This is a genomic window from Sphingobacterium sp. SGL-16 (assembly GCF_011043515.1).
Classification (GTDB): Bacteria; Bacteroidota; Bacteroidia; order Sphingobacteriales; family Sphingobacteriaceae; genus Sphingobacterium; species Sphingobacterium litopenaei.
The window spans coordinates 1-57,671 of the sequence record NZ_JAAKGQ010000003.1 but is presented as its reverse complement, the minus strand read 5'-3'; the positions used below and the strand labels follow the sequence as shown (position 1 = coordinate 57,671).

The window sequence follows — 57,671 nt, the reverse complement described above, 5'->3', positions numbered from 1 at the left end:
TTATTATCGCGGCTCGTCCTGCGATGGGTAAAACGGCCTTTGTACTGTCGGTAGCGCGTAATGCAGCAGTAGACCACCAGAGACCTGTCGTTGTATTTTCTTTGGAGATGTCATCGGTTCAGTTAGTTAATCGTCTTATTGCAGGTGAAACCGAAATCGAACAAGAAAAATTAAAAAAGGGTAACCTTGCCGATCACGAATGGCAACAGTTACACTCGCGTATTGGTCGCTTGACAGAAGCTCCAATTATTATTGATGACACGCCTGCGTTGAACGTATTTGAGTTCCGTGCAAAATGCCGTCGTCTAAAAGCGCAACACGATATTCAAATGGTTATTGTGGATTACTTGCAGTTAATGCATGGTAAATCGGAAGGAAAAGGCGGCGGTAACCGTGAGCAAGAAATCGGTAGTATTTCGCGTGCATTGAAATCTGTTGCGAAAGAATTGAACGTACCTGTATTAGCCTTGTCCCAATTGAGCCGTGCCGTAGAGTCACGTCCTGGAAATAGTAAACGTCCAATGTTATCCGATTTACGTGAATCTGGTTCTATCGAGCAGGATGCCGATATGGTATTATTCTTATACCGTCCAGAATATTATGGTTTGACAGAAGACGAAGAAGGTCGTTCGACTGCAGGTGTAGGTGAAGTTATCATTGCGAAACACCGTAATGGTGAAACAGGTATTGTTCCGTTGAAATTCGTAGGTAAATATGTGAAATTTACGGATTTGGATGAAGACTTTGGTGGAATGGGTGGAGGTGATTCATTCGGAAGTAATGATTCTCCTTTTAGTGGTTCAGCGATGTCGCCTTCATCCTCATTTGATGATTTCATGGGTGGCGGTGGTATCACCATGCCTTCTCGTATGAACGATATGCCTGACGACGCTCCTTTTTAATAATATTTAAATAATAATATCCTTTAATAATATAGCCTTTTATCTCATCGATAAAAGGCTATATTATTTTACTCACAATTTTATTAAATTGCATATAAAAAATATGCTCAATCTTATTACTAATCAACAGATGCGAATGGCAGATGCCTACACTTGCGAAAACTTAAAAATTCCATCTGTCGACTTAATGGAAAAAGCAGCCATAGCTTTTATAAAAGCTTTCATAAGCTATTGCAATCCGGAACGAGAAGTGTACATTATTGTTGGTAAAGGAAATAATGGTGGAGATGGCTTAGCAATTGCAAGACTTTTGCATCAAACAGGTTTTAAAAATATTAAAGTCTATATATTAGAAAAATTCAATTCCGAATCTAATGACTTTGTAATCAACTACGAGCGACTTAAACAAACAGAAGTTCCTATATTACATTGTACTGCACTAAATGATTTACCTCCAACGTTTGATGTAGCCATAGATGCAATTTTAGGATCAGGATTTAATAGAGAACTGGATTTATTTTTTACGTCTATTTTTAAACACATCAATACAAACAGTAATTTTATTGTTTCCGTAGATGTACCATCAGGTTGCAATGTTGATTCCTTCAATTACAATTCCTACAATGGAATTCGAGCACAGTTAACCATTTCCTTTCAAAGACCAAAGTTTTTCTTTACTCTTCCCGAATCTCAAATGGTTACTGAAGATTTTGAAGTTGTAGATATTGGTTTATCACAAGAATATATACAATCTATTACTTCGGAATATTTATGGGTAGATAAAGAAGCCGCAAAATCATTGTTGCCTAGACGAAAGAAGTTCACACATAAAGGCACCTACGGACATGTATTGGTCTGTGCGGGAAGTCCACACATGCGTGGAGCAAGTTTATTATGCGCGAAAGCAGTCTTAAAAACAGGAGCTGGGCTCATAACATTATTGACGAATTCTGATTTTTTCCCTTTCGCGAATGTTTTAGCTCCTGAACTGATGACGAAGAACATTAATCAATTCAAAGATATAAACCTTGAAAAATTCTCTTCTATTGCTATCGGTCCAGGCTTAGGCACGGATGAAAAAGCAAAAGAACTAGTACATTATTTTTTAAGGCAAAACACCCCATTAGTCTTAGACGCTGATGCATTGAATGTTTTGCAGTTGGAAGATTTTCCAAAGAATCCTCATGAATCCTTAATAATAACCCCACATGTAAATGAATTTGACCGATTATTCGGCCAGCACGAATCATGGTATGAACGTTTACAAACAGCCAAAATGTCTGCAGAAAAATTAAAGATAATCATCGTCTTAAAAAATCAATACACCTATATATGCACACCTAATGGCAAAGTATTCATAAACTCCACTGGCAATCCTGCAATGGCTCAAGGCGGAATGGGTGATGCACTCACGGGATGTATAGCAGCTTTGTTGGCAAGAGGTTTAAATCCACAAGAGGCTGCAATTTTAGGCTGTTTTATACATGGCTATACAGGAGATAAATTAGCCCAGCACTACGAAGTGGTCTCCCCATCTTTATTAATCGATAACTTACCGAAATCTTTATTGGATATTTCAAAGGTTGAATAAAGAGAGTCGTTGTGACTTTCTTAATAAAAAAACCTTTTATCTCATCGATAAAAGGCTCTATTCTTTATAAAATTCTTGCAGTCTTATTTCTCTACAAATACTTTGTCTCTTTCAAATGTACTGATATGACGTTCTTTTTTCGGAACATAAATATCTTCTAAAGTAATTAATATACCCGTTTCTTCGACTTCACCAAATTCATCATTCAAAGCCGTACCGAAGGTCATCATAGTTGGCGAAAGATTCATATACGTATTGATCAAAGGAGGAATATTTTCGCCTAACTCACGAATATGTTTATTTAGGACCTTATAACCATCTTTATAATTCAACCCATCGAATAAGCCGATATATTTAGAAATATCTGTCTTATAGCCTAAGTTAAGATGTGGTAATGGTTTCACCAAATTTTTACGATCTGGGAAATATGTTTCCATAAAATACATCAGCAAGTCACGAGCTTCAGCATTAAAGTGTGGATACATGGTCACCTTTCCAAAAAGATATTTAATATCAGGATTGATTACTACTAATGCTCCTAATCCATCCCAAAGATTATCCAATGAAAATAAACCTTTGCGGTTATCTATAGAAGGCTGATACTTGGGTTGCACCCATGAACGACCTAATTCAATCGTATAAGGTAAATACTCTTTATTAAATTCTTCTGAAAACTGAAAATAATGCGAGGTGGACAAATGAATATCTCCATTCTCATCTACAGATTGATCACAACGAATAGTTCTATATCCCGCAATAATCTCTTCATCATCTGGATTCCATGCTATTAATTGATCATAATTATGCGTACATGTATCGTTTTCATCAATATCCAATGCTTGACCTGTGCCTCCTCCCGCTGCTCTAAAAGTTACCTCTCGCAAACGACCTATCTCACGCATAATATTGGGCGCTGTATGGTAGTTAACCAAATACACTTCGTTGTTGCCGTTATTAGTATAACGTAAAAAAGCTTCTCTCGTCAACTCTGCCTTAATCAATTCTCTCTCAACTGGAGCAATAATTTCTTCCATATAATTATTTCTGCGTCTTCAAATCGTATACCAACTGCTTCACTTCTGCAGCCCACTGTTTTTCATTCCTTGAATTATCAAATGTTGTATAAGGAATACGCTCCCCTACACGAATGGTGACACGCTGATTGCGTTGCGCAAAAAACTCATCCACTAAATACAACATTTCTAAATTAAATTTTACGCCTAATCTATTTCTCCAATTAGAAAGGTTGTAAAAAAAATTGGAATTTCTTCCTTCAATATATACTGGAATAATATCCTTTTTATATTTTTTGGACTTGGAAATAAAACTTTTTTTCCATTCCAAATCTACTATTTGTCCTTTGATCTTGCGGGAAACTAGTCCTGCAGGAAATACTAACAAAGCATGATCAGCAGCATAAGCTTCTTCAATCGCCGATACTGCACTTTTATTTTGTCCCCCGATCTTATTAACTCCCACAAACAACGGTTCTAAATTAACCACATTCATGAGTATATCGTTGACTAAAAATTTCACATCCTTACGTACACGTCCTATTGCTTGCATAAATGCAATACCATCTAATCCACCAAGCGGATGATTTGAAGCAAAAATAACACTATCGTCTTTCGGAATGTTTTCCTCCCCTTCCAATACCACATCAACTCCTAAATCATTGATCAGAGCATCTACGAAATCTAACCCTTTCAGATCTCTAAAACGGTACATGATGTCATTGATATCATCTTCATGTATAGTTCTTTCAAGATAGCTTACTAAAGGACTTGGAATCCATTTGGCCAAACCTGGGCTTTTCTTACGTATTACTTCTCTTATCTGTATAAACTTCTTCTTGTCTTCAGCCATATGATACGATCTGTCACGGTTTTCTCTACAAATCAGGACGCGTAAAAATAAAAAATAATGCTCGAATATGGATATAAATTACAATATTTATTCCGTTAATTTTGCTTTTGCTCCATTTTTTTTCAATATTTATTAAACGATTTGCAATAATTAAAGTTTAACTTAATAAAGCATAGTCATGTTCATAGGACAACACATATCTACTGATTACCACGAAGTTTTACTTTCTGACAGCATTGACTTTGCCTTAAACAAAATGATGGACAATCACCTGAAACAATTGGCGGTTGTCGAAGATCAAATTTTTTATGGTATCATCACCGAAGATGTCTTATTAGATCAAATTGATCCGTACGCTTCTCTTGAAACTATAAAGATTCTTTTCAAATCAGTTTACCTTTTTGACTACCAACACATCTATGACGCGTTGCAAAGTATGGTCGCATTTGACTATTGCTTTATTCCTATTTTGAATAAAAACCATGAGTACCAGGGTGTGCTGACCAAGCAAGGATTGTTAACTGCCTTGAATAGTACCCTGGGTAATGACGAAGGCGCCATTATTGTACTGGAATTAGGTATGCGCGATAATGCGCTCTCACATGTAGCACGTATCATAGAAGCCGAAAATACTTCCATTCTGAGCACGGCGGTTCATCAAATTCCAGATAGTTCAAAATTGGAAATGACCATCAAAGTAAATAAAACAAATATTTCTTCAGTTATAGCATCGTTATGGCGAAATGATTATGTCGTCAAAGCTACGTTTAGAGATGGTGGTGCACAGTCTGATATACAAGACAGATACGACCTTTTGATGAATTATTTAGATTTATAAGCAATTCTTCGCACCTTTGTAAGGAATATCAAATCTGCAAAAATGCAACATCAAAAGATTGCCATATTTGGAAGAGTATTTAATACATCTATCACTCCATTCATTGAGACACTATTCAATTATTTGGAAAGTAAAAAAATTGAAGTCGTCATTTATCGTGAATTTTATGATTTCCTATTAAATACTAGCAAATGTCCGTTGAATCTTACGACTTTTGATACACATCTTGATCTTCCAAAAGACATTGACTTTCTGTTGAGTCTTGGAGGCGATGGCACCATGTTGGCGGCTGTTTCGGTCATTCGAGATTCTGGCATTCCGATAGCAGGTATCAATTTGGGACGTTTGGGCTTTTTGGCTAATATTCCGAAAGAAAATATCGAATCTGCTTTAAGCAAAATTTTAGAAAATCAATATACGATTCAAAAAAGAACACTTCTGAGTGTGGAAAGTGATCAAAAAGAATTATTTGGTCAGGATAACTTTGCCCTGAATGATATTACTGTTTTCAGATTTGATTCTTCCTCAATGATTACCGTAAATGCTTTGCTTAATGATGAATTGTTAAATTCTTATTGGGCAGATGGATTGATCATTGCAACACCAACAGGTTCCACCGCCTATTCCTTGAGTTGTGGAGGTCCAATTATTATGCCCGGAAGTGGTAATTTTGTGATTACCCCTATTTCACCACATAATTTAAATGTACGCCCTATCGTGGTTTCAGCTGACATGACGCTCAAGCTAAAAATTGAAAGCAGAACGGACAAATATATTTTAAGTTGTGACTCAAAAAGTGAAACACTATCCACAGATATTGAGATTACTATTCGTAAAGCACCATTTGAGATAAATTTAATTAGACTGCAGAATGACAGTTATTTTGGAACTTTACGAGAGAAGTTGCTTTGGGGAATCGATGTAAGAAACTATTAATAGAGTTTTCCTACTTTAAATCATTACAATTATTCCAAAAATTTTATCTTTACAACCAAAATAAACGACTTTGAGTTTTTTACGCTTAACCATATTAACCCTCTTATCGTTGTTGTCGCTAGAAATCTATGCGCAACGGTACGAAATTGGTGCTAATGGTGCGGCAACAGGCTACATGGGTGACATCAATACTTCTAATCCATTCTATTTTAAAAATTATGGAGGAGGTCTTTTTGTTAAATACAATCTTGATCCTACATGGGGTTTAAAATTAAGTGCTAACCACTTACTTATCTCAGGAAATGATCAGGATTTTGAAAATGACCATCAGCAAATCCGTAATTTAAAATTTAGAAATCAAATTACAGAAGTAGCATTGGGATTGGATTTTAATTTCTGGACCTACTTTGATAGCAGACATAAATCAAAATTGACACCTTATGTTTCGGTTGGTGTCGCAGCAATTAAACATGACCCATATATTTATTACGACCAAAATAAAGTCTTGCTAAGACCGTTAAAGTTAGAGTACGACGAGCAATCTAATGCTCAGGTATATCCTAATTGGAATATTGCAATACCTTTGGCTGTAGGTATCAAGTATAAATTAAATAGTGCTTGGGCAATTGGTATCGAAGCAAACTATCGAGTGGCTTTTACGGATTATTTGGATAATGTGAACCGCGACTACGCTACCAGTTTACCGACTGATATCAGTTTTCCAAATATCACGGTAGGCGGTGCCAATCCTCGTCCTTTTGACACCAATGATTGGAGATATTTGGCTGATCCTTCTGAAAATTTGAACGCGAATGGTGGCACGGCACGTGGCGATGGAAAAAGTAAAGATGGGTATATGACAGCAGGAATTACATTAACGTATACTATATTTGACCGTAATTGCTACTGCTGGATAAAAAGATAAGAGAATGAGCTTGAAGAATAAGATAGATAGATCAAAACTACCTCAACATATTGCTATCATCATGGATGGTAATGGCAGATGGGCGAAAGGATTGGGTAAGTTGAGAGTTTTTGGACACAAAAATGGGGTGACTGCTGTACGCGAAGTATTAGAAGGCGCGATTGAAGTTGGTGTAAAACACCTTACCTTATATGCTTTTTCTTCCGAAAATTGGAGTCGACCAAAAATGGAAGTACAAGCTTTAATGGAATTATTAATCAATTCGTTGAATAAAGAGCTTCCTACTTTCCAAGAAAATGGCGTACGTGTAAAAGCTATAGGTTCCATTACCAATCTACCTTCAAACTGTCAAAAGACATTGGCAGACACCATCGAACTTACAAAAAATAATACCACCTGTGTATTGACATTAGCATTGAGTTATGGCTCACGTGATGAAATAATCGAAACTACCAAGAATATAGCACAAAAAGTTGCTCAAGGCGAAATCAAGGTTGAGGACATCAATGACAATCTTTTTTCTGAAAATCTTCAAACTGCTGGAACACCTGATCCTGATTTGATGATTCGTACCAGTGGAGAACAAAGAATAAGTAATTTTTTACTTTGGCAATTGGCTTACACTGAATTGTGGTTCTCTCCAAAACTATGGCCTGATTTCACAAGAGAGGATTTATTTGGTGCAATTCTCGATTTTCAAAACCGCGAAAGAAGGTTTGGAAAGACCAGCGAACAGCTTTAATGACTATTTAAACGCCGTTTTCAATAATTTATCTTTTAACAAAAATTAACAAGAGTTTGATGTACTTTAGCATCCATAATTAGAAATAAATGAAGCAACTATACATTCTGACATTAGCATTTATATTATTCACTTGGTCCAATACTTTTGCTCAAGTTCAAGGTCCTATCAATCTTTCGGATCCCGATGAATTTAGCTACTTACAACCAAAAGAGTATGTCATTGCCGGAGTGACCGTAAAAGGAGCTCAATACCTGGATACGGATGTTTTGATTACAATTTCCAAATTGTCTGTAGGACAATATATCGAAGTACCCAGTGAATCTACTTCCAATGTGATCAAAGATTTGATGGCTCAAAACTTATTTGAAGATGTACAGCTTTGGGCGACACGTATCGATGGAGAAAATATATTTTTCGAAATTCGTGTACAAGAAAGACCTCGTTTGACACGCATTGACATCAATGGTCTTAGCAAATCACAAACCGAAGAAATCAACAAAAGATTAAATGCAAATGCAGGTCGTATTGTAAATGACAACTTGCTTCAATCTACAAAAAATACCATTACCAAATTCTTACGCGAAAAATCATTCTTGTATCCGGATATTAAAATCCAGACATTGAAAGATTCTGCTCAATCGAATAACGAAATTGTTGTTGTAGATGTAGATAAAAACAAAAAAATCAAAGTTAATAGTGTTCACTTCTCAGGAAATGAAACATTCAGCAACAGTGAACTTACTAAATACCTTAAAGGTGTAAGACCTCGTAAATGGTACAGAATCTTTGGCCCTGGCAAATTCAAAGATGATAAATACAAAGAAGCAAAAGAAAAATTAGTCGCTAAACTGCAAGATAAGGGTTACCGTGATGCACAGATTATACGTGATTCGGTATACCGTTTTGATAATAATGAAGTTGCTATCGATATTGAAGTGTACGAAGGTCCTCGTTATTATGTAGGTAACATTGATTGGACGGGTAATACGAAATTTACAGACTCTGTTTTGAATATCATCTTAGGTATAGAAAAAGGAAATATCTATTCTGAAGAGAAATTGACAAGTAAATTGATGGGGCCTACACGTAATAGTGACGATATCAGTGCTATTTACCAAAATGATGGTTATTTAACATTCAATGTTAATCCAATTATCAAAAGAATATATAACGATACTATTGACCTTGAAATTCAAATTTCAGAAGGTAAACAATACACGATTAACAATGTCATCGTAAAAGGTAACGACGTAACAAACGACCGTGTAGTGTTGCGTTCTATTTATACAAAACCTGGTCAAAAGTATTCTAGAGAATTGATCATGCGTAGTATTCGTGAGATTTCTCAATTGGGTATGTTTGACGAACAAAAAATCACTCCAGATATCCCTTCTTCTACGATGAACCACGATGAAGGTACTACTGATGTGGTATTCAACGTAGTGGAAAAACCTTCGGATCAAGTAGAACTATCGGGCGGTTACGGTGCTGGACAGATTATCGGTACATTAGGTTTGACATTTAACAACTTCTCTACAAGTAATTTCTTTAAAAAAGAAGCTTGGAAGCCACTTCCTCGTGGAGATGGACAAAAGTTGAGTATTCGTGGACAAACATCAGGTAAACGTTACCAATCCTATAGTTTCTCATTCTCAGAACCTTGGTTAGGTGGTAAAAAACCAATTTACTTTGGTTTGAGTGCGTATACTTCGAACTCTTCTTATGGTGGTTTCAACTACTATACGGGAGAGCAAATGGTTGCGGATAGAGAATTACAACGTATTTGGATGTCGGGTGTGACTGCTTCATTGGGAAAACGTCTACAATGGCCAGACAACTATTTCCAAATTAATAGTTCATTGTCTTTCCAACGTTATAAATTACAGAACTACGGAAACTACTTCTTGTTCTCTGACGGTACTGCTTATAACATCAACTTTACACAAGAGATAAGCCGTAACTCTATAGATGCGCCTATCTACCCTACTTCGGGTTCGAATATTCGATTCTCTGTATCATTGACGCCTCCATATTCATCATGGAATGATATCAATTACAAAACCGATCCAGATCCTGTGCGGTACAAATGGACAGAATACCACAAATGGAAATTTGATTCACAATGGTATACAAAGATTGCTGGTAAGTTGATCTTAAAATCTCAAGCTCAATTCGGATATTTAGGTAATTATACTAACAGAACAGAAACATCAACATTCGAACGTTTCAAATTAGGTGGTGACGGTATGCAAGGTTTTGACTTCTTACAAGGTTCTGAAATCATTGCAATGAGAGGCTATGCAAATGGTACAATTATTCCTGCATCTACAGGTAATGGTTACCAAAATATTGCGATCAACTCAGGTAGTCCTATTTACGCGAAATATCAATTAGAATTGCGTCACCCGATTTTATTAAATGATCAAGCAACAGTATTTGCATTAGCATTTGCTGAAGCAGGTAATACTTGGAATAAATTCTCCGAAGTGAACCCATTCAAAATGCGTCGTTCGGCAGGTGTTGGTGCACGTATCTTCTTACCTATCTTTGGTATGTTGGGTATTGACTATGGACACGCCTTTGACCCTATTCCTGGTATGCGTACAGACTCTTGGAAACAAAGCTTTACGTTCAGTATTATCCAAAATATGGGAGGTTTTTAATAGATTAAACTTTTTAGTATAATTGTTGTCTTATAGTAAAAAAGTAATTTGTAGTATATGAAAAAGATTTTTGCAATTTTAACATTCTTAACATTAAGCATCAGTGCTACGTTTGCGCAACGCATGGCTTATGTTGATTCTGAATATATCCTGAGACATGTACCTGAGTATACTTCAGCCCAAAAACAAATAGACGACTTAACTAAAAAGTGGCAAGACGAAATTGATAATCAATATGCAGAAATCGAAAAATTGTATAAAGCTTATCAAAATGATCACGCACTATTAAGTGAAGACATGCGTAGACGTAGAGAAGATGAAATCGTAAATAAAGAAAAACAAGTAAAAGATTTGCAACGTCAAAAATTTAGCTACGGTGGTGAGTTAGAAAAAGAAAGAGCTAGATTATTCCAGCCGGTACAGGATAAAGTATCAAAAGCTGTACAAGATTATGCTAAAGCTCAAGGTTTTGATTTTATCGTAGATAAGGGAAGTCAATTAACATTCCTATACGTTAACCCTGCTTTAGATAAGAGCAATGATGTCATCACTAAATTAGGTTACAAACCTAATCCTTCATTGCTACAAGGAAATTAATAGTCGAATAAAACTGATTTATTAACATATAAAATATAGTATAGAAAAATTACTTTTGTAATTATTGAGATTAAAATGAAAAGAATGAAAAATTTATTAAAAGGAGCAGTATTATTAGTAGGTATGTTTGCAGCTACTTCTGTTGCAAATGCACAACAAAAAATTGGACATATCAACGCTGACGAAATATTTCAACAAACTGCAGAGTTTAAAACTGCAACAGCTACACTTAAAACTTTAAGTGAAACAAAGCAAAAGGAAATCGAAGGCATGATCACGGAGCTTCAAAAGAAAGAAAAAGAAGCTAACGATTTGATGTTGAACCAAAGCGAAGCTAATAAAGCGGAAACACAAACTAAATTGCAAACAATTGGTCAAGAATACCAACAAATGCAACAACGTGTGCAAGAGGTTCAAAAAGTAGCACAAGAGGAAGTTGCTAAAAAACAACAAGAATTAATGGCTCCTATTCAAACAAAAGTAATGAATGCGATTACTTCAGTAGCTAAAGAAAAAGGTTATGCTTATATCTTTGATATTGGTTCTGGTGCTGCTGTTTACTATGCTGGTGGCGAAGATGTATCAGCTGACGTAAAAACTAAATTGGGTATTAAATAAGAATAACGATTTATATGTAGAAAAAGGTGACTTTGTAGAAAGTCACCTTTTTTTGTTTATTTATTTTTAATTCTTCTAAATATTATATTATGCATGCATAATATTAATTAGATTATTATATTTGTTTATAAACCTGAATAAACATTATGATAAGCCAACTACTATTTGCTATCGTATTTATTGCTGCTGTCTTGTTTTTTTATAAAAACGCAAGCAAGATCTATCGTAATATTCGATTGGGGAAATCGGTAAATAGATTTGACAATCCTTCTGAGCGACTGAAGACTATGCTTCACGTTGCTTTAGGACAAAAGAAAATGTTCAAAAGACCTATACCTGCAATTTTACACTTATTTGTGTATGTAGGATTTTGCATCATCAACATTGAAATGTTAGAAATCTTAATCGATGGTCTTGTGGGCACGCATCGTGTATTATCTTTCCTAGGCGGCTTTTATGACTTTTTGATCGCTTCATTTGAAGTACTTGCATTTACAGTATTCGTATCCTGTGTGGTATTTTTAATTCGCAGAAATGTATTAAAATTAAAACGTCTAAATCAGCCCGAATTAAATAATTGGCCAAAATCAGATGCCAATTACATTCTGATCACAGAAATCCTATTGATGACAGCTTTCTTATTAATGAATGCTGCTGATTACAAATTACAACAACTAGGTACCGATCACTATAGCACTGCGGGCTCCTTTCCTATCAGCCAATATATAGTAGGAATTTTGCCAGAAACAGTTAGCAGCTTGGTTTTTATAGAGCGTTTTGCTTGGTGGTTCCATATCATAGGTGTTATGGCATTTTTGAACTATTTACCTATTTCAAAGCATTTGCACATTATTCTAGCTTTTCCAAATACCTACTTTTCAAATTTGGAACCAAAGGGCAAATTCAATAATATGGAGAGCGTTACTGCTGAAGTAAAAGCCATGCTGGATCCTTCATTACCTCCTCCATCTGGAGAAGTAAGCCGTTTTGGAGTGAAGGATGTTCACGATTTGACTTGGAAAAATTTGTTGGATGCTTACACCTGTACAGAATGTGGTCGTTGTACCGCATCTTGTCCCGCAAATATCACTGGAAAGTTATTATCTCCACGTAAGATCATGATGGACACTAGAGATCGTATTGAAGAAGTGGGCAAGAATATAGATAAAAATAAATCTTTTGTAGATGATGGTAAATCCTTATTGGATTCCTACATCAGTAGAGAAGAAATTTGGGCATGTACAAGCTGTAATGCTTGTGTAGAACAATGTCCTGTGAACATAAATCCATTGGAAATTATTATGGGTTTACGTCAATACGCCATTATGGAAGAATCACAAGCTCCTTCCAGCATCAATAATATGTTGGGAAATCTAGAAAACAATGGCGCGCCTTGGAAATATGCACAGGCAGATCGCGCTAATTGGGTACAAAATTAAACTGCAAATTCTATGGAAAATCGTATACATATCCCTACTGTAGCTGAATTGTTAGCGCAAGGAGAAGCGCCAGATTTATTATTTTGGGTGGGCTGTGCTGGTTCATTCGATGAGCGAGCTCAACGCATCACGCGTGACATCTGTAAAATATTACAGCACGTAGGTATTAAGTTTGCTATACTGGGCACAGAAGAAAGTTGTACTGGAGATCCTGCCAAACGAGCAGGTAACGAATTTGTCTTTCAAATGCAAGCCATGATGAATATTCAGGTATTGGATGGCTATGAGATAAAAAAGATAGTTACAGCTTGTCCGCATTGTTTTAATACTATCAAGAATGAATACCCTGCTTTAGGGGGGCATTATGAAGTCATACATCATACGCAATTAATCCAGTCCTTAATTGATGAAGGTAAATTAAAACCTAATGATAGCAATGAATTCAAAGGAAAAAGAATCACATATCATGATCCTTGTTATTTAGGTCGTGCAAATGAAGTGTATGAAGCTCCTCGAAAAGTGCTGGAAACATTGGACGCAGATTTAGTGGAATTAAAAAGATGCCGAAACAATGGTCTTTGCTGTGGCGCAGGTGGTGCTCAAATGTTCAAAGAGCCTGAACCAGGTAAAAAAGATATCAACGTCGAACGTGTGGAAGACGTCATTGAAAGTAAAGCAAATATCGTGGCAGCGGCTTGTCCATTTTGTATGACTATGCTTCGTGATGGAGTAAAAGTCAAGGAGAAAGAACAGGAAATACAGGTATTGGACATCGCCGAAATCACTGTTAGAGCAAATAGGTTGTAATAAATGAGAAGAGGAAAGTTTACACTTTCCTCTTTCTTTTTTGTACCTAGGAGCAGATTCGAACTGCCACGCCCTTGCGAGCGCCACCCCCTCAAGATGGTGCGTCTACCAATTTCGCCACCTAGGTGTTTATAGGCACAAAAATATATCTTTTTTCAATACTTGCAAGAGTTAATCGGATAATATTTTTGCATAATTCTTTTGAATCAATTGCTGAATAATACCATCCACCAAACCCACACGTGGAGCCACAACATTCTTTAAATGTCCCGCCTTCATAATCGTTAAGAATATTTCAGCAGCTGGAATAATTACATCGGCACGATCAGAACGGAGTCCTAAATCATGGATACGATCTTTTAGTGAAAACGAATTTAAATGATCATATATCGCCTTTAATTTGGCATAGCTAAACGGCTTGTCTTCCCCTTTGTTGGCTATTCGCGAAAGTTTATTGATGTTTCCTCCAGTACCGATTCCGTAGATTTCCTTATACCCTTTCGTTATCTCTTTGACCCAAATTCGCAACTCTTGCCAAGTCTCGGGTGTATCTTGATTATCCAAAACACGAATAGTACCTAAATTAAATGAACGAGAACCTTTTAATTCACCATTGGCAAATAAAGAGACCTCTGTACTACCTCCGCCTACATCGATATACAGATAGACTTTATTCTTATCCATTATCCCACTCAAATAAGCGCTATAAATGATTTTAGCTTCTACACCTCCATCGATTATACGGATATCAATTCCCACTTCTTTACAAGCAGCTACGACTTGAGAACCGTTTTCGGAATCACGCATGGCAGATGTCGCGCAAGCGATATAATCACTTACCTTATATACATCCAACAAATCTTTGAATGCACGCATGGTCTTGACCATATCTTCAAATTTGGGTGGAGATATCTTCTTCTCTACAAAAGCATCATCCCCCAAACGTAGAGGAACTCGCAAAAGGGTGTTCTTTGTATAATAAACTCGGCTATCTTTCCTTAAGATATCTGCAATAAGTAAACGTACTGCATTGGAACCGATGTCAATTGCTGCAAATCTCAATAGTTTGATTTATAAGTTATAAGAATATGTGTGTACAATCCAAAGCAACGAATTAGTTGCGAACAAATGGTTAATAAACCGTTAAGTTTAAATTTAAGAACTTATTAAGATATTTAAGATAATATTATTGTAAAAAATAAAAGCAGCGAATGTTGTTCGCTGCTTTCACATATAGTATCTTTTTGAAAAGATTTAGCGTATGCTATCTTATTTATTTCCGAAACCTAAAATTTTGAAAACTACTTTGAAGGCTACAAAAGAAGCAATCACGATTGCAATGTTAGCTAGAGTAGAAAATAAAAATGTATATTGATTCAACGCGGTCACTTCATCTGGCACGAATCTTACAAACACACCAAATAAACCAATGATTATAGCAATAGTCAACGTCACATAGTAATGCGTTTGATTAGCATTGTTATCAGTTTTTTTCGGTTGTCTTTGTGCTGCTGTATTTTCCATAATAATATGCTCTTTTTTAACTATTGCAAATGTACAAAGTATATCTACATTTCAAAAATATTTTGTCCATTAAAAACATGGAATATTGCTCTTTATCCCTGAATAATTTAGTAATATTGCGATGAATTATTCATATGAGAAAATTTTTAATCACATCTGTACTTTTGTTGATTTCGATTGTCAGCCAAGGACAATCGACTTACCAGCATATTGACAATTTTATTATTAAAGAAAATCTCACTTCGAATGGAAAAGTAGCTATCATCGCTGTGGATTCTTCGGAGGTAGCACAAGATTATATTCATGGGACTTTCAAATTCACTATTAACGGTTTTGAACAGTCATTAGCTTTCAATAATGGTGTTGCCGTTCCTTCGCACCCAATTGAAAGTTCTACATTTGCACTATTTAAACACAAAAACCAGGAGAAAACAACAAGTAAACTTTATTTCCTGTATAAAAAGGAAAACAAGATCACACCTGTTAAAATCAATGGTCTGTTGCTGTTGATTATACCCGCAATAATTTTGTTGATTGCTTATACAGCAAAACGTTTATTTAGTACGTTTATCATATTAGCGGTTGTTTATGGATATTTTTCATTTAGCAAAGGACTTTCCATTTCACAAATATTGGAAAGCGCCTTTCATGTATTGAAAAATTTGTTTTAAAAAGGTAATCCTACCCCAAAGTTGTATTGAAATAAGCCATAGCGATCTGGTTTATGAGATTCGTAATAGCGATCTTTAAAGTCGGATGAAGTGAACAAATGTCTAATGACCCATTGGTCCTTACCGACAAATTGCGGATCTTTTATTTTCAATCCTGTATCCAAACGAATCGTGAAATAATCCATATCAAAACGTAACCCAAAGCCTGTTCCTACGGCAACTTGAGAAAAGAATTTATTGAACTTGAAAACCCCACCTTCATTCAACTGATTTTCACGCAACAACCACACATTCCCCATATCCAAGAATGTAGCCCCATTGAGCTTCGCTCCGAAAAATCTATTCAGAATTCGGAATCGATACTCTAAGTTCGTTTCCAATTTCATCTCTCCCAACTGATCCAGATTTCTCAAATTTACTCTAAGTTCTTCTCGAATAGAACTACGATTGTAGTTACCTGGCCCTAATGTACGAGCTTGCCAAGCGCGAATACCATTCATACCTCCTGCATAAAAACTTTTTTCGAAAATCAATAAACTAGAATTATTGCCATAAGGGACAATTGCTCCACCATTAAACCTAAAGATAAACTGTTGGTTTCCGCCTAAATGTTTATACAATCTATAATCGATTTCCCCTTTAATATACTGTAAGTACGTCACGCCAAAAAGTGTTTTTGTGCCGTCTGCATTTTTTTGGAAGTTGAAAATATTACTTAACAGTCCCAACGAGTTTCCGCTCAAATCTATAGCTCCTCTAAAAAACTGAAAGTTATCAAGTGATTGCAATTTCTTCGCGTTATAGGTTAACGCATATTGTGCGCCTAAACCAAAGTACTGCCTGTCATTGGAAGCTATATATAGTTGATACCCCTCTTCTTCCAATTGGCGTCTGAAGCTTTCATCAAAACGTCCATCCCTGTATTCAACTACAATTGGGGTATAACTGTGTTGAAGATTGGGTGTCTGCCACCAGGAATAATTCAGGGTATTAATAAAATACGTATTGGAATAGGTACGGTCTTGGTTGAAAATTTGCACATTAGAGGAAAAAGTCGTGCGTGGTAATCCATACTTTCCTTCCACATTCCATCCGAAAGGAAGAATAAGTCGCGGAATAATCAAATTGACCCCAGCTTGAAAATCATTATTAAATATCTTATCAGACAAACTTCCAGTTAGACGAGGATCAAAAAGCACACCGTATTTAAGTTTCAATTCGAGCAATTCAGAACCACCAAAAATATTACGGTGGGAAAATGTATTACCAATATTGAAACCACTCATACCTGAGCTAAAAGTATATTCGCCTTCGATTTGGTTAGACATCAACGAACGAGGAGTTAATTCATAATTGACATTCAGTAAACTATCATTTTCCTTTTCGTAATTGATTTTTACACTTCGGAACCCATTCATTTCATACAATCTGTCGTAGGACAAATTTTCATTCTCTAAACTATATCTATCTCCTTTTCGTAGAAACATATAGCGAGAAATAGGCCGTAATTTGTACTTAGCATTCTGATCTATAAATTCTATTCCTTTCGATGTATCCGTTATGACAGATAGATTCGCCGCATTATTACCGCTATAATGATTTATTTTTAGCGAAACATCGTTAATGTCATAGGCTTGAAGCCTTTCCGAATCCGGCAAATTAACTTGAATCTCAATATCCGCTGTTTGAACCTTTCTATTCGTGTCCACCGCAATACGCATATATTGACGTAGATAATCATAATATCCCTCATTGCGCATCGCATCATACATGGACTCTCGCAATTCAGCGAAAACTTTCACATCATAAGGTTGGCCAGATCTCAACTTCGAATCTTCCACTACGTTTTGTTGATATACTTCTTCTACGAACGAGGTATCAAACTTTGTTTTGACATTTCCAATATGAAACAAGGAATCCGCATAGGCTTCAAAATTAATTCGCGATCTTTTGTTATTGATGAATATTTGTGGATTTACCTTGGCTCTGAAATAACCCTTCGTTTGTAAAAAACGCTGTATCTGCAAAGCGGATAGTTCAACCAAAGAGCTATCCAGCACCCTCGGAGCTTCACCCACAGAACGAATTTTTTCGGTCTTATATTTACCATTTTTGGTATTGAAAATATTATAAATGGTAAGATTTAATGCAGAATTGGGACGTATCTCGTTGGAAATATATTGATAAGCTTGTTCTTTTAGATTTGATGGAAAGCCTTCTAAATGAACTTTTGTAACTAGAGCTTGATCTTCTTCCAGATATTTTGCCGAGCGGCAAGATTCAAAAATTAGAAGTAAAAATGTTATACTTGCAATAAAAAATAATCTACTCTTTATATTCATTAATCCAATGTTATCAAAAGCTCAAATAAGTTTAATCACATCCTTACAAAACAAAAAGTTCAGATTACAACATCAAATTTTTGTCGTAGAGGGAATTAAATCTGTATTAGAGTTTGTCAATTCTTCATACAAGGTACAAAAAATATATGCTACCCCACAAGCCCTGACAAAGTTGGAGAAAATACCGCATAATATAAAATTAGAAGAGGTAACAGAAGGAGAATTTCAAAAAATATCGAGCTTAAAAAATCCACAAGGTGCTTTAGCATTAGTAGAATTACCGCAAAACAATAAGTTAGACATCGCCCAACTACGAGGCAAGCACCACATCGTCTTAGATGATGTACAAGATCCAGGTAACTTGGGAACAATTATTCGTACCGCTGAATGGTTTGGAATCAAAAATATTATTTGTTCTATTGGAACAGTAGATGCTTTTAATCCTAAAGTAGTACAGGCTACTATGGGGTCTTTATCTCGCGTACAGATTTATTATGTGGATTTGGAAAAATTTATTGAAGAGACTACCTTACCAACCTTTGGTGCCTTGCTTAAGGGACAATCCATTTACGAAACTGCTTTTGGTTCAGAAGGACTAATAATAATGGGAAATGAGGGCAATGGTATTCGTCCTAGCTTGATTCCGAAAATCGACAAAACAGTAACGATTCCGCGTATCGGCGAAGCTGAATCTTTAAATGTAGCCGTAGCTACCACTATATTTTGCTCTGAATTGAGTAGACAAAAATTAAAATAGCATTCCTCACTCTTTCTATGGATTCCGAACAAAACCGATCAATCTATACACTCCTTTTCTTTTTATTGTGCGCAAGTACTTTGCTTTTTTCAGCAAGTTTTAATATGATTATTCCCGAATTACCAAACTACCTATCTTCCTTAGGTGGTGCGGAACATAAAGGATTAATTATTTCCTTATTCACGTTGACTGCAGGAATATCTCGACCTTTTAGCGGAAAATTAACCGATCAATGGGGACGTGTACCTGTTATGGCAATAGGCTCCATTGTGTGTGTGATCTGTGGTTTCCTCTACCCTATTTTGAGCAGTTTATCGGGATTTTTTCTTCTGAGATTGGTTCATGGTTTCTCTACAGGTTTCAAACCTACGGCTACTTCCGCTTATATAGCAGATATTATTCCTTCGAACCGATGGGGAGAAGCTTTGGGGATGCACGGGTTGTGCTATAGTATTGGTAGTGCTGTAGGACCTGCCTTAGGAGGCTTTGTAGCGCAAACGTATGGAATCAATGCAATGTTTTACTTCTCCTCGCTATTTGCTTTTCTTTCTATCATTATTGTTTTCAATATGAAAGAAACTCTGAAAACCAAACGACCGTTCCATACTTCCATGCTAAGCATCTCCAAAAAAGATATTCTGGAAGTTCGGGTATTGCCAGCTGCTATTGTGATGCTTTTATGCTACAGTGCTTCTGGGGTAATCCTGACGTTGATACCAGATTGGAGCGAAAACCTTGGTGTACTCAATAAAGGATTATTTTTCACAGTATATACTGTTGCTTCTGTAGCTATCCGATTGTTATCACGAAAGGCAGCGGATCAATATGGGCGCATCATTATGATGCGAATTGGTATTGTTATAATGGCTCTTTCCTTGTTTGTATTGGGTTTTGGTAAAAGCGTTAATTACCTTATTCTTGGCGCAAGTATTTTTGGAATCGGAAGTGGTATTTTGTCGCCTGCACTGAATGCTTGGACAATTGATTTGTCAGAACCATCGCATAGAGGTAGAGCGATGGCTACAATGTACATAGCTTTGGAAGCAGGCATCGGATTTGGCGCATTATTTGCAGGTTATATTTACCAAGATATAATGAATAGAGTGCCGCAAATCTTCTACGCGAATGCCATTGTAGTATTTATAGCTTTACTGTATATTTATTATTGGGAAAAAACTAAAAAATCACAGCACTATTAACCCATATAAATTATGGATTCACCATCTTCTAAAAAACCGTATTCCATCAATTTGGCTTCGAGCCTCTTTGCTTTGGTATTAATATTGGCACTCATGTATGTGTCACAAAGCTTATTGATTCCTATCTTATTTGCCACGCTTATTTCCATTTCGCTGTTTCCTTTAGCTCGACTTTTCGAGAAATTAAGGTTAGGAAAAGCATTCGCAGCAATCTTAGCTGTTACGGTTGCCATAGCTATTATTTCTGGAATTATTTGGTTTATTGTACACCAAAGTATCATTATCGGTAAAGATGCTTCTTCTATAACCGGGAAGGTACTATCGGTATTAGAACAAGGACAAACTTGGTTACAAGAGAAATTTGGAATAGAAAGAAATCAAGTTATGGACAAATTGCGTGAACAAGGCAACAAGTCCATGGAAAACGTAGGAGGATTAATCACATCGACATTTGGTTCTCTTGGTAATACACTAGCGAATGCCATCTTGGTACCTTTGTACTGTTTCTTTATGCTGTACTATCGTGATTTCTTCCGCGAATTTTTCTTTAAAGCGTTTAAATCTACACCGCAACGTAAAGTCAACGAAGTTTTGAACAAAATATACGAAGTTGTTCAAAGTTATTTGGTTGGTTTAATCACCGTAATGGGGATTGTAGCAGTCTTAAACACCGCTGGTTTGATGCTTATGGGAATTGAGTATGCTTGGTTCTTCGGCTCTCTTGCTTCTCTATTAATGCTACTACCTTATATAGGTATTGCGATTGGCTCCATCTTACCTGCATTATTTGCTTTGGCGGTGAAAGATAGTGCTTGGTACGCTGTAGGTGTAATAGCTTGGTTTCAGGTCGTACAATTTCTAGAGGGAAATATCATTACGCCAAATATTGTGGGCAGCAAAGTCAGTATCAATCCTTTGATGGCAATTGTCGGTATTTTAATTGGTGGCATGTTATTTGGTTTGGCAGGTTTAATTATAGCCTTACCTTTTATAGCGACACTGAAAGTTCTTTTTGATGCAATTCCTTCAATGGAAGCTTTCGGTTTCTTAATTGGTGAACCTGAAAAAGAACATTTGAAACGCAACTCGACTCAAGAACTCTTAATGAAATGGGGTATTGTACGCATGCCGAAAAATAAAAAGAAAATTGAGGTCGATGTCCAAATAGAAACGCCTGATGGTGAAAAGCCTGAAGCTACTATGACTTATAAAGAAATCAATGAAAGTGAAGTCAATCCCTATGAGGATTTGAAACAAGATGACGAGAATAAACAAGAGAAGGAATAGCGGATGCTATTCCTTCTCTGCTTTTAAAACCGAATAAATTCCTTCAAATCATACTGCTTACGTATAGGATTAAATTCCCGAATCATTACGCCATCACAAATAAAAGAATTCGTATATTAAGTAAAAGTTCTTTTAGCTACTTCCAATTGTTCTTCATTTAATCTTCTCCCAATGGATAAATGGGGAGTTGTGCAGGTATAAGCTTCTGGGATGATTTCTTTTACTTTGGTTCCTACAGCTTTTAATAATTCTTGCAAATAAAGACTAGAGTCTTCATCTGGCCTAATGTAGAAAGCTCCTCCTTTGAAAGCGTCAAAAGAATCTAAAATAATAAATCGTATAGTCCAGGTCGCCACTAACTTCGATACTTCCTTTTTTACTTTATAAAGCTGTATTTCATCAGCCCAAAACTCACAAATCGTAAAATGCGCCAATGCATTGACACTGCTATACCAACCTATTAGAGATTTTAAACCTTGTTTGATTTTCTTAATTTCATCCAACAACTCAGCAGGATGAACTACTATAGAATACTTTTTCATTTTTGATATATTTATTTTTTAATTTCACCTATTCTTAGTTCCAAACTTATACCCTAACTTGCGCATACTGGATACATCGATGCTATACACACCAAATTCTTCCAGCACTTGACCGTGTATTTCATAAAAACCAGCGCCTAAAAAAGGATATTGTTTATACACTGGTGGAAAATGAACGGTATCCAGCCAATCGCCTTCTGCATCCAAGAAAGTTCCGAAACACATTCGTTCCCTTTTTATCGTCCAAGTTTCTTTTAACGTCACAAACCGTCCAACGATTTTTACCTGTTGTCCTAAATATTGTGGTAAATCTTTGGCTTTTATAACGCCTTGCAAATATTTTTCTTCCAGCAGTTCAAAAAAATCGCCCACTACAAATCCCAATAAATCCAATTCGTCCTTCAAATCTTCCAAACGATCTTCTTCGAAAGTTGGTAACGAAAAATGTGGTTCATCTGTAGAAAATAAACTGACTGGAATTTCCTTTTCTACACGCTTACTTTTGAAATTTGCTTCCCAAAGCAATGTTTTCTTATCCAAACCTGTAAACCGCAACGCGCCTATTCGAATCAATAAGTTTAACTGTTCGGAAGAAGGGTGCAAACGTTGGAAAACATCATGTAAGTCGCGATACGGACCATGTTGTTTTCGTTCCGCAATAATTTGATGTGCAAAACGTTCTTCCAAACCTTGCAAATGAATAAAACCCACATAGACTTTATTGCCTTGAATATTCGTTAGATAATCGCTGTTATTGAGGCAAGGCAACTGAATATCGCCACCATTGCGACGCAACTCATGAAAGTAAAATTCCGTACGATAGAAACCGCCAAAATTGTTGATTACTGCAACATAGAATTCCTGCGGATAATAGGTTTTGAGAAAAAGACTTTGGTAGCTTTCTACCGCAAACGAAGCCGAGTGCCCTTTCGCAAAAGAATACCCACCAAAACTTTCCATCTGACGCCACACTTCTGATGTGACAGATTCTTCGTAACCAAATGCACGACAGTTTGCAAAGAACTTTTGTCGTAGAATTTCAAACTTATTTTCCGAACGATATTTTCCACTCATCGCCCGACGCAAGATATCCGCTTCATCCAATGAAATACCTCCAAAATGATGCGCTACCTTGATTACATCTTCTTGATACACCATTACACCATAAGTTTCTTCAAGCAATTCTTTCATTTTAGGATGCAGATAAACAACTTTATCCTTATCAAGATAACGCTCAATATATTGCTTCATCATACCAGATTGCGCCACACCTGGACGAATGATCGAACTCGCTGCTACCAAAGTCAAGTAATCCGAACATTTCAATTTTCCCAAAAGCTGACGCATAGCTGGGCTTTCTATATAAAAACAGCCAATAGTGTCTGCTTCACGTATCTTTTTTGCCAATTTAGGATCATTAAAAAAGCCTTCGACCTGATGAATATCAATGTGCTTTCCTCGATTCTTGGCAATCAATTCCAACGCATCTTTGATATGTCCCAATCCACGCTGGCTCAGAATATCAAATTTATATAGCCCTATCCTATCGGCTTCAAACATATCCATATGTGCTGTCACAAAACCTTTTGGAGGTAATTCGGTCACCGCATATTGATTTAAAGGTTTTTCACTTATAAGCACCCCTCCTGCATGTACCGAAATATTTGTCGGAAAATTGATCAGCAACTCGCCATATTTCTTTATCCAGCGTTGAAATTTATCTTCTGCATTCCATTCCCTAGCACTTACCAACCGATCAATTTCTTCTTTGGGAAGACCAAAAACTTTTCCCAATTCCCGAATAATAGCTCGTCGCTGAAGGGTATTATACATGCCCAATAACGACACATACTGTCGACCATAGCGCATAAACATATATTCAAAAATGGCATCACGATCCTGCCAACTGAAATCAATATCAAAATCGGGTGGCGAAGTACGATTAGGATTCAAAAAACGTTCGAAATATAAATCCAGTTTAATCGGGTCTACATCCGTAATTCGCAAACAATACGCTACGACAGAATTTGCCCCGCTCCCTCGTCCCACATGATAAAATCCACGCTCATTCGCATAGCGTAAAATATCCCAAACTATCAGAAAGTAAGCATTAAATCCCAAATCAGCAATCATTTTCAGCTCTTTCTCTACGCGTTCTAGTGCGACTTTGTTTCGTAGCCCATAACGTACTTTACATCCCTCCATTGCTAATTTGCGCAGCAAGGCTGAATCATCTTCCGCAGAAGTGGTGAAATATTTCCGATTCTTATCCGTATGAAATTCCATTTCGATGGAACAAGTATTAATGACTTCCATCGTCTTGGAAATAACGGATGGAAAACGTGCAAAAGCCCTCACCAACTCTTGTTCTTCCAACAGAATTTCTCCATCGCCTGCATAATCAGATTTACTCAATTTGGACAGCAAAGTATTCTTTGCTATTGCACGCAGAATCCGATGTACATCATAATGCGTTTTGTCCTGATACGTCACTGGATGCAAAATCACAAATTTGTCCAATCCCAAATGCAACTGCCAAGTCAGATTATTTAGATGCGGAATATCCAAGCCAATCAGTTCATTCGGACCAAAGTGCTGTTGTAAAATATGTTCTTCATAACGATAAATCACCCACACGTCGTGCACAGTAAAACTTGGCTTAGCAGGAAAAGGAATTTGCTTTTGTTTATGGTTAGACAAGAAAGTATGTATCGCCAAAAGCCCTGCATTATTCTTGGCTAACAGCACATAACAAAAGTTATCTTCATTGCGCACTTCAGTGCCAATAATTGGTTTAATACCTTCCTTTTGGCATTTATCCACAAAATCCCAGCAATCCGCCGTCGAATTAATATTCGTCAGCGCCAAAGATTTAATACCTAAATCTTTAGCGTGCGCTATCAATTTCTTAGGCTCATACGTGCCATAATGAAAACTAAACCAAGTCTTGCAATTCAAAAACATAGTACAAAACTAGGTATTCAAAACCTTGTTTTGCTAACATTTTTAGTAAAATATTTCAACATTATTTTCACAACCACTATATTTCTTTTAGTAAATTGCAGGTATGTTGCCCTACATAGACATTCATAACCATCGATTTCAAGAAGCTCCAAACAGCTTTCAATTGCTGAATTGTATCAGTGGTAAAGAGAATTTTCCAGAGATACCTTGTTCGGTGGGAATACATCCTTGGTATGTGCTTGAAGATGTCAATGCGCAGTATGAAACGCTAAAATTGCAGGCTTCTAAAGAAAATGCTTTGGCCATTGGCGAATGCGGATTGGACAAGCTCACAGAAACCAATTGGCAATTACAAATCGAAATTTTTGAAAAGCAAATTCAATTGGCAAATGAATTGCAAAAGCCATTGATTATCCACAGTGTAAAAGCTTATCAGGAAGTGTTTGCGACGCTTAGAGAACAAAAAGTTACGGTTCCCGTTATTTTTCATGGATTTAATAAAAAAGCGGAATTAGGAAATTATATACTGCTGCAAGGCTATTACATTAGCTTTGGCACTTCTATCCTCCAAGGAAATCAGGATGATTTTATTCAATCCGTAGATTTAGAAAAAATTTTCTTCGAAACGGATGATAAATCTACCAATGTAGTAGATATTTATTCTTATTTTTGCAGCGTTCGAAAAATCAGAATGTCTGCATTGCAAGAACAAATCATTCAAAATTTTAAGAAAATATTTAGATACACTATAGTAGAATGAAAGATTTATCTTGGTTATCAAGAACAGAAGCTTTAATCGGCCGTGAGGCTTTAGAAAAATTAGCAAATTCGCATGTATTGGTGTTAGGATTGGGTGGTGTAGGATCATTTGCTGCAGAATTCATCGCACGAGCAGGTGTAGGAAAAATGACTATTATCGATGGCGATACCGTAGATCCATCAAACCGCAACAGACAACTTCCTGCTTTGGCAACTAATCACGGCGTAGCAAAAGCGCAAATTATGAAGCAACGTCTGTTGGATATCAATCCAGAATTGGATTTGACAGTATATGAAGAATTTGTAATTCCTGACCGTGTGGAAGCCTTGATTGCTGAAAAACCAGATTATATTGTAGAAGCTATTGATAGTATCACACCAAAATTATTCTTGATTCGTCAAGCTTATGCGGCAAATATTCCTTTCGTGAGCTCAATGGGGGCTGGTGGTAAAGTAGATCCTACAAAAATCAGAATTGCCGACATCAGCGATACGTACAACTGCAAATTAGCACAACATATTCGCAAAAAACTACGTAAACACGATATTCGTAAAGGTGTAAAAGTCGCTTTCTCTACAGAATTACCTGACAAAGCCTCTTTATTGTACACAGATGGAAGTAACTACAAAAAATCTGCTTATGGTACAATGTCGTATTTGCCTGCTGCTTTTGGTGGTGCAATTGCTTCGGTTGCCATTCGAGATTTAATTGATATGAAAACAGTATAACAAATAAGAGCGAGACAAAATCTCGCTCTTATTATTTTAGATTATAAACTCAAAATATATTAGCTTATGCAGCAGTAGCTGCTGCCATTCTTTTATAAGAATTATACAGTAAAAAAGCGGACAAGAAATATATAAATTCCAAATTTTCTGTAGAAGCAAAGTTTACGGTAAACTCATTTTTCTCTATAAAAATTTCTCTTCCCAGCTCATCTGTCAACTTCCATTTAGTACCCCAGAAATTTTTAGGTCCCCAATAATATTTTTTACCGTTTAAATCTATTTTTGCCTTAGAAGACCATATAGAATATATAACTTCTCCTATTAAATTATTATTATCATCCCTAATCTCTGTACGAGATGAGAAATTTCCCTTATTTAAGAAAGTATAGTTTTTGTCCAATAAATATCCTTTCGCATGTATTCCCCAGAAACCCGATTTCTCTACTTTTCCGATTACATGATTATCTCTTAACAATTCAATGTGGTTGTTCCAGAAATTTCGCTTTAGCATGTACAGCATTGTCCTATCCTCCTAATATAATGTTAATTACTTCTTTTTTACTTATCATAAATTTACCAAAAAGACTGCTGAAACCGTAAATCTTAACCGAGTCAAAACAGCCATTCACCGAGTAACGTACCGAGTTCACCTAATTCACATTATCAAAAGATAAATCATCGTCTACATTTGAAACATAATCAGAAAGATAATTGTTAGAAACATATAAATTTTAATATTATGGCATACAAAGAAACTTTTAATATTTCGGGTGAAAACTTACTTAAGAAAGTAAAAGACCTTTTCAAAGAAGCTAACGTCACTAAAATCACTATAGCCGACAAAAACGAAAAAGAAATTATCAGCTTTCCAGTTTCTATAGGTATTGTAGGTGTATTTTTAGCTCCAATTTTTGCTGCTGTTGGTGCGATTGCAGCTATCGTTGCTGAATGTAAAATCATTGTTGAGCGTAAAGACGATGAGCCTAAAGCTGAAGAAACTGTAGCTCAAGAAGAAAATCCTTTAGTTTAATTTTCGCCCAGCATGATGATACTTATAGCCGTTTTATTTCCGTGGTTATCCTTCTTTTTGAGAGGAAGAATCTTAATAGGAATACTATGCGTAATCCTTCAATGTACATTAATTGGATGGTTGCCAGCAGCCATTTGGGCAGTTGCAGCTTATCTTGACGCGAGAAATAAAAAGAGATTACAAAGATATTATCAGCAAGCACACTTTGTTTAGTTTACATGTTTAATTATTCTATTAAAAGCCCTATCAAAATTTTGATAGGGCTTTTGTTGTTTTACTTTAATGAGTATTTTAGTATAATGGCAGTTAAAAAACTCGAATCTGCAGTTGTATTCGGAAGCTCCAACAATCAAGGAAATACTTACAATATTGCTCACTCAATTGCTGATAAACTAAAAATTAAACTCTATAATTTAGCAGTCTATAACATATCAAATTTCGATTATACGCATCAAAATAAAAGCGATGATTTCTTTCCATTAATTACGAAACTGATTGAAAATTATGGTACTATTATTTTTGTCACACCAGTCTACTGGTATGCGATGAGTGCTATGATGAAAACTTTTTTCGATAGAATATCTGATCTTTTAACAATTGAGACGGTATTGGGAAGAAAGTTGAGAGGTAAGAGTGTAATTTTTGTTACTTCATCCATAGTCAATCACTTGGACGATGACTTTTGGATTCCTATAAAAGCCACGTGTAATTATTTAGGCATGAACTTCTCCTTGAGAATGCACTGCATAGAAAATAATATTTCAGCAGATCAACTAAATAAAATTGCGGAGAATATATAAAAATAAAGCCTTCCAAATTTGGAAGGCTTTACATGTTATTTCGAAATAATTTCTTGCATTTCGTTCATTATTTTCTGCGCTATTGCTTCGGCAGCTTCAGGTGTTGGACCTTCTGAATAAATACGAATAATAGGTTCTGTATTTGACTTACGTAAGTGAACCCATTCGTTTTCGAAGTCAATTTTTAAGCCATCTATAGTTGTATGATTTTCGTGTGCATATTTCTTTTGCATCGCATCCAACAAACCATCAATATCCAAATCAGGAGTCAATGTGATTTTGTTTTTAGACATATAATACTGCGGCAATTCAGCACGGTATTCGGACATTTTCTTACCCAATTTTGCTAAGTGCGATAATAAGATAGCCACGCCAACCAAAGCATCACGACCATAGTGCGAAGCTGGATAGATAACACCTCCATTACCTTCACCACCAATAACGGCATCAACTTCTTTCATCTTAGTAACGACATTAACCTCGCCTACTGCGGCTGCAAAATAATCGCCACCATGTTTCAACGTTACATCACGCAATGCACGAGTTGATGAAAGGTTAGAAACTGTATTACCTTTTTGTTTTGAAAGAATATAATCCGCTACCGCAACTAACGTGTATTCCTCACCGAACAACTCACCATCTTCCATCATAAACACTAAACGGTCTACATCGGGGTCAACAGCAATACCCAAATCCGCACCATTTTCCAATACAGCAGCAGATAAATCCGTCAAGTGCTCTTTTAATGGCTCAGGATTGTGCGGAAATTTACCGTTTGGTTCGCAGTGAATTTTGTAAATGGTTTGAACGCCCAATGCTTCCAATAATGCTGGGATAAAAATACCACCTGTACTATTTACCGCATCTACCGCAACTTTAAAGTTTGCATTTTTTATAGCTTCTACATCTACATATTCTAATGCTATTACGGCATCAATATGTTTTTGTAAATATGATTCATCGTTTATTACCTGACCTAAATCTTGTACTTCTGCAAAATCAAAATCCAGGCTTTCTCCTAACGCCAAAACTTCTTTCCCTTCAATATCAGAGATAAACTCACCTTTTTCATTTAACAATTTTAAGGCATTCCATTGACCAGGATTGTGTGAAGCTGTTAAAATAATACCACCAGCCGCTTTTTCCAAAGGAACAGCAATCTCTACGGTAGGAGTTGTAGACAATCCCAAGTTGATAACTTCAGCACCGATACTTTGCAAAGTACCTACTACTAAATTACTTACCATCTCTCCCGATTCACGCGCATCGCGACCTACTACAATTTTTTTATTACCTGATTTGCCTATAAGAATTTTTCCGAAAGCAGCTGTAAACTTAACGATATCTATAGGTGTAAGACCTTCTGAAGCTCGTCCCCCAATAGTACCACGTATTCCAGAAATGGATTTTATTAAAGTCATATTTTTCTTTCAAGTTTATGAGCTGTAAAAATAAGACAATCTAAAAAAAAGACAAGTTATTATTCCAAAATAATCTCAAAAAGACTACCTTTGTTGCAACTTTGTGTATTTTGCAGATTAATACTATTTCACTTTGATGGAAAATAATGTATTTTTAGCATTCAATACATAAACCACAATCAAATATATGTTACAACAAATGATCGAATTAGATAAGGAAATTTTCTTGGCTATCAACCAAGGAATGAGCAATCCTGTATTTGATTGGCTACTGCCGATTTTAAGAAACCCTTACACGTGGGCTCCATTATATTTATTCTTGATTATCTTTTTCATTAAGCATTATGGCAAATTAGGGATAATTATAGTGGCTTGTACCCTATTGAATTTTGGAATTTCGGATGCTGTTTCGTCACATCTCATCAAAAAGAATATAAAAAGAGTACGTCCATGTAATGACATTGAGTTCAAACATGACGTAAATGTACGTGTACGCTGCGGAACCGGTTATAGTTTTACCAGTTCACATGCCACGAATCATTTTGCAATGGCTTTCTTTTGGATTGTATTGTTCCGTCGCAAATGGCGTCATACCCTATGGTTATGTATCCTTTGGGCGGCAGCTATTTCCTTTTCACAAATCTATGTAGGTGTACACTATCCTTTCGACGTACTTTGCGGATCCATATTGGGAATACTCATTGGATTAACGACAGGCTATTTGTTTAATCGCTTTGTTCCCTCTTTCGTAGAAGAAAAACAGAATTTAACGACACAATAATATATGAGTCCTTTTCTTATTGTTGCTATACTTTTCATATCTGCTTCGATCGCAGGATTGGCAGTATTTTTTGTAAAACGCGACAACACAAATTACTTAAAGCTGATACTGTCATTTAGTGGAGCTTACTTATTTGCTATTACGGTATTGCATCTAATTCCTCATGCTTATACAGAAGGAAATACAAGTCCTGAAGTAATTGGTCTTTACATCTTGGGCGGTTTTATATTCCAATTGTTATTAGAACAATTTTCGCAAGGAATTGAGCATGGACATATACACCACCATGAAGCAGGTTTTCCGTTAGGCATTATGATAAGTTTATGTCTGCACGCCTTCCTAGAAGGGATGCCTTTGGTATCAGGTCATCAATCCCAATTGGTTTTTGGTATTGCAGTGCACCACATTCCTGCAGCATTTGCCTTAGGAAGTTTATTGCTGAACACTAGACTATCTAAAAATGCAATCATTGTCTTGTTGTTAGTTTTTGCTTCGATGACACCACTAGGATTCTTAACGAGTAATGTGTTGAGCGATGGAGAGGTGAGCAATTTATCCCAACATTTTGATAAAATCATGGCTGTGGTTATTGGTATATTTTTACATATCTCCACTACGATTTTATTTGAATCGGGATCTGCCGACCATCATCATTTCAACAAAAAGAAGATGGCAGCTGTATTTTTAGGTATAGCTTTATCCTTGACCACATTCTTGTTCCCTGCTCACGACCATAGTCACGGAGGACATCAACACGGCACTGAAGAACATGATCTCCATGAACACAATCATGAACATCACGACCACAATCACGAAGGACATGATCATAATAATCACGAAGACCATAATCATTAAACAATATAAATAAAAGTCCAGATCTCAAAAGATTTGGACTTTTGCTTTCTATTTGATTTATTTTTAATCATTCTAAATAACTAACAAAGATTTGACAATAACTCTGCCTAGCTCTATGGCTATTTTGAGTATATTTGACCATTCAAATCAGTTAATTCTTGTTTAAAATAACAATAATGCAAAATAAAGTATCGCTTGACAAACTTGATAAAGGTGATGAAGCCGTAATTGATTCTTTCATCAATGATTCACTTCCTGCTAAGTTTTATGAATTAGGCTTTGCACCTGGATCTGCCATTACGATAAAGCATAAAGCGCCATTTAATGGTCCTATATGCATCAATATCAAACACGATGATTCATTAATTGCCATCCGTAAATCCGAAGCGGCTTTAATTTTAGCAACGAAAATATAATGAAGAAAAAGACTATAGCTTTATTGGGTAATCCGAATGTAGGTAAGACATCTCTTTTTAATCGAATCACCAAACTCAATCAAAAAGTAGGTAATTACCCTGGTATCACTGTTGAAAAAAGAGAAGGTACCATCAAAGCTAATAACAATGAATATCATATTATCGACCTTCCAGGTACATATACACTTTTCCCAAATTCATTGGATGAAGAGGTTGTATTAAATATCTTATTGAATAAGAATGGGAAGGAATATCCAGAACTTGTAGTAGTTGTGTCTGACCCAAGTACGATCAACCGTGGTATAATTATCTATCAACAGGTTCGTGAAATTGGTTTACCTGCTATTTTCGTCATTAATATGGAAGACGAAATTGCAGATAAAGGTTTGGAGATAGATTACGAAAAACTACAAGCTTATCTTAAAACTACTATTTATCGTACCAATGCACGCACGGGAAAAGGTGTAGATGCACTAATCAAAGGATTTGAAACCCAAGTAGGACCATATTTTGGATCTTTGGAATTGCCTACGCAATATGCTGAAGCACTATCAGCGGCTAAAAAATTATTTCCTTTAGATACAGAATATAAGACGTGGATGCATTTGGCATTGGATAATCAAAATATTCTTCCGGTGGAAACGTGTAAAGAATTACAGGCTATCCGCGCTAATCACCAAATTTCCACCCAACAATTGCAAAAAGAAGAAGCAATTCTTCGTCACGATAAGATACAAAGAGATTTAGCTGCTATTGTAACTAAATCTGTAAACAAAAAGCTTTCTTTTACTGAGAAAATAGACAATATCCTTATTCATCCGATATTAGGTTATATTATTTTCTTTGGCATTTTATTATTAATCTTCCAAGCTATCTATGCTTGGTCGGGACCTTTAATGGATGCTGTAGATGGATTATTCGCATCATTAGGTGAATATGTAGCGGGTAACTTCCCAGAAGGTCCATTAAATGACTTATTGGTCAACGGAATCATAGCGGGTATTGGTGGTATCGTGATTTTCTTGCCTCAGATTATTATTCTATTTCTTTTTATCGCTTTGATGGAAGAAACAGGTTATATGAGCCGTGTAGTCTTCTTGATGGACCGTTGGTTAAAACCTTTTGGTTTAAATGGCAAATCCGTAATTCCATTAATGTCTGGTGCGGCATGTGCTATTCCAGCCGTGATGTCGGCGCGTAATATCGAAAATCCAAAAGAACGCCTTTTAACCATGCTGGTAACTCCTTTTATGACTTGTTCTGCTAGGTTGCCAATTTACATTGTGATTATTGGCTTGGTCATTCCAGACACTGAATTCTTAGGATTTAATCTTCAAGGAATCACACTATTTGGAATGTATTTATTGGGGATTATCGGGGCTTTGCTTTCGGCTTTGATATTAAACAAAATTATAAAATCTGTACGTAATTCCTTCTTAATATTCGAATTACCTACATATAAAAAACCAGATTTAAAAAATGTCTTAAATACCGTTTGGGAGAAATCTTTAGGTTTCCTAGTGGGTGCTGGTAAGATTATTTTGGCTATCTCCATTATTCTTTGGGTATTGGGTAATTTCGGTCCAAATGACCGTTTTTCAGAACCAGAAAAATACATCGCAACAGAAAAACCTCACCTTTCGGATGAAGAAATTCAATTAGAAGTTTCAGCATACAAAACAGAATATTCTTATTTGGGTTATTTAGGTAGAGGAATTGAGCCTGTAATCAGACCTTTGGGTTATGATTGGAAAATAGGAATCGGATTATTAGCTTCTTTTGCAGCTCGTGAGGTATTCGTCGGAACTGTAGCTGTGGTGTATTCTTTGGGAGAAGATGTCGATATTGAGGATGATGCACAAAAAGCTACTTTGTTTGAACGCATGAAATCCGAAATCAACAGAAATACCGGATTACCTACATATAATTTTGCGACGGGTATATCGTTATTATTATTTTACGCATTTGCAATGCAATGTATGGCTACCATTGGGGTCGTGAGAAAAGAAACTGGCTCATGGAAATGGACAATCATTCAAGCTGGTTTTATGACAGGATTAGCCTATGTTGCTGCTTTAATTGCATATCAACTTTTAAAATAAAGTGATTTACATTAATCGTCATTTCGACCGAAAGGGAGAAATCTAAACAATGAGATTTCTCATTCCGTTTTACTACATTCGAAATGACGTTTTATTCTAACATTTGATTATCAAATCATACAAAGTAAAAAATTATGTCACTAACACTTCAATACATCATTATCGTGGTAATATTTATTATTGCTGTAGTGTCTGTCATTCGAAAATTTATCCCTTCTAAATCCAAACCGCAAGGAGGCTGTGGCAAAGGTTGTGGATGTGAATTAGATAAAAGTTCTAAAACTATATAATAGAAAAGGCTGCAAATTTGGACTGACCCCAAAAAGTTGGACGAATTTACGCAATGTTTTTGATATGATGAGCTCGGTATTCGACCGGGCTCATTCCATTTAAATTAATTCGTATTCGTTCGTTATTATAGTACTTTATATATTCTCTAATTTCTTTAGCTAATTCTAGTATAGAAGTATATTTCTTCAGATAGTACAATTCTGATTTTAATACGCCAAAGAAATTTTCTATAATAGCATTGTCTAGACAATTACCTTTTCTAGACATGCTTTGGATAATGTTGTTATCTTTTAATTTGTCTTGGTACTTTTGTAACCTATATTGCCATCCTTGATCGGAGTGAAAGATAGTTTTCATATATTCTTTGTTGTCCTTTTTCCTTCTTTTAAACGCCCTATTAAGCATGTCTAGAATCTGCGCATAGTTAGGTGAGGTTGATATATTATAACTAATAATCTCCCCATTAAATAAATCCATAATAGGCGAAAGGTATAATTTGTTTCCAGCTACCTTAAATTCTGTTACATCTGTCACCCATTTCTCATGCGGATTTTCAGCTTTAAAATTTCTTTGCAGAATATTTTCAGTCGCTTTGCCTACCTCTCCTTTGTAAGACTTATATTTCTTAACGCGTATTATACTTTTAAGATGTAGCCTACTCATTATCTTAGCTACGGTTTTATAGTTAACGGCTTTATCCAATTTCTTTCTCAGGGTTAAAGTTATCCGTCTATAGCCATATAACCCCTTTTGCTTCTGGTAAACCATTTTAACATCCTTCACTAATTCAGGGTGTTTATCCAAAAAACAAATACTCTTTGTATGATAATAATAACTACTACGAGCTAGCCCAGCCAAGTGTAGTAAGTGTTCCAGTTTGTGTTTGCGCCTCAGCTCCGTAATGATTACGGCTTTTTCTTTTTGACTTGCTTGCTTTGAGCCAAGGCTTCCAACTTTTTTAGATAATCCAGTTCAGCGCGTAAGTATTCATTCTCTATTCTTAACTTTTCTACTTCACTCATAGAAGGTTTAATTCCTGGAATAGTTGTTTTCTTGATCATCTTATTGCTTGTAGTAGTTTTATTGGGTCGACCTCGAGTATCTTGTAAACCTGAAGCTCCGTTACTTTGAAATTTATTCTTCCATGTTAATAAAACAGATGGATTGGAGATTCGGTACTTAACACTGGTCTCCATCAAAGATAAATCACTCTGCTGATATTCTTGAATGATAAAGATTTTTTCCTCTATAGTGAAGGACTTTTGCGCTACGCCTCGCAAACCTTGTTCACCATAATATTCATAAAGTTTAAGCCAAAATTGTAAATTGGACTTACGTAAACCCTCGCGTTTGGAAAGCCCATCAATACTATATTTTCCCTGCTGGATAAGTGTTACTAGACGTAATTTAAAATCGAAATTGTACTTCTGTATTTTACTCATAAAAATGCCCCAAATAAGTGTCTAACTTTTTGGGGCATGTCTAATTTGCAGCCTTTTCTATTATGAATTATTGATCTTATTCAAGAAGTTTTATTTGTTCTCTGCAACTAAAGTAATATCCAATACAAAATCATCTTCGATAGCACCATCGCCTAATCCTGAGAAAATACTCCCCGAGCGATATTTTACGTCAAATAACGTACGGTTTACTTTTACTCCTGTTGCTTTGGCAACAACTACATCTTTGCCATATGTGATTTCCGCTGGAAAAGACAAATCTTTAGTAATACCTTTAATTGTCATTTTGCCCGAAACTTGTGCAGTAGTTTTTTCTGTCTTCACAGAAGTAATAACAAAAGTCCCTGTAGGAAATTTCTCGACATCAAAGAAATCTTCGTTTTTTAAGTGAGCTACTAATCGAGAAGGAGCTTTTTCAGAATTAATGCTCTTCGCATCCATGACGATTTCACCAGATTTTAATTGCTTATTTGAAAATACCAAAGAACCTTTTGACACCAGAATAGTACCTTCTGTATTTCCACCAACAATCTTCTTACCAGCCCATTTCACCAAAGACTTAGTCGGGTTAACGACAAAAGTTTCTGATTTCTGCGCATAAGCGGCTAAATTAAAAAGAATAAAAAAAGCGAATAAAACGCGTGTTTTCAACATATATAAAATTTAAATTATTTAGTAATCCCTTCTAGTTTCAAAATAAATGCCCATTCCAAAGCTTGGTCTTTCAGATAATCAAAACGACCAGATGCTCCTCCATGACCGAAGTCCATATCGGTTTTTAACAACAACAAGTTATTTCCTTTCTTCGTTGCACGCAATTTTGCCACCCATTTTGCAGGTTCGAAATACTGCACTTGACTATCGTGAAGTCCTGTCGTCACTAACATATTTGGATATTCTTTCGCCTCGATATTTTCATATGGTGAATAGGATTTCATATAGAAGTAAGCTTCTTTATTATTTGGATTCCCCCATTCATCGTATTCATTTGTAGTCAAAGGAATAGTTTCATCCAACATCGTATTCACGACATCCACAAAAGGAACTGCTGCGATAACACCATTCCAAAGATCAGGAGCCATATTAACAACAGCACCCATCAACAAACCTCCTGCACTTCCACCTTCCGCATACAAATGACCTTTAGATGTGTATTTGTTTTCAATTAAATATTTACCACAGTCAATGAAATCGGTAAACGTATTGATTTTTTTCATCATCTTACCATCTTCGTACCATTGACGTCCCATCTCCTCACCTCCACGAATATGCGCTATTGCGTAGATAAATCCTCTATCCAATAATGATAAGCGAATCGAACTAAATGTTGGATCCATGGAAGCACCATACGAGCCGTATGCATATAAGAACAATGGCGCAGAACCATCTTTCTTTGTACCCTTCTTGTACACCAATGAAATTGGGACTTTAGTACCATCTGTTGCTGTCGCAAAAGTACGTTCGGTCACATATTCTTCTGGATTGTATCCACCCAAAACCTCTTGTTGTTTCAATAAGGTTTTTTCCTTCGTTTTCATATTGTAATCAAAAGTAGAGGATGGTGTTACCATAGAAGTATAACCATAACGCACTACATCGGTATCATATTCGGCATTAACACTTGGATAAACAGTAAAAGCTGCTTCACCAAAATCCAAATCATGTACTGAATTATCTTTTAGATTACGAACAGAAAGATTTGTTAAACCATTTTTACGTTCAGAAACAACCAAAAATTCTTTGAACTCATTGATATCTTCAATTAACACATCATTGCGATGCGGAATAAAATCTTTCCAATTTTCTTTGGTAGTTTTATCCAAAGGTGTTTCTACAATCTTAAAGTTTTTCGCACCATCCGCATTAGTACGGATTAAGAACCTATCTGCTAATGGAGTCACAGAATAAAGCACTTCTTTCAAACGTGGTTGGAAAACTTTAAAATCACCATTCGGATTATCCGCTGCTAAATAACGTATTTCGGAGCTAAGTGTATTCTGCGATTGTATAAAAATATATTTACCATCTTTGGATTTTCCTACGCCAATATAATTCGTATTATCCTTTTCATCATACACCACGACGTCCTGCGATGCATCTGTTCCTAAAGTATGACGTTTTATTTTTTCGGATAAGAGCGTTACAGGATTTTTAGAAGTATAAAAAATAGTTTTATTATCGGCAGCCCATGTAGCACCACCACTTGTACGCTCTATCCTATCTTTATAAATCTCTCCTGTCTCCAGGTTCTTGATATGCAAGACATATTCCCTTCTCGAAACTTCGTCCACACCATAAGCCAACAACTTGTTGTTTGGACTTACCGAAGAACCGCCAATAGCATAATATGGCTTTCCTTCGGCCATTTTATCCACATCCAACAATATCTCTTCTGGTGCATCTAATGAACCTTTCTTACGGCAAACTTTATAATATTGTTTACCTTCTTCAGTACGATTATAATAGTAGTATCCATTATAGAAATAAGGTACAGACTCATCTTTTTCTTTGATGCGACCTTTCATTTCTTCAAAAAGTTTTTGTTGAAAATCCTCCGTACCCGCCATTACCTGCTTGGTATACTCATTTTCAGCTTCCAGATACTTCACTACATTCGCTGAATCTGGACCTTTCTTAAAAAAGTCATTCAACCAATAGTAATTATCTACTACAGTATCTCCATGAATTATACGATTATGCGGTTTAATATCCGCTACAGGCGCCTGGGCTTCAGGCCAAGTGACAGGTGTTTTTTCAGCTTTTTGTGAACAAGACGCTACTGCCATACTTAAAATAATCATCCAGTTGTTTTTTGAGGCTAACATAGTAAAATATATTTTAATAAATATACTTTATATTCCGCTTCCCTCATTTGAAAATGAGTAACTTTTTAAAGATATTAAGATTACCCCTTTAATTTTCTATCTCTTTTTTCATAAGATTTATAAAATCTTATAACAAGGTTCTGGATGGAAGTAGTAAAACCTTTTATCACATCAATTTCTTAAAAAAGAAATTTATTCTTAATTTGAAAAAACAAATCATGCTAACGCATAATAGTTAACAATGCAATATTTAAGTTACAACTAATCTTTTCTTACTTAATAGAGTCTTAGTGGCATAATAATAGCATTATATTTGTTTAAAAATTTTATATCATAAAGTATGCATAAAACAAAACTTTTCATTGCTTTACTTGGAATTGGAATATTACCATTTACAGGTTTCGCCCAAGATAAAAAAGATAAAGCACCGGCCAACTGGTACAATCTTGATTACAAATCTGACGGCATTATGGGTGTCAGTACGGAGAAAGCTTACGAATTGTTAAAAGGAAGAAAGGCTACACCTGTTATTGTAGCGGTAATAGATGGCGGTGTAGATGTATACCACGAAGACTTGAAAGACGTCCTTTGGATTAACAAAAAAGAGGCTAACGCCAACGGTAAAGATGACGATAAAAATGGATATATCGACGACAAATTTGGTTGGAATTTTATCGGAAATGCTAATGGAGAGAATGTCAATTATGACAATTTAGAAGTAACGCGTCAAATCAAAAAACTAGATCCTATTTATGCATCAGTACTTCCTTCGACAAAATTGAATGAAGCACAACGTCGTGAATTTGTCGCTTACCAAAAGATGATCGCCGACTATACTTCTAAGTATGATGAAGCTAATTTTGAAAACACAAATTACGGTAGATTAAAATTAAACGTAGATAAATTTGTCGCAGAAATCGGGAAAGAACCAAAAGATATCACCAAAACTGATATAGAAAATTACAAAACAGAGAATAGAGATATCAAAACGGCAATTTCAATTATTAAAAAAGCTACTGAAAAAGACAGTTTCGAGAAATTCTATGAAGATATCAAAGAGGCAGACGAATATTTCGGCTCCCAAATCAAATATCACTTAAACAAAGAATTTGATCCCCGTCATATCGTAGGTGACAATTATGAAGACGCTACTGAAAGATATTATGGCAATCCAGACGTAAAAGGGCCTGACGCGAGTCATGGTACGCACGTCGCTGGTATCATTGCAGCTAAACGCAATAACAATATCGGTGTGAATGGTGTGGCTGACAATGTAGAGATTATGTCTATCCGTGTAGTGCCGAATGGTGATGAGCGTGACAAAGATGTTGCTAATGGCATTCGCTACGCAGTAGACAATGGGGCAAAAGTCATCAATATGAGTTTTGGTAAAGGCTACGTAAGCAATAAAAAAGCTGTAGACGAAGCAGTTCGTTATGCACAAGAAAAAGATGTATTGCTAGTGCATGCTGCAGGTAACGACGGAAAAGATATTGATATTAATCCGAACTTCCCAACAAAATACTTTACTAATGATCAAGAAGCTATTACAGGCGAAGCGAGTAATTGGATTACTGTAGGTGCTACTTCTTGGAAATTAAATGATGAATTGTTAGCGAGCTTTTCAAACTTTGGTTATAAATCTGTAGATGTATTTGCTCCAGGTGTAGAAATTAATTCTACTATGCCTGAAAACAAATACAAAGAACAACAAGGTACGAGTATGGCTGCACCAGTAGTATCAGGAGTTGCGGCCTTATTAAGAGCGTACTATCCACAATTGTCCGCTAAAGAAGTAAAAGAAATTATTCTTAAATCCGTTACTAAAGTAGATCAAAAGGTTAAAATCAAAAAAGACGGTAGTTCGAAGAAAGTTTACCTGGATGAAATCTCTGTAAGTGGTGGTATTGTGAATGCTTATAATGCAATCGTAGAAGCTAACAATTACATCAATAAGAAAAAGTAAAAAAAAGTTAAATTTTTCACAATAAAGCTTAAGGTCCTGCGTTTATATAGTAAACAAAGAATCAATTGCTTATGGTAGAAAACTTTACTCAAACAGAACATGAAACTTACACAAACGAAGTAGAAGAGTTAATTGAAGATACATTCGAGGCAAAAATTAAAGAGGAAATCAAAAATTTAGTAATAGAACCAAATCAAAATGTGATTGGTCGTATTCTTCAATATTCGAAAACGTTTAGTAAGAAATGAAGGCAAAGTCTCTAAGGTTTTAGAGACTTTGTTATTTTCTAAACTTTGTATTAAACCTTATCTTTGTATATGTTGAAAAAAGACAGGTACAAAGCTTTTGTAGAATATTTTTCTACACACAATCCCGACGCCCAGACAGAACTTCATTATAGCAATCCATTTGAATTATTAATCGCCGTAATTCTATCTGCACAATGTACGGATAAACGTATCAACCAAGTCACACCAGCATTATTCGAACGCTATCCTACCCCTGAATCTTTAGCAGAAAGTTCTGTAGAAGAAGTATTCGGATATATTCGATCGATAAGCTATCCTAACAATAAAGCCAAACATTTAGTAGGAATGGCTCAAAAACTTCTTTCTGAATTCAATGGAATTGTACCAGAGAAAGTAGAAGATCTAGTCAAACTACCAGGTGTAGGACGCAAAACAGCGAATGTAATTTCCTCTGTCGTGTATGATAAACCTGCAATGGCAGTGGATACACATGTCTTCCGTGTAAGCAATCGCTTGGGTTTAACTACCCGTGCGACCACTCCTCTTGCTGTAGAAAAACAGCTGGTTAAGTTCTTACCTATTGATACGATTAAAATAGCGCACCATTGGTTAATTCTTCATGGACGATATATTTGTTTAGCGCGCAGACCTAAATGTGAAGTCTGTCCTATCGCGCATTTTTGCAAATATTTTGAAAAGACTTACAATGCAAAAGTTATCAACACCATCGAAGAATAAAGAAATTTCATTGTATTTTTAATAGAATTACGATTAACTAATTTTTTTAGCAAAAAGTTTTGCAAATACAAAATATAATCTTACTTTTGAAACGTTAATACTAAAAATATGAGCAACGCAGACAAATTAAAAGCTTTACAGCTTACTCTAGATAAATTAGAAAAATCCTACGGTAAAGGTACCATCATGAAATTAGGTGATTCGGCAGTAGAGCCAATTGAAGCTATTTCTACTGGTTCTTTGGGATTGGATATTGCATTAGGTATCGGTGGTGTGCCAAAAGGCCGTATCATCGAAATATACGGTCCAGAATCTTCGGGTAAGACTACTTTAGCAACACACATAGTAGCCGAAGCACAGAAAAAAGGTGGTATCGCAGCCATCATTGATGCGGAGCACGCTTTTGATAAATATTATGCGCAAAAATTAGGAGTTGATGTAGAGAACCTATTGATTTCACAGCCAGATAACGGTGAGCAAGCATTAGAGATTGCAGACAACTTAATTCGTTCGGGTGCTATCGATGTTATCGTGATTGACTCTGTGGCAGCTTTGGTCCCTAAAGGAGAGATCGAAGGTGAAATGGGTGATTCTAAGATGGGTCTTCAGGCACGTTTGATGTCTCAAGCATTACGTAAATTGACGGGTACTATCTCAAAAACAAACTGTTGTTGTATCTTCATCAATCAATTGCGTGAAAAAATTGGTGTAATGTTCGGTAACCCAGAAACAACTACAGGTGGTAACGCCTTGAAATTCTACGCATCTGTACGTTTGGATATCCGTCGTACTTCACAAATCAAAGATTCGGATGAAGTATCAGGTAACCGCGTGAAAGTTAAAATCGTTAAGAACAAAGTTGCACCTCCATTCCGTATCGCGGAATTCGATATTATGTTTGGTGAAGGTATTTCTAAAGTAGGTGAAATCATCGATTTAGGAGTAGAGTACAATATCATCAAAAAATCAGGTTCTTGGTTTAGCTATGGCGATACTAAATTAGGTCAAGGTCGTGATTCTGTGAAAAATCTATTACTAGATAACCCAGATTTAGCAGATGAATTAGAAGCAAAAATCAGAGCGGAAGTTTCTGGCGAAGCGTTAGATCAAGCTGCATTAGAAAATGAAGAATAATCATTCTTAATATGCTGTATAAATGGCTTTTCAACTGCGCTTGAGAAGCCATTTTACTTTTACTACTACTTTATAAAACTACACACAACAACTTATCCAACCTTTTCAATTTGATCAAACTGTAGTTATACGGAAAATGATCCAACAATACATCAAAAGCAGATTTTTCCAAATAAATATCGATTGTTCTATCCTCAATCTTTATCACTCCGTTACGTTGTAAGAAGTTGTGCTGAACTGTCTCTATCGAAGTACTTTTCAGAATGGCCCATTCTTTGATTAAATTTTCTAAGAGAAATTTACAAAGCTTTTTTTCATTTTCATTTAACTTAAAAATTGGCGGAATAAATAACTCTTCCTTTAAACCGACTAGTATTTTCAAAAATTGGAATTCATCTTCCTCAGCTTCGGTTTGGAAAGTAGCTAAATAATGTAGTAAGTAGATCGCCTTGATTTGCGATTCTACATCTTTAAAAGCTTTAACATCTAACAAATCGCATCTATTAAATAATTCATTCCAATAAGAATGAAGAAAAATTAAACCACAATTTTTGAAATGTTGTTCAGACTTTTCGTGATTATTATCGATTGATTTAATGGATTGAGTTTCTAGAAGAAGATTATTTGCTGTGGAAGATTTTGCCTCTATTCTATATATATTTAGATAATACTTTACATCTTCTTCGGAAAGTGTAATTGAATGTTCATGATACAACTTCTTAATAATGCGCTGAATTCTCTCAGAAGATAAGGAAGTAAAAGCTAACTCCAATTGAGATATGGAATTGGAATAAGAATGACGATTATTTCCCATTACTTCATCCAGCACATATAGTAATACAATCAAAAGATAAGGATGCACTTTTTCTTTTATCCGCCAATTTTTGAATGACCTTTGATATTGCTTTCAGACTTTCTATATAGTCCTTGTAATAAGCGGATATCATAATCCCTAATTCCAAAATAATGGGTGGATCCTGTTTGGTAATTTTATTTTCGGCATTAGGGGCATATACAAAAGGAACTTTTACGTAAGGATTTTCATTAATGGTCAATAAAGTAATATAAATTCCATCTGCTACATTTTGAGCTGCTGCATCTCGTCCGGGCAAAGTGTTTATCGGACTGATATTGTTGAACTAATTTGTTAAAAATATTGCGATCTACTAGTCCTAATATCTGAGAAAATACGTTTATATTTACCATGGCGGTGATGGAATTTTAGCGAATTAAATATAGCAATCCCTGCTATATAAATACACCGCCATTTTTTCCCTTATTTTGGACACTACTGTAAATTCATATATAAATATCACTAAAAGAGAAAATAATTTAAAAAACAGGAAAAACACCTTTTTTAATACAATATTTTATTGATCACCAAAACATGCCTCGTAAACATTTTACGTATTTAAATACTTATACTCACCCTCTTATACTTATAATATTTTTGTACTTTAGGCTATGAAAAAAATATTTGATAATCTACTTTTTCGTGTTGTCATAGCCATCGCCTTAGGAATCCTCTTAGGCAGCGTAATACCTGAAGCAATTGGAAATATATTCGCAACATTCAATGGACTATTTGACCAACTTCTTAAATTTTTAATTCCATTAATCATTGTAGGTCTAATCATTCCAGCTATTGCAAAATTGGGTAATACTGCAGGAAAAATGCTTTTGACCACAGTAGCAATAGCTTATGGATCCACTCTTTTTTCAGGATTTTCGACCTATTTTGCAAGCATATCTATTTTCCCATCATTAGTAGAAAATCAAACCGTTTCGACTATCGAAGAAGGAAGAAAAAGTTTGACCCCATATTTTACTTTAGAAATACCTCCTTTCTTTGATGTCATGGGCGCATTAGTTTTCGCTTTTCTAATAGGCATCGGATTATCGCGATTACAAAACTCCAAATTAGCCGAGGTGTCATACGATTTCGAAAATATCATTTCCTTTATCATTGAGAAGGTAATTATTCCTTTACTGCCTTTGTTTATCTTCGGAATATTCCTTGACATGACTTATTCTGGGAAAGTAATTATGATATTAAATGTATTTGTGAAAATAATTGGGGTGATTTTCGCTCTTCATATCATATTGTTACTCATTCAATATATCATAGCAGGAGCTGTTACTAAAAAGAATCCATTTAAGCTATTGGCTACTATGCTACCTGCTTATTTTACAGCATTAGGTACGCAATCTTCCGCTGCGACAATTCCTGTAACCTTGGCACAAGCCAAAAAAACTGGCATATCCGATAGTGTAGCTTCTTTTGTAATTCCGCTATGTGCTACTATACATTTGGCGGGTAGTACATTGAAGATTGTTGCCTGTGTGATTGCTCTGATGCTGATGCAAGGTATGCCTATTGAATTTGGACAGATGGCTGGTTTTATTTGTATGCTTGGTGTGACGATGATTGCTGCTCCTGGTGTACCTGGTGGCGCAATTATGGCGGCATTAGGAATTATAACATCAATGTTAGGATTTAATGCTGAAAATCAAGCTTTGATGATTTCGCTATACATTGCAATGGATAGCTTTGGAACAGCTTGTAACGTAACGGGAGACGGAGCTATTGCTATTGTTGTTGATAAACTTTTCGGGAAGAAAGGAAGTTAAACATTTATATATTACTAAATAACATATAAGGCTTCGATGATCGAAGCCTTATATGTTAAACTGAAAACAACGCATTCAATTCTTCTAACGTTTCAGCAGAAGTTTGAATATCTTTAATAACATTCCCTTTTTCTAAGGCTATTATTCGATCCGAAATCTCTACGGTATGCGAAAGATCATGACTGGAAATTATAATCGTAACTTCTCTTTGTTCAATTAATTCTCGAATCAATTTTTTCAAACGAAACTGTGAACTTGGGTCAAGATTCGCGAAAGGTTCATCCAAAATAATTAGATCAGGATTACCAATTAAAGCACCAATAATCCCCACTTTCTTCTGATTACCTTTGGATAGATCACGGATATATTTCTTCTTATTAAGTACTTCTCCATTAAAGAATTCCTCATAATTAGCGACAAAAGCATCCACTTCATCTTTGACCATTCCTTGCAAATCACCAATGAAATAAAAATATTCTTCTGGAGTGAGATATCCGATCAAAAAAGATTCATCCAAAAATGCACCTGTGAAATTTTTCCAACGGTCATTTTCGTGTACATTGACTTCATTTATTTGTATTTGTCCCGTGCTTGGCAGAATTAAATCTAACAATAGACTAAACAAAGTTGTTTTGCCGGCTCCGTTATTTCCCACTAGTCCAACACTTTCGCCTCTTTTGATTTCTATATTTTCAATGCCAAGAACTTTGACACCATTATATTCCTTTGATAGATTTGTTATGTTTATCATCCTCTTTGATTTTTGATGGATTAACCTTTTTGTTTAAAACCTTCTAACATTTTAAAACGATTCGCTGAATACAATTGCACTAACACATTTAAGATAATCTGTCTTAACAGAAATCCTATAACTCCAAGTCCAATAAGAACCATATTAGCAACATTCTGCCCGCCTAAAAATTTTACTGTAAACCAAATTACTATTGGAATAATCAATAACGGTAGACTCACAAGCCACTGTGCTAATCCAATCCCTTGGTAATTAAACATATTACCATTCGACAAATCAATATGTTTTCTATTGTATGCTCCAAAAAGTAAAATGATTGGAATATTTATTCCTCCATTGTAAATAGCACAAGCCACATTCATATATAATTTATCCCAACCAAAGTAAGCATAGAACGAGCTCAATATGGTTAATATCAATATAGAAACATACATTAGCATCGCCTTAGCTTCCAAGTACGTCTTGATTGTAATCGGTCTGGTTTGTAGTAATGGAAAATATGAACTATCCCACGCTGGAATAAATTGTCCAAAGCTTATCATAAATATCCCCGTCATAAATATTCCCACAAAAATTAGCATGCTTGAATCGGCATACATTGGATTAGTATAAAACAACAAGCCATACAAAAGAAAACCAAAACTGGTATAAACAGCGGTTTTAGCTCGTTTGTTACGCCAGAGTAATTTTAAATCTAATTGTATAAAAGGTGCTAATTTTCCGAATTTACTAGTCCAGCTTAAATCGGCTATCTCATTGACCTTTTGCTCTTTATTCACTAAAGAATCTAAATACAAATTAGCTTTTACATCCTTATAGGTCAGTATATAACATAGAGCTAATAAACAAAATGGCAAAATTCCAAAAACAGGATATGATAATACAAGATTAAAATATTTTCCAAAAAGCTGAGTTACAGAATATATATTATAATATTCAACAGCTATCAATCCTAGACATATCAGAATAAAAGGTACTAATGCTTTGAGATCTGAAGAAAATCTTCGCTGTACCCAAAAATTAAGAAAATTCAATGTTAGCACAAATCCGAAAAGAGCGATTAACCAACCTAGTAAAGAGAATAAAGGATAATCATTTTTATACAAATTCACTATGAAGAATGGAATAGCTACAGCTAGCGTCAACACATTATAAAATGACAATAGTGATTTCCAAAGTAGTACATGGGCTATCTTACCTCTACTAATTCTTTGTGTAAGCAATGGCTTTGTTTGGACTGCTGGTAAATTTTGAAGTAAAAATCGAAGAATAAATTCACCCAAAAACCAAAGGAGCAAAATTTTATTGATAATAACTATAGGTTCTTCGTTGGGAAAATATTTCTTTGAAATAGGGTACAATCCAATCCCAAGACCAATAAAAGAAACCAAAAAATATACAGCAATAAAGCCTATGAAAAATTTTACAGCTAAACTTTTCCCCACATTGGCAGATCTAAACAGGGATTTCCACTCTAATGCAATTAATTTTAAATACATAGAATCAATTTTAGGTTTCGATACAGTACTAATATAATGTTTTGGATTAATAAATCCTCGCTAAGATCCCATAAACTAAAAAAGCTCCGAGAAAATCTCGGAGCTTCGCAACCTAATCAAACATCTATATTATTCTTCAGATAAAAATGGATATCTATAATCCGTATCTGGAGTAAATGTTTCTTTAATCGTACGTGGAGAAACCCAACGTAATAAATTGATCATCGAACCTGCTTTATCATTAGTACCTGAACCTCTAGCACCACCAAATGGTTGTTGACCTACTACAGCTCCTGTACATTTATCGTTGATGTAGAAGTTACCTGCAGCATTACGCAATTCGTAAGTTGCTTTCTCAATTGCATATCTATCTTGTGCGATAATCGAACCTGTCAATGCGTAAATTGAAGTAGAATCAACTAATTTCAACGTTTCTTCGAATTTAGCATCCTCGTAAACATAGATAGTCAATACTGGACCGAACAATTCTTCTGATAATGTTTCGTAATCCGGAGTTTTCGCTAAAATTACTGTTGGATGAATGAAATAACCTTTTGATTTGTCATATTCACCACCAATGACCACTTCTGCATCCGCTGATTCTTTTGCTCTGTCTATATATTTTGTGATTTTATCAAAAGCTTTCTCATCGATTACGGCATTGATGAAGTTAGAAAAATCTTCCGTACCGCCAATTTTGAATGATTTGATATCCGCTTCCATCAATCCTTTCAACTCACCCCATAAAGATTGAGGGATATAAGCTCGTGAAGCAGCAGAACATTTTTGTCCCTGAAATTCGAAAGCTCCACGAACTAAAGCTGTATTCAACACTTTGATATCAGCCGAAGAATGGGCTACGATAAAGTCTTTACCACCAGTTTCACCTACGATACGAGGGTAAGTTTTATAACGGTGGATATTCTCACCGATAGTTTTCCAAATATCTTGGAATACACCAGTAGAACCTGTAAAGTGGATACCAGCGAAATCAGGGTGTTTGAAAATTACATCACCGGCATCTGGACCCGACACATATACTAAGTTGATAACACCGTCAGGAAGACCAGCTTCTTTGAAGATTTGCATCAATACATTAGCTGAATAAATTTGTGTATTTGAAGGTTTCCACACCACTACGTTACCCATCATTGCCACACAAGTAGGCAAGTTACCTGCAATTGCCGTAAAGTTGAATGGCGTCAGTGCAAAAATAAAACCTTCTAAAGGACGTTGCTCTACACGGTTCCATACACCTTTGCTATTTGCTGGAGGTTGTTGTTGGTAGATTTCAGACATGTATTTAACATTGAAACGTAAGAAATCTACGATTTCGCATGCTGAATCAATCTCTGCTTGATAAGGGTTTTTAGATTGGCCTAACATCGTAGCAGCATTTAATTTGTAACGGTATTTCGTAGAAATCAACTCCGCTGCTTTCAAGAAAACAGCCGCACGTTGCTCCCATGCTAAGTTTTCCCAATCGTTTTTAGCTGTTAATGCTGCGTTGATAGCGTCCGTAACATGTTGTTTTGTACCTTGAGAATAATATCCTAATACATGTTGGTGATCGTGTGGAGGCGTAAGTTTAGCTTTATTTTCTGTGCGCACTTCTGCACCTCCGATGTACATCGGAACATCAATTTCTTGCGCTCTTGCTTCCGCAATTGCAGCTTTCAATAATGCACGCTCTTTGGTACCTGGAGCGTATGTATATACTGGCTCATTAACAGGAGCCGGAACGTTGAAAAATCCTTTTAACATAATCGTATTTATTTGAATGTAAATTTACATAGAAAGTATGCGCATGGCTTTACTCTATTTATCCATGAATAAACATATTCTATCAAATCAATAGATAAGTAATTGAATTTTATTGAAATTCAAGCTAATTTAGGTTTACGAGGTAAAATTAAGAAGTCAAAATTAAAAAGTAAAAAGTGGTGTCCAGATACCTTTTTTAGCGTCACTTCGACATAAGGAGAAGTCTATGAAGTACTAAATAGAAGTACTGAAGTTTAAATCTCCAAATTTCACATTTCTCACTACACTCCGTTCCGTTCGAAATGACATTAATAAACCTCGTCATTCCGACAATAGGAGGAATCTCTAACTATATAACCGATTCAATCGAGGTTTAGAATTCTTACTGCATTCTATGACTTACTAAAATAATAGCTTAAAGAATTTTTATATCTCTAAGCTATGCGCTTGAATATATTTTTTTGGTGACATTTTGGTAATCGCTTTGAAGACACGATTGAAGTGAACAATATTATTAAAGCCAACTTGAAAAGCAGCTTCAGCTATATTTTCTGATTTGTTATTGAGTAAAATTTGACAAGCTTTCTCAATGCGCACCTCATTTAAGAACGTGATGTACGTTTTCATTGTATGCTTTTTGAAAAACTTACAAAACGAAGTAGGTGTCATATGCACCAAAGAAGCTACTTGATCCACCGAAATATCCTCCTGGTATTTATCAAAGGTATATTTATAAACCTGACTTATGCGCACGCCATCTTTATCCGAATAACTCATATCACGCACTCCCGAATACAATGATATGGCATCATTTCGATGCTGGGTCAAAGCATGAAGCAATTGTAAAAATTCAGTGAAGCGAGGCATTCCCGTCTTTACCATAAGGTTGGTAAAAAAATGCATAATCGATTCGGAAATAGCACGATCCAACATTTTGGAGGTATGCAATTCCTGCAAATAATCACGAACCGATTCAAATTCGGGGATGTGATACAATTTTTTCATCCGCTCGAGATTGACAAAAATATGTATGGCGTGAATATCCCCTTTCTCTTCTTCTGTTTCTACTTCCCGATCAAACATATGCGGTTCATTCGGCTTCAGAACGAAAATATCTCCAGATTGGAAAGACTGCATGACATTACCAACCATTATCGTTCCTTTTCCTCGTAGGATATACGTCACCTGCGCTTCATCATGGCGATGATAATAGTTGTAAAAATTCTCTTTTTTGTCTTCCAATACAGCAAAAACACCTTCACCGTAAACAGAAACAGTAAATTGAATCGGTTTCATGCGTCGAATCTACTTGTTCTTTAGTTTATTCGCGAAAACTTTCTTTACTTTTTCGACTTTTGGACGTGCTACCAACTGACAGTACATCTCATTTGGATTGTTATTGTAGTAATTTTGATGATAATCTTCCGCTTGATAGAATTTATCTGCTTTTTCTATTGTAGTAACCAATGGAGAATCGTAAGCCCCCGATTTATTCAATTCATTGATATAATAACGGGATTTTTCTTCCTGCTCTTGGTTAATTGGGAAAATCGCTGATCGGTATTGTGTTCCAATATCATTACCCTGACGATTCAATTGCGTAGGATCATGCATTGTAAAAAACACTTCTAATAATTCATCAAATGAAATTTTAGTCGTGTCATAAGTTATTTTTACGGCTTCCGCATGGCCTGTCATTCCTGTACAAACCTGAGCGTATGTAGGATTTTCCACATCACCACCAATGTAACCCGAAACTACGGTATCTACACCATCTAATAACAACAACGGCGCCTCAATGCACCAAAAACAGCCTCCTGCTAAAATTGCAACTTCTCTATTTTCCATTTTACTTCCTTCTATTTTTACGTATTCCTTATTCAGTTTGGCCTTGCTTTGACAAGATAACATACCGAATATTGAAATGCTCAATATGATTATTCTAAAAATTTTCATATCCCCACGAAATTAAATAATAAAGGCGACATACATCGATGTCGCCTTTTCAAATCTTGTATAAGATCCAAATTATTTAGCTGCTATGTAGTTTGCTGCTACTGCATCCCAATTGATTACATTGAAGATTGCATCTAAATAGGCTGGACGTTTGTTTTGATATTTTAGGTAATAAGCGTGCTCCCACACATCAATACCTAAGATTGGAGTACCTTTTACTTCTGCTACATCCATTAATGGGTTATCTTGGTTAGGTGTAGAAGTTACAGCTAATTTACCTTCAGTAGTAACGATTAACCAAGACCAACCAGAACCAAAACGAGTAGCCCCTGCATTTTGCAATTGAGTTTTCAATTCAGCGAATGAACCGAAAGCTTCATTTATAGCATCCGCTAATTCACCAGTAGGCTCACCCCCTGCGTTTGGTCCTAAAATAGACCAGAATAATTTGTGATTATAGTGACCACCACCGTTGTTACGAACAGCAGCTGGGTATTTGCTAATGTTAGCCAAAATATCTTCTAAAGAAGCATTTTCAGCGTCTGTACCAGCAATAGCTTTGTTTAAGTTGTCAACATAAGCTTGGTGGTGACGATCATGATGGATTTCCATCGTTTCTCTATCAATATGTGGTTCTAATGCGTCATTTGCGTATGGTAACGCTTCTAATTCAAATGCCATAGTTACTTATTTTTTAATTATCGAATTTTAATATTAAAATACAATACGAATATAACAATTCGTCAGTCGTAATGTTTCATTTTAATGCCATTTTGTGAAAAAGTTTATCGTTTGCTTTTGAAAAATCTTTTCATCAGCTCACTACACTCGGCCTCCATGATACCTGATGTAATTAGTGTTTTGGGGTGCATTATTTTCGGATTTACAGAAGCATATCCACGTTTCTCATCCTTTGCTCCGTAAACAATACGAGATATTTGTGTCCAATATGAAGCTCCGGCACACATTACACAGGGTTCTACGGTTACATACAAGGTGCAATCCTTTAGATATTTACCTCCTAAAAAATTTGCTGCTGCTGTGAAAGCTTGCATTTCAGCATGTGCAGTCACATCATTGAGACGTTCTGTGAGGTTGTATCCCTTTCCTATTATCTTACCCTGAGATACTATTACCGCGCCTATTGGCACTTCATCTTCTTCATAAGCTTTTTGGGCAAGCTTAAAAGCTTCCTTCATATAGATTTCATCTACATTAACACTTTCTGCTCCCTCTTCAAAATTATATATTCTCATGCTACATTAATTTTGCCCCATTCGGCAATTCTCGTTCTACACTAGTCAAAACAATATCGCCATTTTCGTCAGCAAAACCTGTAACTAAACACTCGGACATAAATTTTCCGATTTGTTTTCTTGGAAAGTTTACTACAGCTACAATCTGTCTTCCGACCAATTCTTCCTTGGTATAATGTTTAGTGATCTGTGCACTGGATTTACGAATCCCGATCTCTTCACCAAAATCTATTTGCAGTTGATAAGCAGGCTTGCGAGCCTCTGGAAAATCATTCACTTCTAGTATCGTTCCTACTCTTAAATCAACTTTTTCAAAATCCGCCCAACTAATTTCCATTTTACTTGTTACAATCTATTACTTGAAAGATCTGCTAATTGTTTTGAGAGTGTGAAGATAATATACTCTTGGGTACGTTTCAAACGTTTTGATAATCTATTAATAAGTTGGCGTTCTTCCCCTTCATTATACGAAAGATCATCAGCAGACAAATGATTATATTTGCGTTGAAGCTTTATTTTAAGAATTTCCCAATCGAAATTAGTAATTTTAAGGCCTGACATAATTTAATGAATGAATTTATAATTTTACTGACTAAAATAACATTTATAATATGAAAAAAGCAATATTATTAGGATTATTCGTCGCTAGTGCATGCACATTTTCTGCAAATGCACAAGATCTAAAGCTTGGGGTAAAGGCAGGCTTTAATGTCGCGACTTTGAAAACAGATAAAAGCATCTTTGATAATAACAATAGTGTAGGCTATTTAGCAGGTATTTGGGGAAGAATTGGTGGAAATCAATTCCATATTCAGCCAGAGGCATATTTTACGAGCAAAAGTGCTACTATTCATCCTGATGCAGATAATGCAGGAAGCGACTTTGTAAAAGGCGACTTGAAATTCACGAATATCGACGTGCCTATTTTATTAGGAACTAAATTTCCAGTAGGCCCTATTAAATTGAAATTACAAGCAGGCCCATTATTCTCGTTTGTAGTAGATGAAAATAACTCGTATAAAGACAACGTAACAGGTACTATAAATGAAGGATTGAAAAATTATAAAGATAAATTTTCTTCATTAGTAGTAGGGACAGGAATTGACTTCAGTAAATTGATCGTGGATTTACGTTATGAATACGGTTTAGGTAATATCAGCAGAAACGAAACTGCCGGTAAGCAAACCTTAAATCTATGGACTATCAGCGTTGGTTATAGTTTGTTTTAAAATCTATATTATTTAATTAAAAGGTTCACCGAATAAAGTGAACCTTTTTTGGTAAATGAAGGTACGTGTTAATCTACAAAAGAGATTACTTAGAACAATTCTAAATTATATCTTTTTTATGTGTTTAAAGTCATTTTAATAAATGATTAGGTACTTTTGCAAGAAAAATTTAAACATTAAAGGATAATGAGTAGTAAATCAAAGCCGCTATTTAGTTCTTCTCTAGGTAAGAAATTAATCATGAGCTTAACAGGACTATTTTTATGTTCGTTCCTGGTAATCCACTTGATTGGTAACTTACAGTTATTTAAGAATGACGAAGGCTATGCATTCAACAATTATGCGTATTTCATGACGCACTTCGCTCCTATTAAAGTAGTTTCATACTTACTTTATGCTTCTATTATCATTCACGCTGTCTACGCATTAATCTTGACAACAAAGAATAAGGCAGCAAGACCTATTGGTTACAACCAATCTGCAGGTAATGAAAACAGTAAGTGGAACTCACGCAATATGGGTATCTTAGGTACTATTATTTTAGTATTCTTAGCTACACATATGCAAAACTTCTGGTACCAATACAAATTCGGTACTACACCTTACATCGAGTACAACACAGAAGTAGCAACAGGAAACCGTCAAACAATTTCTTCAGACGAATTACCTGCAACTTACGATGGTGTTAAAATCTTCGAAAACAATGGTGTAGAAACTGTTCAAACAAAAGATTTGTACAAGCAAGTAGCTTATACATTCCAAAATCCTTTCATCGTATTATTATACGTAGTAGCTATGGCTGCGTTGGCATTCCACTTAATTCATGGTTTCCAATCTGCATTCCAAACTATAGGTTTCAACCACAGAAGATATATTGGATTCGTTAAGTCAGTAGGTATTTGGGTATTCGGTGTGATTATCCCTATTGCATTCGCTGCAATGCCATTGTATTTCTTTTTCAAAGGTTTGTAATCTCTATTTAAAAATAAAGATATGTTAGATTCTAAAGTACCAGCAGGCCCATTAGCCGAGAAATGGTCAAAACATAAATTCAACATGAAGTTGGTGAATCCTGCCAACAAACGTAAGTTTACTATTATCGTAGTAGGTACAGGATTAGCAGGTGCTTCTGCAGCTGCTTCATTAGCAGAGCTTGGTTACAACGTAAAAACTTTCTGTTACCAAGATTCACCACGTCGTGCGCACTCTATCGCTGCTCAAGGTGGTATCAACGCTGCTAAAAACTATCAAAATGACGGTGACTCTGTTTTCCGTTTATTCTACGATACGATCAAAGGGGGTGACTACCGTGCTCGTGAGGCTAACGTATACCGTCTTGCTGAAAACTCAGTAAATATCATCGACCAATGTGTGGCACAAGGTGTTCCTTTCGCTCGTGAATACGGAGGTTTATTAGATAACCGTTCATTCGGTGGTGCTCAGGTTTCCCGTACGTTCTACGCACGTGGTCAAACTGGACAACAATTATTATTAGGTGCTTACTCCGCTTTGAACCGTCAAATCCACAAAGGAAAAGTTAAATCTTACACTCGTCACGAGATGTTGGATTTAGTAAAAATCGATGGTCAAGCTAAAGGTATCATCACTCGTGATTTAGTAACGGGTAAAATCGAAGCACACGAAGGTCACGCTGTATTATTGTGTACTGGTGGATACGGTAACGTATTCTTCTTATCTACAAATGCAATGGGATGTAACGTAACAGCTTCTTGGAGAGCTCACAAACGTGGTGCATTCTTCGCAAACCCTTGTTACACACAGATCCACCCTACATGTATCCCAGTTACTGGTGATCACCAATCAAAATTAACGTTGATGTCTGAGTCATTACGTAACGATGGTCGTGTATGGGTTCCTAAAACAAAAGAATTAGCAGCTAAATTACGTAAAGGTGAATTAAAACCTGCTGACATCAAAGAAGAGGACAGAGATTACTTCTTAGAGCGTAAATACCCTTCATTCGGTAACTTAGTACCTCGTGACGTAGCTTCTCGTAACGCGAAAGAAATGGTAGATGATGGTCGTGGTGTTGGTAAAACTGGATTCGCTGTATTCTTGGATTTCGCTGATGCTATCAACCGTATGGGTGAAGATACTGTACGTGCTAAATATGGTAACTTATTTGACATGTATGCTAAAATCACAGACGAAAATCCATACAAACAACCAATGCGTATCTACCCTGCTGTTCACTATACAATGGGTGGTGTATGGGTTGACTATAACTTGATGACTACAGTACCAGGTTTATACTGTTTAGGAGAGGCTAACTTCTCTGACCACGGTGCTAACCGTTTAGGTGCTTCTGCGTTGATGCAAGGTTTATCAGATGGTTACTTCGTAATCCCTTACACTGTAGGTGACTACTTAGCTAACTTAGGAAGTTTCGCTCCTGTTGATAAAAATCACCCTGCTTTCGAGCAAACTCGTAAAGAGGTAGAAGAAAACATCAACAAATTATTATCACTTCGTGGTACTAAGACTGTGGATGATATCCACAAAGAATTAGGTCACATCATGTGGGAATACTGTGGTATGGCGCGTACTGCTGAAGGCTTAACAAAAGCTAAAGGCTTAATTCAAGACTTGAAAAAAGAATTCTGGACTAATGCTAACGTATTAGGTGAGAACGAAGAAATGAATATGTCTTTGGAAAAAGCTGGTCGTGTAGCTGACTTCATCGAATTAGGTGAATTGATGGTAGACGATGCTTTGAACCGTGCTGAGTCTTGTGGTGGTCACTTCCGTCTTGAATCTCAAACTGAAGAAGGTGAAGCTAAACGTGATGACGAAAACTTCACTTACGTAGCTGCTTGGGAATACAAAGGAGAAGGTCAACCAGAAGTTCTTCACAAAGAAGAGTTAGTATTCGAAAACGTTAAGTTAACACAAAGAAGTTATAAATAGGTCTGAGATATCAGATGTGAGATATTAGATTTTCTTCTGTCTCACATCTAAGCTCTCAAATCTCAAATCATATATAGATATGAGTAATCACATGAATTTAACGCTAAAAGTTTGGCGTCAAAAAAATGATAAATCAACAGGTCAATTCGTGACTATTCAAGCAAACAATATCGCGGATGATATGTCATTCTTAGAAATGCTTGATATCGTAAATGACGATTTGACTCGTAAGGGTGAAGACCCTATATATTTCGATCACGACTGTCGTGAAGGTATCTGTGGTATGTGTTCATTGGTAATCAATGGTCGTCCGCACGGTCCTAATCAAGGCACTACAACTTGTCAATTGCACATGCGTTCATTCCACGATGGTCAAACTATCGTAATCGAACCTTGGAGAGCCGCAGCTTTCCCTGTGTTGAAAGACTTAGCAGTAGACCGTACAGCGTTCGATCGTATCCAACAAGCTGGTGGTTACGTAAACGTAAACACTGGAGGTGTACCTGATGCTAACGCTATTCCTATTCCAAAACGTATCGCTGACGAGGCTTTCGAATCTGCTACTTGTATCGGTTGTGGTGCTTGTGTGGCAGCTTGTAAAAACGCTTCAGCTATGTTGTTCGTATCAGCTAAAGTGTCTCAATTTGCATTATTACCTCAAGGTCAAACTGAACGTTATGAGCGTGCTCAAGCGATGGTTGATCAAATGGATGCAGAAGGTTTTGGTAACTGTACTAATACAGGTGCTTGTGAAGCTGAATGTCCAGTAGGTATCAAATTGACTAATATCGCAAGATTAAACAGAGAATACTTAACAGCTAAAATTTTCCGTCAAGAAGACGTTCACGCTTAAGATTATTCTTTACGATAAAAAAGGCTTGTCTAAATA

The 57,671-nt window shown here is 35.8% G+C and carries 59 protein-coding genes and 1 tRNA gene (1 of these 60 running past the window's edge); 34 read left to right on the top strand and 26 right to left on the bottom strand.

Annotated features, from left to right (window positions below; translation table 11 throughout):
- Together dnaB and G5B32_RS02050 are read left to right on the top strand one after the other, a co-directional pair.
- Positions 1 to 902, top strand: partial view of a replicative DNA helicase gene (gene dnaB / locus G5B32_RS02055; RefSeq protein WP_165289891.1) — the 3' portion only. Its footprint begins 691 nt before the window's first position; only the last 902 of its 1,593 coding nucleotides appear in the window; its start codon lies off the left edge, out of view; it ends in the stop codon at positions 900 to 902.
- Positions 903 to 1,005: 103 nt separating this feature from the next.
- Positions 1,006 to 2,493, top strand: coding sequence for an NAD(P)H-hydrate dehydratase (locus G5B32_RS02050; RefSeq protein ID WP_165289890.1), 1,488 nt, complete (start codon positions 1,006 to 1,008; stop codon positions 2,491 to 2,493).
- Between the two features lie 83 nt (positions 2,494 to 2,576).
- On the opposite strand, the gene G5B32_RS02045 is transcribed toward G5B32_RS02050, so the two are convergent.
- Together G5B32_RS02045 and G5B32_RS02040 are read right to left on the bottom strand one after the other, a co-directional pair.
- A complete protein-coding gene (locus G5B32_RS02045) occupies positions 2,577 to 3,527 on the bottom strand; it encodes a GNAT family N-acetyltransferase (RefSeq protein ID WP_165289889.1) in 951 nt (316 codons plus the stop codon).
- 4 nt (positions 3,528 to 3,531) lie between these two features.
- Entirely contained in the window at positions 3,532 to 4,359 is an 828-nt protein-coding gene (locus G5B32_RS02040; RefSeq protein WP_165289888.1) for a 1-acyl-sn-glycerol-3-phosphate acyltransferase, read from the bottom strand.
- Between the two features lie 178 nt (positions 4,360 to 4,537).
- Between G5B32_RS02040 and G5B32_RS02035 the strand changes: the two genes are divergently transcribed.
- The 9 genes from G5B32_RS02035 to G5B32_RS01995 all read left to right on the top strand — a co-directional run bounded on the left by G5B32_RS02035 (position 4,538) and on the right by G5B32_RS01995 (position 13,927).
- Entirely contained in the window at positions 4,538 to 5,197 is a 660-nt protein-coding gene (locus G5B32_RS02035) for a CBS domain-containing protein (RefSeq protein WP_165289887.1), read from the top strand.
- A gap of 42 nt (positions 5,198 to 5,239) precedes the next feature.
- On the top strand, positions 5,240 to 6,133 hold the full coding sequence (locus G5B32_RS02030) for an NAD kinase (protein ID WP_165289886.1): 894 nt from the start codon (positions 5,240 to 5,242) through the stop codon (positions 6,131 to 6,133).
- 70 nt (positions 6,134 to 6,203) lie between these two features.
- Entirely contained in the window at positions 6,204 to 7,058 is an 855-nt protein-coding gene (locus G5B32_RS02025) for a DUF6089 family protein (protein WP_190301103.1), read from the top strand.
- A gap of 4 nt (positions 7,059 to 7,062) precedes the next feature.
- A complete protein-coding gene (locus G5B32_RS02020; protein ID WP_165289884.1) occupies positions 7,063 to 7,800 on the top strand; it encodes an isoprenyl transferase in 738 nt (245 codons plus the stop codon).
- An 89-nt stretch (positions 7,801 to 7,889) separates the two neighbouring features.
- Positions 7,890 to 10,466: an outer membrane protein assembly factor BamA gene (bamA, locus tag G5B32_RS02015; RefSeq protein WP_165289883.1), complete on the top strand. Its 2,577-nt coding sequence runs from the start codon at positions 7,890 to 7,892 to the stop codon at positions 10,464 to 10,466.
- A 57-nt stretch (positions 10,467 to 10,523) separates the two neighbouring features.
- Positions 10,524 to 11,063: an OmpH family outer membrane protein gene (locus tag G5B32_RS02010; RefSeq protein ID WP_165289882.1), complete on the top strand. Its 540-nt coding sequence runs from the start codon at positions 10,524 to 10,526 to the stop codon at positions 11,061 to 11,063.
- Positions 11,064 to 11,147: 84 nt separating this feature from the next.
- Positions 11,148 to 11,681: an OmpH family outer membrane protein gene (locus G5B32_RS02005; protein ID WP_165289881.1), complete on the top strand. Its 534-nt coding sequence runs from the start codon at positions 11,148 to 11,150 to the stop codon at positions 11,679 to 11,681.
- Positions 11,682 to 11,827: 146 nt separating this feature from the next.
- A complete protein-coding gene (locus tag G5B32_RS02000) occupies positions 11,828 to 13,120 on the top strand; it encodes a 4Fe-4S dicluster domain-containing protein (RefSeq protein WP_165289880.1) in 1,293 nt (430 codons plus the stop codon).
- Positions 13,121 to 13,132: 12 nt separating this feature from the next.
- Positions 13,133 to 13,927, top strand: a complete 795-nt coding sequence (locus tag G5B32_RS01995) for a (Fe-S)-binding protein (RefSeq protein ID WP_165289879.1) — start codon at positions 13,133 to 13,135, stop codon at positions 13,925 to 13,927.
- A gap of 43 nt (positions 13,928 to 13,970) precedes the next feature.
- Here the strand turns inward: G5B32_RS01995 and G5B32_RS01990 are convergent.
- The 3 genes from G5B32_RS01990 to G5B32_RS01980 form a co-directional block, all read right to left on the bottom strand.
- Positions 13,971 to 14,054 (bottom strand) — tRNA-Leu (locus G5B32_RS01990).
- A gap of 44 nt (positions 14,055 to 14,098) precedes the next feature.
- Positions 14,099 to 14,989 carry an exopolyphosphatase gene (locus G5B32_RS01985; RefSeq protein ID WP_165289878.1) on the bottom strand — a complete coding sequence of 297 codons (891 nt, stop codon included), beginning with the start codon at positions 14,987 to 14,989 and terminating at the stop codon, positions 14,099 to 14,101.
- 207 nt (positions 14,990 to 15,196) lie between these two features.
- Entirely contained in the window at positions 15,197 to 15,451 is a 255-nt protein-coding gene (locus G5B32_RS01980; RefSeq protein WP_165289877.1) for a hypothetical protein, read from the bottom strand.
- A 134-nt stretch (positions 15,452 to 15,585) separates the two neighbouring features.
- On the opposite strand from G5B32_RS01980, the gene G5B32_RS01975 reads away from it, so the two are divergent.
- Positions 15,586 to 16,122, top strand: coding sequence for a hypothetical protein (locus G5B32_RS01975; protein ID WP_165289876.1), 537 nt, complete (start codon positions 15,586 to 15,588; stop codon positions 16,120 to 16,122).
- Here G5B32_RS01975 and G5B32_RS01970 read toward each other — a convergent pair.
- Positions 16,119 to 18,464, bottom strand: a complete 2,346-nt coding sequence (locus G5B32_RS01970) for a BamA/TamA family outer membrane protein (protein ID WP_165289875.1) — start codon at positions 18,462 to 18,464, stop codon at positions 16,119 to 16,121. The genes G5B32_RS01975 and G5B32_RS01970 overlap by 4 nt on opposite strands.
- 7 nt (positions 18,465 to 18,471) lie before the next feature.
- On the opposite strand from G5B32_RS01970, the gene G5B32_RS01965 reads away from it, so the two are divergent.
- Genes G5B32_RS01965 through G5B32_RS01955 form a run of 3 tightly spaced genes read left to right on the top strand, consistent with a single transcriptional unit; the run spans position 18,472 to position 21,707 of the window.
- Positions 18,472 to 19,221, top strand: coding sequence for a TrmH family RNA methyltransferase (locus G5B32_RS01965; protein ID WP_165289874.1), 750 nt, complete (start codon positions 18,472 to 18,474; stop codon positions 19,219 to 19,221).
- 17 nt (positions 19,222 to 19,238) lie between these two features.
- A complete protein-coding gene (locus G5B32_RS01960) occupies positions 19,239 to 20,420 on the top strand; it encodes an MFS transporter (protein WP_165289873.1) in 1,182 nt (393 codons plus the stop codon).
- 12 nt (positions 20,421 to 20,432) lie between these two features.
- Positions 20,433 to 21,707 (top strand): AI-2E family transporter, encoded by a 1,275-nt coding sequence (locus tag G5B32_RS01955; protein ID WP_165289872.1) that lies wholly within the window; start codon positions 20,433 to 20,435, stop codon positions 21,705 to 21,707.
- Between the two features lie 116 nt (positions 21,708 to 21,823).
- On the opposite strand, the gene G5B32_RS01950 is transcribed toward G5B32_RS01955, so the two are convergent.
- Positions 21,824 to 22,249: a 2'-5' RNA ligase family protein gene (locus tag G5B32_RS01950; RefSeq protein ID WP_165289871.1), complete on the bottom strand. Its 426-nt coding sequence runs from the start codon at positions 22,247 to 22,249 to the stop codon at positions 21,824 to 21,826.
- Positions 22,250 to 22,273: 24 nt separating this feature from the next.
- Positions 22,274 to 25,213 (bottom strand): DNA polymerase III subunit alpha, encoded by a 2,940-nt coding sequence (locus G5B32_RS01945; protein ID WP_165289870.1) that lies wholly within the window; start codon positions 25,211 to 25,213, stop codon positions 22,274 to 22,276.
- A 103-nt stretch (positions 25,214 to 25,316) separates the two neighbouring features.
- Between G5B32_RS01945 and G5B32_RS01940 the strand changes: the two genes are divergently transcribed.
- The gene (locus G5B32_RS01940) at positions 25,317 to 25,973 is read left to right on the top strand and encodes a TatD family hydrolase (protein ID WP_165289869.1); all 657 of its coding nucleotides are present in this window, start codon (positions 25,317 to 25,319) and stop codon (positions 25,971 to 25,973) included.
- Positions 25,970 to 26,701 (top strand): ThiF family adenylyltransferase, encoded by a 732-nt coding sequence (locus G5B32_RS01935; protein WP_165289868.1) that lies wholly within the window; start codon positions 25,970 to 25,972, stop codon positions 26,699 to 26,701. Before G5B32_RS01940 ends, G5B32_RS01935 begins: the two co-directional genes overlap by 4 nt.
- Positions 26,702 to 26,765: 64 nt before the next feature.
- Here the strand turns inward: G5B32_RS01935 and G5B32_RS01930 are convergent, their stop codons facing one another.
- Positions 26,766 to 27,212 (bottom strand): hypothetical protein, encoded by a 447-nt coding sequence (locus tag G5B32_RS01930; protein ID WP_165289867.1) that lies wholly within the window; start codon positions 27,210 to 27,212, stop codon positions 26,766 to 26,768.
- Positions 27,213 to 27,440: 228 nt separating this feature from the next.
- Between G5B32_RS01930 and G5B32_RS01925 the strand changes: the two genes are divergently transcribed.
- The 3 genes from G5B32_RS01925 to G5B32_RS01915 all read left to right on the top strand — a co-directional run bounded on the left by G5B32_RS01925 (position 27,441) and on the right by G5B32_RS01915 (position 28,531).
- Positions 27,441 to 27,731 carry a DUF4342 domain-containing protein gene (locus tag G5B32_RS01925; RefSeq protein WP_165289866.1) on the top strand — a complete coding sequence of 97 codons (291 nt, stop codon included), beginning with the start codon at positions 27,441 to 27,443 and terminating at the stop codon, positions 27,729 to 27,731.
- A gap of 12 nt (positions 27,732 to 27,743) precedes the next feature.
- Entirely contained in the window at positions 27,744 to 27,944 is a 201-nt protein-coding gene (locus G5B32_RS17590) for a YqaE/Pmp3 family membrane protein (protein ID WP_394354865.1), read from the top strand.
- Between the two features lie 86 nt (positions 27,945 to 28,030).
- The gene (locus tag G5B32_RS01915) at positions 28,031 to 28,531 is read left to right on the top strand and encodes a flavodoxin family protein (RefSeq protein ID WP_165289865.1); all 501 of its coding nucleotides are present in this window, start codon (positions 28,031 to 28,033) and stop codon (positions 28,529 to 28,531) included.
- A 35-nt stretch (positions 28,532 to 28,566) separates the two neighbouring features.
- Here the strand turns inward: G5B32_RS01915 and glmM are convergent, their stop codons facing one another.
- A complete protein-coding gene (glmM, locus tag G5B32_RS01910; protein WP_165289864.1) occupies positions 28,567 to 29,952 on the bottom strand; it encodes a phosphoglucosamine mutase in 1,386 nt (461 codons plus the stop codon).
- Between the two features lie 187 nt (positions 29,953 to 30,139).
- Between glmM and G5B32_RS01905 the strand changes: the two genes are divergently transcribed.
- From G5B32_RS01905 to G5B32_RS01885, 5 genes are all read left to right on the top strand, one after another.
- The gene (locus G5B32_RS01905; protein WP_165289863.1) at positions 30,140 to 30,733 is read left to right on the top strand and encodes a phosphatase PAP2 family protein; all 594 of its coding nucleotides are present in this window, start codon (positions 30,140 to 30,142) and stop codon (positions 30,731 to 30,733) included.
- A gap of 3 nt (positions 30,734 to 30,736) precedes the next feature.
- On the top strand, positions 30,737 to 31,588 hold the full coding sequence (locus G5B32_RS01900) for a ZIP family metal transporter (RefSeq protein ID WP_165289862.1): 852 nt from the start codon (positions 30,737 to 30,739) through the stop codon (positions 31,586 to 31,588).
- Between the two features lie 176 nt (positions 31,589 to 31,764).
- Positions 31,765 to 32,004: a ferrous iron transport protein A gene (locus tag G5B32_RS01895; RefSeq protein WP_165289861.1), complete on the top strand. Its 240-nt coding sequence runs from the start codon at positions 31,765 to 31,767 to the stop codon at positions 32,002 to 32,004.
- Positions 32,004 to 34,106, top strand: a complete 2,103-nt coding sequence (gene feoB / locus G5B32_RS01890; protein WP_165289860.1) for a ferrous iron transport protein B — start codon at positions 32,004 to 32,006, stop codon at positions 34,104 to 34,106. The genes G5B32_RS01895 and feoB overlap by 1 nt, the downstream gene beginning before the upstream one ends.
- A 134-nt stretch (positions 34,107 to 34,240) precedes the next feature.
- Positions 34,241 to 34,396 (top strand): FeoB-associated Cys-rich membrane protein, encoded by a 156-nt coding sequence (locus tag G5B32_RS01885; RefSeq protein WP_165289859.1) that lies wholly within the window; start codon positions 34,241 to 34,243, stop codon positions 34,394 to 34,396.
- A 46-nt stretch (positions 34,397 to 34,442) separates the two neighbouring features.
- Here G5B32_RS01885 and G5B32_RS01880 read toward each other — a convergent pair whose 3' ends face one another.
- The 4 genes from G5B32_RS01880 to G5B32_RS01865 all read right to left on the bottom strand — a co-directional run bounded on the left by G5B32_RS01880 (position 34,443) and on the right by G5B32_RS01865 (position 38,658).
- The gene (locus tag G5B32_RS01880; protein ID WP_317166068.1) at positions 34,443 to 35,300 is read right to left on the bottom strand and encodes an IS3 family transposase; all 858 of its coding nucleotides are present in this window, start codon (positions 35,298 to 35,300) and stop codon (positions 34,443 to 34,445) included.
- A gap of 2 nt (positions 35,301 to 35,302) precedes the next feature.
- Positions 35,303 to 35,839, bottom strand: coding sequence for a helix-turn-helix domain-containing protein (locus tag G5B32_RS01875; protein WP_165289858.1), 537 nt, complete (start codon positions 35,837 to 35,839; stop codon positions 35,303 to 35,305).
- A gap of 90 nt (positions 35,840 to 35,929) precedes the next feature.
- On the bottom strand, positions 35,930 to 36,511 hold the full coding sequence (locus G5B32_RS01870; RefSeq protein ID WP_165289857.1) for a YceI family protein: 582 nt from the start codon (positions 36,509 to 36,511) through the stop codon (positions 35,930 to 35,932).
- 14 nt (positions 36,512 to 36,525) lie between these two features.
- Positions 36,526 to 38,658 carry a S9 family peptidase gene (locus tag G5B32_RS01865; protein WP_240898975.1) on the bottom strand — a complete coding sequence of 711 codons (2,133 nt, stop codon included), beginning with the start codon at positions 38,656 to 38,658 and terminating at the stop codon, positions 36,526 to 36,528.
- Positions 38,659 to 39,022: 364 nt separating this feature from the next.
- On the opposite strand from G5B32_RS01865, the gene G5B32_RS01860 reads away from it, so the two are divergent.
- The 4 genes from G5B32_RS01860 to recA all read left to right on the top strand — a co-directional run bounded on the left by G5B32_RS01860 (position 39,023) and on the right by recA (position 42,768).
- Positions 39,023 to 40,648, top strand: a complete 1,626-nt coding sequence (locus G5B32_RS01860) for a S8 family peptidase (RefSeq protein ID WP_165289856.1) — start codon at positions 39,023 to 39,025, stop codon at positions 40,646 to 40,648.
- Between the two features lie 71 nt (positions 40,649 to 40,719).
- The gene (locus G5B32_RS01855) at positions 40,720 to 40,896 is read left to right on the top strand and encodes a hypothetical protein (protein ID WP_165289855.1); all 177 of its coding nucleotides are present in this window, start codon (positions 40,720 to 40,722) and stop codon (positions 40,894 to 40,896) included.
- A 69-nt stretch (positions 40,897 to 40,965) separates the two neighbouring features.
- Complete coding sequence (nth, locus tag G5B32_RS01850) at positions 40,966 to 41,634, top strand: endonuclease III (RefSeq protein ID WP_165289854.1); 669 nt, start codon at positions 40,966 to 40,968, stop codon at positions 41,632 to 41,634.
- 108 nt (positions 41,635 to 41,742) lie between these two features.
- Positions 41,743 to 42,768: a recombinase RecA gene (gene recA, locus G5B32_RS01845; protein ID WP_165289853.1), complete on the top strand. Its 1,026-nt coding sequence runs from the start codon at positions 41,743 to 41,745 to the stop codon at positions 42,766 to 42,768.
- Positions 42,769 to 42,838: 70 nt separating this feature from the next.
- Here the strand turns inward: recA and G5B32_RS01840 are convergent, their stop codons facing one another.
- Genes G5B32_RS01840 through G5B32_RS17585 form a run of 3 tightly spaced genes read right to left on the bottom strand, consistent with a single transcriptional unit; the run spans position 42,839 to position 43,974 of the window.
- A complete protein-coding gene (locus tag G5B32_RS01840; protein ID WP_165289852.1) occupies positions 42,839 to 43,615 on the bottom strand; it encodes a contractile injection system tape measure protein in 777 nt (258 codons plus the stop codon).
- On the bottom strand, positions 43,587 to 43,880 hold the full coding sequence (locus G5B32_RS01835) for a Pvc16 family protein (RefSeq protein ID WP_165289851.1): 294 nt from the start codon (positions 43,878 to 43,880) through the stop codon (positions 43,587 to 43,589). The genes G5B32_RS01840 and G5B32_RS01835 overlap by 29 nt, the downstream gene beginning before the upstream one ends.
- The gene (locus G5B32_RS17585; RefSeq protein WP_165289850.1) at positions 43,813 to 43,974 is read right to left on the bottom strand and encodes a DUF4372 domain-containing protein; all 162 of its coding nucleotides are present in this window, start codon (positions 43,972 to 43,974) and stop codon (positions 43,813 to 43,815) included. The genes G5B32_RS01835 and G5B32_RS17585 overlap by 68 nt, the downstream gene beginning before the upstream one ends.
- Positions 43,975 to 44,232: 258 nt before the next feature.
- Here G5B32_RS17585 and G5B32_RS01825 point away from each other — a divergent pair, with 258 nt between their 5' ends.
- Complete coding sequence (locus tag G5B32_RS01825) at positions 44,233 to 45,399, top strand: dicarboxylate/amino acid:cation symporter (protein WP_165289849.1); 1,167 nt, start codon at positions 44,233 to 44,235, stop codon at positions 45,397 to 45,399.
- Between the two features lie 55 nt (positions 45,400 to 45,454).
- On the opposite strand, the gene G5B32_RS01820 is transcribed toward G5B32_RS01825, so the two are convergent.
- From G5B32_RS01820 to G5B32_RS01780, 9 genes are all read right to left on the bottom strand, one after another.
- Positions 45,455 to 46,150 (bottom strand): ABC transporter ATP-binding protein, encoded by a 696-nt coding sequence (locus G5B32_RS01820; RefSeq protein WP_165289848.1) that lies wholly within the window; start codon positions 46,148 to 46,150, stop codon positions 45,455 to 45,457.
- A 20-nt stretch (positions 46,151 to 46,170) separates the two neighbouring features.
- The gene (locus G5B32_RS01815; protein ID WP_165289847.1) at positions 46,171 to 47,649 is read right to left on the bottom strand and encodes a DUF5687 family protein; all 1,479 of its coding nucleotides are present in this window, start codon (positions 47,647 to 47,649) and stop codon (positions 46,171 to 46,173) included.
- Positions 47,650 to 47,778: 129 nt separating this feature from the next.
- Positions 47,779 to 49,413, bottom strand: coding sequence for an L-glutamate gamma-semialdehyde dehydrogenase (pruA, locus tag G5B32_RS01810; RefSeq protein WP_165289846.1), 1,635 nt, complete (start codon positions 49,411 to 49,413; stop codon positions 47,779 to 47,781).
- Between the two features lie 426 nt (positions 49,414 to 49,839).
- The gene (locus tag G5B32_RS01805) at positions 49,840 to 50,709 is read right to left on the bottom strand and encodes an AraC family transcriptional regulator (protein ID WP_165289845.1); all 870 of its coding nucleotides are present in this window, start codon (positions 50,707 to 50,709) and stop codon (positions 49,840 to 49,842) included.
- Between the two features lie 9 nt (positions 50,710 to 50,718).
- Complete coding sequence (gene msrA, locus G5B32_RS01800; RefSeq protein WP_240898974.1) at positions 50,719 to 51,345, bottom strand: peptide-methionine (S)-S-oxide reductase MsrA; 627 nt, start codon at positions 51,343 to 51,345, stop codon at positions 50,719 to 50,721.
- Between the two features lie 96 nt (positions 51,346 to 51,441).
- Positions 51,442 to 52,050: a superoxide dismutase gene (locus G5B32_RS01795; protein ID WP_165289843.1), complete on the bottom strand. Its 609-nt coding sequence runs from the start codon at positions 52,048 to 52,050 to the stop codon at positions 51,442 to 51,444.
- A gap of 104 nt (positions 52,051 to 52,154) precedes the next feature.
- On the bottom strand, positions 52,155 to 52,625 hold the full coding sequence (locus G5B32_RS01790; protein WP_165289842.1) for a nucleoside deaminase: 471 nt from the start codon (positions 52,623 to 52,625) through the stop codon (positions 52,155 to 52,157).
- A 1-nt stretch (position 52,626) separates the two neighbouring features.
- Entirely contained in the window at positions 52,627 to 52,962 is a 336-nt protein-coding gene (locus G5B32_RS01785; RefSeq protein WP_165289841.1) for a tRNA-binding protein, read from the bottom strand.
- An 8-nt stretch (positions 52,963 to 52,970) separates the two neighbouring features.
- Positions 52,971 to 53,186 (bottom strand): hypothetical protein, encoded by a 216-nt coding sequence (locus G5B32_RS01780; RefSeq protein ID WP_165289840.1) that lies wholly within the window; start codon positions 53,184 to 53,186, stop codon positions 52,971 to 52,973.
- Positions 53,187 to 53,236: 50 nt separating this feature from the next.
- Between G5B32_RS01780 and G5B32_RS01775 the strand changes: the two genes are divergently transcribed.
- The 4 genes from G5B32_RS01775 to G5B32_RS01760 all read left to right on the top strand — a co-directional run bounded on the left by G5B32_RS01775 (position 53,237) and on the right by G5B32_RS01760 (position 57,635).
- Positions 53,237 to 53,854, top strand: coding sequence for a porin family protein (locus G5B32_RS01775; RefSeq protein ID WP_165289839.1), 618 nt, complete (start codon positions 53,237 to 53,239; stop codon positions 53,852 to 53,854).
- A gap of 186 nt (positions 53,855 to 54,040) precedes the next feature.
- Positions 54,041 to 54,826 carry a succinate dehydrogenase cytochrome b subunit gene (locus G5B32_RS01770; RefSeq protein WP_165289838.1) on the top strand — a complete coding sequence of 262 codons (786 nt, stop codon included), beginning with the start codon at positions 54,041 to 54,043 and terminating at the stop codon, positions 54,824 to 54,826.
- A 21-nt stretch (positions 54,827 to 54,847) separates the two neighbouring features.
- Positions 54,848 to 56,782 carry a fumarate reductase/succinate dehydrogenase flavoprotein subunit gene (locus tag G5B32_RS01765; RefSeq protein WP_165289837.1) on the top strand — a complete coding sequence of 645 codons (1,935 nt, stop codon included), beginning with the start codon at positions 54,848 to 54,850 and terminating at the stop codon, positions 56,780 to 56,782.
- Positions 56,783 to 56,873: 91 nt separating this feature from the next.
- Positions 56,874 to 57,635 carry a succinate dehydrogenase/fumarate reductase iron-sulfur subunit gene (locus G5B32_RS01760; RefSeq protein ID WP_165289836.1) on the top strand — a complete coding sequence of 254 codons (762 nt, stop codon included), beginning with the start codon at positions 56,874 to 56,876 and terminating at the stop codon, positions 57,633 to 57,635.
- The last annotated feature ends 36 nt before the right edge of the window (positions 57,636 to 57,671 follow it).

Excerpts from the sequence above, each read along its gene's own strand:
- recA (WP_165289853.1), top strand. The coding sequence starts at position 41,743 with ATGAGCAACGCAGACAAATTAAAAGCTTTACAGCTTACTCTAGATAAA.
- G5B32_RS01860 (WP_165289856.1), top strand. The coding sequence starts at position 39,023 with ATGCATAAAACAAAACTTTTCATTGCTTTACTTGGAATTGGAATATTA.
- G5B32_RS02020 (WP_165289884.1), top strand. The coding sequence starts at position 7,063 with ATGAGCTTGAAGAATAAGATAGATAGATCAAAACTACCTCAACATATT.
- G5B32_RS01875 (WP_165289858.1), bottom strand. The coding sequence starts at position 35,839 with ATGAGTAAAATACAGAAGTACAATTTCGATTTTAAATTACGTCTAGTA.
- nth (WP_165289854.1), top strand. The coding sequence starts at position 40,966 with ATGTTGAAAAAAGACAGGTACAAAGCTTTTGTAGAATATTTTTCTACA.
- G5B32_RS02005 (WP_165289881.1), top strand. The coding sequence starts at position 11,148 with ATGAAAAATTTATTAAAAGGAGCAGTATTATTAGTAGGTATGTTTGCA.
- G5B32_RS01820 (WP_165289848.1), bottom strand. The coding sequence starts at position 46,150 with ATGATAAACATAACAAATCTATCAAAGGAATATAATGGTGTCAAAGTT.
- G5B32_RS01805 (WP_165289845.1), bottom strand. The coding sequence starts at position 50,709 with ATGAAACCGATTCAATTTACTGTTTCTGTTTACGGTGAAGGTGTTTTT.
- G5B32_RS01870 (WP_165289857.1), bottom strand. The coding sequence starts at position 36,511 with ATGTTGAAAACACGCGTTTTATTCGCTTTTTTTATTCTTTTTAATTTA.
- G5B32_RS01970 (WP_165289875.1), bottom strand. The coding sequence starts at position 18,464 with ATGAATATAAAGAGTAGATTATTTTTTATTGCAAGTATAACATTTTTA.
- G5B32_RS01995 (WP_165289879.1), top strand. The coding sequence starts at position 13,133 with ATGGAAAATCGTATACATATCCCTACTGTAGCTGAATTGTTAGCGCAA.
- G5B32_RS02050 (WP_165289890.1), top strand. The coding sequence starts at position 1,006 with ATGCTCAATCTTATTACTAATCAACAGATGCGAATGGCAGATGCCTAC.
- glmM (WP_165289864.1), bottom strand. The coding sequence starts at position 29,952 with ATGACTTTAATAAAATCCATTTCTGGAATACGTGGTACTATTGGGGGA.
- G5B32_RS02035 (WP_165289887.1), top strand. The coding sequence starts at position 4,538 with ATGTTCATAGGACAACACATATCTACTGATTACCACGAAGTTTTACTT.
- G5B32_RS02010 (WP_165289882.1), top strand. The coding sequence starts at position 10,524 with ATGAAAAAGATTTTTGCAATTTTAACATTCTTAACATTAAGCATCAGT.
- G5B32_RS01975 (WP_165289876.1), top strand. The coding sequence starts at position 15,586 with ATGAGAAAATTTTTAATCACATCTGTACTTTTGTTGATTTCGATTGTC.
- G5B32_RS01855 (WP_165289855.1), top strand. The coding sequence starts at position 40,720 with ATGGTAGAAAACTTTACTCAAACAGAACATGAAACTTACACAAACGAA.
- G5B32_RS01925 (WP_165289866.1), top strand. The coding sequence starts at position 27,441 with ATGGCATACAAAGAAACTTTTAATATTTCGGGTGAAAACTTACTTAAG.
- G5B32_RS01955 (WP_165289872.1), top strand. The coding sequence starts at position 20,433 with ATGGATTCACCATCTTCTAAAAAACCGTATTCCATCAATTTGGCTTCG.
- G5B32_RS01825 (WP_165289849.1), top strand. The coding sequence starts at position 44,233 with ATGAAAAAAATATTTGATAATCTACTTTTTCGTGTTGTCATAGCCATC.
- G5B32_RS01945 (WP_165289870.1), bottom strand. The coding sequence starts at position 25,213 with ATGTTTTTGAATTGCAAGACTTGGTTTAGTTTTCATTATGGCACGTAT.
- G5B32_RS01865 (WP_240898975.1), bottom strand. The coding sequence starts at position 38,658 with ATGATTATTTTAAGTATGGCAGTAGCGTCTTGTTCACAAAAAGCTGAA.
- G5B32_RS01900 (WP_165289862.1), top strand. The coding sequence starts at position 30,737 with ATGAGTCCTTTTCTTATTGTTGCTATACTTTTCATATCTGCTTCGATC.
- G5B32_RS01770 (WP_165289838.1), top strand. The coding sequence starts at position 54,041 with ATGAGTAGTAAATCAAAGCCGCTATTTAGTTCTTCTCTAGGTAAGAAA.
- G5B32_RS01765 (WP_165289837.1), top strand. The coding sequence starts at position 54,848 with ATGTTAGATTCTAAAGTACCAGCAGGCCCATTAGCCGAGAAATGGTCA.
- G5B32_RS01940 (WP_165289869.1), top strand. The coding sequence starts at position 25,317 with ATGTTGCCCTACATAGACATTCATAACCATCGATTTCAAGAAGCTCCA.
- feoB (WP_165289860.1), top strand. The coding sequence starts at position 32,004 with ATGAAGAAAAAGACTATAGCTTTATTGGGTAATCCGAATGTAGGTAAG.
- G5B32_RS01760 (WP_165289836.1), top strand. The coding sequence starts at position 56,874 with ATGAATTTAACGCTAAAAGTTTGGCGTCAAAAAAATGATAAATCAACA.
- G5B32_RS02000 (WP_165289880.1), top strand. The coding sequence starts at position 11,828 with ATGATAAGCCAACTACTATTTGCTATCGTATTTATTGCTGCTGTCTTG.
- pruA (WP_165289846.1), bottom strand. The coding sequence starts at position 49,413 with ATGTTAAAAGGATTTTTCAACGTTCCGGCTCCTGTTAATGAGCCAGTA.
- G5B32_RS01915 (WP_165289865.1), top strand. The coding sequence starts at position 28,031 with ATGGCAGTTAAAAAACTCGAATCTGCAGTTGTATTCGGAAGCTCCAAC.
- G5B32_RS17585 (WP_165289850.1), bottom strand. The coding sequence starts at position 43,974 with ATGGTAAATATAAACGTATTTTCTCAGATATTAGGACTAGTAGATCGC.
- G5B32_RS01895 (WP_165289861.1), top strand. The coding sequence starts at position 31,765 with ATGCAAAATAAAGTATCGCTTGACAAACTTGATAAAGGTGATGAAGCC.
- G5B32_RS01780 (WP_165289840.1), bottom strand. The coding sequence starts at position 53,186 with ATGTCAGGCCTTAAAATTACTAATTTCGATTGGGAAATTCTTAAAATA.
- G5B32_RS02030 (WP_165289886.1), top strand. The coding sequence starts at position 5,240 with ATGCAACATCAAAAGATTGCCATATTTGGAAGAGTATTTAATACATCT.
- G5B32_RS01885 (WP_165289859.1), top strand. The coding sequence starts at position 34,241 with ATGTCACTAACACTTCAATACATCATTATCGTGGTAATATTTATTATT.
- G5B32_RS02040 (WP_165289888.1), bottom strand. The coding sequence starts at position 4,359 with ATGGCTGAAGACAAGAAGAAGTTTATACAGATAAGAGAAGTAATACGT.
- G5B32_RS01980 (WP_165289877.1), bottom strand. The coding sequence starts at position 15,451 with ATGGAAAATACAGCAGCACAAAGACAACCGAAAAAAACTGATAACAAT.
- G5B32_RS01930 (WP_165289867.1), bottom strand. The coding sequence starts at position 27,212 with ATGCTAAAGCGAAATTTCTGGAACAACCACATTGAATTGTTAAGAGAT.
- bamA (WP_165289883.1), top strand. The coding sequence starts at position 7,890 with ATGAAGCAACTATACATTCTGACATTAGCATTTATATTATTCACTTGG.
- G5B32_RS01775 (WP_165289839.1), top strand. The coding sequence starts at position 53,237 with ATGAAAAAAGCAATATTATTAGGATTATTCGTCGCTAGTGCATGCACA.
- G5B32_RS02045 (WP_165289889.1), bottom strand. The coding sequence starts at position 3,527 with ATGGAAGAAATTATTGCTCCAGTTGAGAGAGAATTGATTAAGGCAGAG.
- G5B32_RS01790 (WP_165289842.1), bottom strand. The coding sequence starts at position 52,625 with ATGAGAATATATAATTTTGAAGAGGGAGCAGAAAGTGTTAATGTAGAT.
- G5B32_RS01950 (WP_165289871.1), bottom strand. The coding sequence starts at position 22,249 with ATGAAAAAGTATTCTATAGTAGTTCATCCTGCTGAGTTGTTGGATGAA.
- G5B32_RS01960 (WP_165289873.1), top strand. The coding sequence starts at position 19,239 with ATGGATTCCGAACAAAACCGATCAATCTATACACTCCTTTTCTTTTTA.
- G5B32_RS17590 (WP_394354865.1), top strand. The coding sequence starts at position 27,744 with ATGATGATACTTATAGCCGTTTTATTTCCGTGGTTATCCTTCTTTTTG.
- G5B32_RS01905 (WP_165289863.1), top strand. The coding sequence starts at position 30,140 with ATGTTACAACAAATGATCGAATTAGATAAGGAAATTTTCTTGGCTATC.
- G5B32_RS01785 (WP_165289841.1), bottom strand. The coding sequence starts at position 52,962 with ATGGAAATTAGTTGGGCGGATTTTGAAAAAGTTGATTTAAGAGTAGGA.
- G5B32_RS01965 (WP_165289874.1), top strand. The coding sequence starts at position 18,472 with ATGTTATCAAAAGCTCAAATAAGTTTAATCACATCCTTACAAAACAAA.
- G5B32_RS01815 (WP_165289847.1), bottom strand. The coding sequence starts at position 47,649 with ATGTATTTAAAATTAATTGCATTAGAGTGGAAATCCCTGTTTAGATCT.
- G5B32_RS01795 (WP_165289843.1), bottom strand. The coding sequence starts at position 52,050 with ATGGCATTTGAATTAGAAGCGTTACCATACGCAAATGACGCATTAGAA.
- G5B32_RS01935 (WP_165289868.1), top strand. The coding sequence starts at position 25,970 with ATGAAAGATTTATCTTGGTTATCAAGAACAGAAGCTTTAATCGGCCGT.